At 62.7% G+C, this 41,263-nt stretch carries 36 protein-coding genes (1 of these 36 running past the window's edge); 15 read left to right on the top strand and 21 right to left on the bottom strand.

Going from position 1 to position 41,263, the window contains the following annotated elements; translation table 11 throughout:
• On the top strand, positions 1-2,523 hold the 3' portion of the coding sequence (gene secA / locus DL237_RS03490; RefSeq protein WP_119397628.1) for a preprotein translocase subunit SecA. The gene continues 198 nt to the left of window position 1, outside the view; only the last 2,523 of its 2,721 coding nucleotides appear in the window; the start codon falls outside the window, past its left edge; it ends in the stop codon at positions 2,521-2,523.
• 170 nt (positions 2,524-2,693) lie between these two features.
• On the top strand, positions 2,694-4,253 hold the full coding sequence (locus tag DL237_RS03495) for a phosphate ABC transporter substrate-binding/OmpA family protein (protein WP_119397629.1): 1,560 nt from the start codon (positions 2,694-2,696) through the stop codon (positions 4,251-4,253).
• Here DL237_RS03495 and DL237_RS03500 read toward each other — a convergent pair.
• Positions 4,250-5,020: an IclR family transcriptional regulator gene (locus DL237_RS03500; RefSeq protein WP_119397630.1), complete on the bottom strand. Its 771-nt coding sequence runs from the start codon at positions 5,018-5,020 to the stop codon at positions 4,250-4,252. The genes DL237_RS03495 and DL237_RS03500 overlap by 4 nt on opposite strands.
• 117 nt (positions 5,021-5,137) lie before the next feature.
• Between DL237_RS03500 and DL237_RS03505 the strand changes: the two genes are divergently transcribed.
• Entirely contained in the window at positions 5,138-7,291 is a 2,154-nt protein-coding gene (locus DL237_RS03505) for a malate synthase G (protein ID WP_119397631.1), read from the top strand.
• A complete protein-coding gene (locus DL237_RS03510) occupies positions 7,288-7,710 on the top strand; it encodes a GlcG/HbpS family heme-binding protein (protein WP_119397632.1) in 423 nt (140 codons plus the stop codon). The genes DL237_RS03505 and DL237_RS03510 overlap by 4 nt, the downstream gene beginning before the upstream one ends.
• A gap of 51 nt (positions 7,711-7,761) precedes the next feature.
• On the opposite strand, the gene radC is transcribed toward DL237_RS03510, so the two are convergent.
• The 3 genes from radC to dnaK all read right to left on the bottom strand — a co-directional run bounded on the left by radC (position 7,762) and on the right by dnaK (position 12,095).
• On the bottom strand, positions 7,762-8,523 hold the full coding sequence (radC, locus tag DL237_RS03515) for a RadC family protein (protein WP_119397633.1): 762 nt from the start codon (positions 8,521-8,523) through the stop codon (positions 7,762-7,764).
• A 426-nt stretch (positions 8,524-8,949) separates the two neighbouring features.
• On the bottom strand, positions 8,950-10,098 hold the full coding sequence (gene dnaJ, locus DL237_RS03520) for a molecular chaperone DnaJ (protein WP_119397634.1): 1,149 nt from the start codon (positions 10,096-10,098) through the stop codon (positions 8,950-8,952).
• A gap of 86 nt (positions 10,099-10,184) precedes the next feature.
• Positions 10,185-12,095, bottom strand: a complete 1,911-nt coding sequence (dnaK, locus tag DL237_RS03525; protein WP_119397635.1) for a molecular chaperone DnaK — start codon at positions 12,093-12,095, stop codon at positions 10,185-10,187.
• A gap of 253 nt (positions 12,096-12,348) precedes the next feature.
• On the opposite strand from dnaK, the gene DL237_RS03530 reads away from it, so the two are divergent.
• On the top strand, positions 12,349-12,948 hold the full coding sequence (locus DL237_RS03530; RefSeq protein ID WP_119397636.1) for an alpha-ketoglutarate-dependent dioxygenase AlkB family protein: 600 nt from the start codon (positions 12,349-12,351) through the stop codon (positions 12,946-12,948).
• 133 nt (positions 12,949-13,081) lie between these two features.
• Here the strand turns inward: DL237_RS03530 and DL237_RS03535 are convergent, their stop codons facing one another.
• On the bottom strand, positions 13,082-13,903 hold the full coding sequence (locus DL237_RS03535) for an ABC transporter permease (protein WP_119397690.1): 822 nt from the start codon (positions 13,901-13,903) through the stop codon (positions 13,082-13,084).
• A gap of 157 nt (positions 13,904-14,060) precedes the next feature.
• On the opposite strand from DL237_RS03535, the gene cysQ reads away from it, so the two are divergent.
• From cysQ to DL237_RS03580, 9 genes are all read left to right on the top strand, one after another.
• Positions 14,061-14,858: a 3'(2'),5'-bisphosphate nucleotidase CysQ gene (cysQ, locus tag DL237_RS03540; protein WP_119397637.1), complete on the top strand. Its 798-nt coding sequence runs from the start codon at positions 14,061-14,063 to the stop codon at positions 14,856-14,858.
• Positions 14,859-14,877: 19 nt separating this feature from the next.
• Positions 14,878-16,131, top strand: a complete 1,254-nt coding sequence (locus DL237_RS03545; protein ID WP_119397638.1) for a glycosyltransferase family 2 protein — start codon at positions 14,878-14,880, stop codon at positions 16,129-16,131.
• Between the two features lie 131 nt (positions 16,132-16,262).
• Entirely contained in the window at positions 16,263-17,156 is an 894-nt protein-coding gene (gene galU / locus DL237_RS03550) for a UTP--glucose-1-phosphate uridylyltransferase GalU (RefSeq protein WP_119397639.1), read from the top strand.
• A gap of 18 nt (positions 17,157-17,174) precedes the next feature.
• The gene (galE, locus tag DL237_RS03555; RefSeq protein ID WP_119397640.1) at positions 17,175-18,158 is read left to right on the top strand and encodes a UDP-glucose 4-epimerase GalE; all 984 of its coding nucleotides are present in this window, start codon (positions 17,175-17,177) and stop codon (positions 18,156-18,158) included.
• Positions 18,159-18,258: 100 nt separating this feature from the next.
• Entirely contained in the window at positions 18,259-19,383 is a 1,125-nt protein-coding gene (locus DL237_RS03560; protein ID WP_233544849.1) for a glycosyltransferase family 4 protein, read from the top strand.
• Positions 19,384-19,457: 74 nt separating this feature from the next.
• A complete protein-coding gene (locus tag DL237_RS03565) occupies positions 19,458-20,468 on the top strand; it encodes a glycosyltransferase family 2 protein (protein ID WP_119397642.1) in 1,011 nt (336 codons plus the stop codon).
• A 15-nt stretch (positions 20,469-20,483) separates the two neighbouring features.
• Positions 20,484-22,184: a DUF5927 domain-containing protein gene (locus DL237_RS03570; RefSeq protein WP_119397643.1), complete on the top strand. Its 1,701-nt coding sequence runs from the start codon at positions 20,484-20,486 to the stop codon at positions 22,182-22,184.
• 6 nt (positions 22,185-22,190) lie between these two features.
• Entirely contained in the window at positions 22,191-23,606 is a 1,416-nt protein-coding gene (locus DL237_RS03575; protein WP_119397644.1) for a nodulation protein NodH, read from the top strand.
• Between the two features lie 49 nt (positions 23,607-23,655).
• A complete protein-coding gene (locus DL237_RS03580) occupies positions 23,656-24,312 on the top strand; it encodes a glutathione S-transferase (RefSeq protein WP_199671941.1) in 657 nt (218 codons plus the stop codon).
• An 82-nt stretch (positions 24,313-24,394) separates the two neighbouring features.
• On the opposite strand, the gene DL237_RS03585 is transcribed toward DL237_RS03580, so the two are convergent.
• The 16 genes from DL237_RS03585 to pdxR form a co-directional block, all read right to left on the bottom strand.
• Positions 24,395-24,859 carry a PTS sugar transporter subunit IIA gene (locus tag DL237_RS03585; RefSeq protein WP_119397645.1) on the bottom strand — a complete coding sequence of 155 codons (465 nt, stop codon included), beginning with the start codon at positions 24,857-24,859 and terminating at the stop codon, positions 24,395-24,397.
• A gap of 51 nt (positions 24,860-24,910) precedes the next feature.
• Positions 24,911-25,480, bottom strand: coding sequence for a ribosome hibernation-promoting factor, HPF/YfiA family (gene hpf, locus DL237_RS03590; RefSeq protein ID WP_119397646.1), 570 nt, complete (start codon positions 25,478-25,480; stop codon positions 24,911-24,913).
• 378 nt (positions 25,481-25,858) lie between these two features.
• Positions 25,859-26,635 carry an LPS export ABC transporter ATP-binding protein gene (gene lptB / locus DL237_RS03595; RefSeq protein WP_119397647.1) on the bottom strand — a complete coding sequence of 259 codons (777 nt, stop codon included), beginning with the start codon at positions 26,633-26,635 and terminating at the stop codon, positions 25,859-25,861.
• A 3-nt stretch (positions 26,636-26,638) separates the two neighbouring features.
• Positions 26,639-27,145, bottom strand: coding sequence for an LptA/OstA family protein (locus DL237_RS03600; protein WP_119397692.1), 507 nt, complete (start codon positions 27,143-27,145; stop codon positions 26,639-26,641).
• Positions 27,146-27,199: 54 nt separating this feature from the next.
• On the bottom strand, positions 27,200-27,808 hold the full coding sequence (locus DL237_RS03605) for a hypothetical protein (RefSeq protein ID WP_147405306.1): 609 nt from the start codon (positions 27,806-27,808) through the stop codon (positions 27,200-27,202).
• A gap of 12 nt (positions 27,809-27,820) precedes the next feature.
• Positions 27,821-28,435, bottom strand: coding sequence for a ribonuclease D (locus DL237_RS03610; protein ID WP_119397649.1), 615 nt, complete (start codon positions 28,433-28,435; stop codon positions 27,821-27,823).
• 190 nt (positions 28,436-28,625) lie between these two features.
• The gene (locus tag DL237_RS03615; RefSeq protein WP_119397650.1) at positions 28,626-29,615 is read right to left on the bottom strand and encodes an ABC transporter ATP-binding protein; all 990 of its coding nucleotides are present in this window, start codon (positions 29,613-29,615) and stop codon (positions 28,626-28,628) included.
• On the bottom strand, positions 29,612-30,613 hold the full coding sequence (locus DL237_RS03620; RefSeq protein ID WP_119397651.1) for an ABC transporter ATP-binding protein: 1,002 nt from the start codon (positions 30,611-30,613) through the stop codon (positions 29,612-29,614). The genes DL237_RS03615 and DL237_RS03620 overlap by 4 nt, the downstream gene beginning before the upstream one ends.
• Before the next feature lie 3 nt (positions 30,614-30,616).
• Entirely contained in the window at positions 30,617-31,516 is a 900-nt protein-coding gene (locus DL237_RS03625; RefSeq protein WP_119397652.1) for an ABC transporter permease, read from the bottom strand.
• The gene (locus DL237_RS03630) at positions 31,513-32,520 is read right to left on the bottom strand and encodes an ABC transporter permease (RefSeq protein WP_119397653.1); all 1,008 of its coding nucleotides are present in this window, start codon (positions 32,518-32,520) and stop codon (positions 31,513-31,515) included. Before DL237_RS03630 ends, DL237_RS03625 begins: the two co-directional genes overlap by 4 nt.
• An 87-nt stretch (positions 32,521-32,607) precedes the next feature.
• Positions 32,608-34,173 (bottom strand): ABC transporter substrate-binding protein, encoded by a 1,566-nt coding sequence (locus tag DL237_RS03635; protein ID WP_119397654.1) that lies wholly within the window; start codon positions 34,171-34,173, stop codon positions 32,608-32,610.
• 50 nt (positions 34,174-34,223) lie between these two features.
• Positions 34,224-34,952 (bottom strand): sulfite exporter TauE/SafE family protein, encoded by a 729-nt coding sequence (locus DL237_RS03640; RefSeq protein ID WP_119397655.1) that lies wholly within the window; start codon positions 34,950-34,952, stop codon positions 34,224-34,226.
• On the bottom strand, positions 34,952-36,439 hold the full coding sequence (locus tag DL237_RS03645) for an aldehyde dehydrogenase family protein (protein WP_119397693.1): 1,488 nt from the start codon (positions 36,437-36,439) through the stop codon (positions 34,952-34,954). Before DL237_RS03645 ends, DL237_RS03640 begins: the two co-directional genes overlap by 1 nt.
• Before the next feature lie 78 nt (positions 36,440-36,517).
• Positions 36,518-37,426, bottom strand: a complete 909-nt coding sequence (locus DL237_RS03650; protein ID WP_119397656.1) for a CobW family GTP-binding protein — start codon at positions 37,424-37,426, stop codon at positions 36,518-36,520.
• Positions 37,423-39,120 (bottom strand): amidohydrolase, encoded by a 1,698-nt coding sequence (locus DL237_RS03655; RefSeq protein ID WP_119397657.1) that lies wholly within the window; start codon positions 39,118-39,120, stop codon positions 37,423-37,425. Before DL237_RS03655 ends, DL237_RS03650 begins: the two co-directional genes overlap by 4 nt.
• 121 nt (positions 39,121-39,241) lie before the next feature.
• Entirely contained in the window at positions 39,242-40,696 is a 1,455-nt protein-coding gene (pdxR, locus tag DL237_RS03660; protein WP_119397658.1) for a MocR-like pyridoxine biosynthesis transcription factor PdxR, read from the bottom strand.
• Positions 40,697-40,900: 204 nt separating this feature from the next.
• Here pdxR and DL237_RS03665 point away from each other — a divergent pair.
• Positions 40,901-41,263, top strand: a 363-nt coding sequence (locus tag DL237_RS03665) for an aminotransferase class III-fold pyridoxal phosphate-dependent enzyme (protein WP_147405307.1), incomplete at its 3' end; no start/stop codon positions are given.

The following is a 41,263-nucleotide window of genomic DNA, read 5'->3' on the forward strand; positions in this document are numbered from 1 at the left end:
CCGGAGGCTTTTGCAAACTGCCGCGAAGGCGCCCGCCGCGCGATCGGCCTGCGTGCCTTTGATGTGCAGCTGCTGGGGGGCATCTTTATGCACCGCGGCAACATCGCTGAAATGAAGACGGGTGAGGGCAAGACCCTTGTGGCGACCTTCCCGGCCTATCTGAACGCGCTGAGCGGCAAGGGTGTGCACGTTGTCACCGTGAACGACTATCTGGCCAAGCGCGACGCCGAATGGATGAGCAACGTCTACGGCTTTCTCGGCCTGACCACCGGGGTCGTCCACCCGGGACAGTCGGATGCCGACAAGAAGGCCGCCTATGCCAGCGACATCACCTATGCGACGAACAATGAACTCGGGTTCGATTATCTGCGCGACAACATGAAGTCGGACCTGAACGACCTCTACCAGCGCGAACACAACTTTGCGATCGTGGACGAGGTGGATTCGATCCTGATCGACGAAGCACGTACGCCGCTGATCATTTCCGGGCCGTCGCAGGACCGCAGCGACCTGTATGTCGCGATCGACAAGCTGATCCCCGAGCTTTCCGAAGAACATTATGCTGTAGATGAAAAGCAGCGCTCGGTTACCTTCTCGGAAGAGGGCAATGAACTGCTTGAGCAGCTCTTGCATCAACATGGCCTGCTGGAAGAGGGGCAGACCCTGTATGACCCGGAAAGCACGACCATCGTGCACCACGTCAACCAGGGTTTGCGCGCGCACAAGCTGTTCCTGAAGGACCAGCATTACATCGTGCGCGATGGCGACGTCGTGCTGGTGGATGAATTCACGGGCCGTATGATGGCGGGTCGGCGTCTGTCTGATGGCCTGCACCAGGCGATTGAAGCCAAGGAAGGCGTTCAGATCCAGCCGGAAAACGTCACGCTGGCACAGGTCACCTTCCAGAATTATTTCCGCCTTTACAACAAGCTGTCTGGCATGACCGGTACGGCGCTGACCGAGGCGGACGAGTTTCACGAGATCTATGGCCTTGGTGTTGTCGAAGTGCCGACAAACCGGCCGATTGCGCGGATCGATAACGACGACGCGATCTACCGCACGCAGCGCGAGAAATTCGAAGCAATCATCGAAGAGATCAAGACATCTCATGCAAAGGGGCAGCCGGTTCTGGTCGGGACGACGTCGATCGAAAAATCCGAGCTTTTGTCCGATCTGCTGAAAGCGGCCAAGCTGCCGCACAACGTGCTGAATGCACGCCATCACGAACAGGAAGCCCAGATCGTCGCCGACGCAGGCAAGCTGGGCGCCGTGACCATTGCAACGAACATGGCGGGGCGTGGCACGGACATCAAGCTGGGCGGCAACGTCGAGATGAAGGTGATGGAGGCGCTTGCCGCCAACCCCGAATCCGACCCCGATGCGGTGCGCAGCAAGATCGAAGCCGAACACACCGAAGCCGAGGAGCAGGTGAAAGCCGCCGGCGGCCTGTATGTTCTGGCAACCGAGCGCCATGAAAGCCGTCGTATCGACAATCAGCTGCGCGGGCGGTCGGGTCGCCAGGGCGACCCCGGCCGGTCGAGCTTCTTTCTGTCGCTCGAAGACGACCTGATGCGTATTTTCGGTTCTGAACGGCTTGAAAAGGTGCTGTCCGGTCTCGGTATGAAGGAAGGTGAGGCGATCATCCACCCGTGGGTGAACAAGTCTCTGGAACGCGCGCAGGCGAAGGTTGAAGGTCGCAACTTCGACATGCGCAAGAACGTCCTGAAATTTGATGACGTGATGAACGATCAGCGCAAACTGGTGTTCAGCCAGCGCCGCGAGATCATGGAAGCCAAGGATGTGTCCGAGATCACTCAGGATATGCGGTACGAGGTGATTCAGGATCTGGTTGTCGAATACATGCCGCCAAAAACCTACGCGGATCAGTGGGATACCGAAGGTCTCTATGTTGCCTGCATCGAAAAGCTGGGGATCGATGTGCCGGTGATCGATTGGGCCGGAGAAGAAGGCGTGGATGACGAGGCGATCATCGAGCGCCTTGAAAAGGCCAGCGACGAAGCAATGGCCAAGAAAGCCGCCGCATTTGGCCCCGATAACATGCGCACGATCGAAAAGCAGATCCTGCTGCAAACCATCGACGGCAAATGGCGTGAGCACCTGCTGACGTTGGAGCACCTGCGGTCGGTCGTCGGTTTCCGGGGGTATGCACAGCGTGATCCGCTGAACGAATACAAGAACGAGGCATTCGCCCTGTTTGAAACGATGCTGGATGGGTTGCGCGAAGACGTGACGGCAACGCTGGGCCGTGTGCGCCCCCTGACCGAAGAAGAGCAGCAGGCCCAGATCCAGATGCTGCAACAGCGCATGGCAACACAGCAAGCCGCGGTCGACGATGCCTTTCACAAAGCCGAGGCCGCTGCGTCAGATGAGCCGGGCAACGAAGGTGCCCAACCGGGCTTTGACGAGAATGACCAATCCACCTGGGGTGAACCGGGACGCAATGCACCCTGCCCATGCGGATCTGGCAAGAAATTCAAGCATTGCCACGGCGAAATCGTCTGAGCGGGCAGTATGGCCGGGGCGAACGTGCCCCGGTCTCCGTGCACTCACCAATCTGCCGCAGGCCGCCCCTGGCATTGTGGCGTATTCACGACCGCCTTTCGTAGGTTGAAAAATCGGTGCGATGGCCCGACACTCCGGCCTACGTGGTCCTGGGTTCCCGAGGTTTATTGATGCGACTCCTACGTGCGGTGTGCTGCGCCGCACTCTTTCTGGCGGCCATCGCGGGCAGCGCCGTTTCGCAGGATGTGACCCTGACTTCGCGTGACGGCCTGGTTGCCGTCGGCGGCAACCTTCTGGGCTACGACGGAGAGTTCTATCGCGTTGATACCGAGTACGGCGTTCTGACGTTGGATGGCTCCGGTGTGCTTTGTGATGGTCCGGGGTGTCCAAACCTGGATGACTATGTCGCCGAACTGACGATTTCGGGGGCGGCGACGATTGGCAATGTCCTGATGCCTGCTTTGGTCGAAGGGTTCGGGCTGCGATACGGCTACAGCCTGCGACGCGAGGAGGTGGCGCCGAACAGCATCCTGTATACGCTGACCGAGGCCACGCAGAATCGTGTCGCAGGCAAGTTCACGATCACGAGCAGCAATACAGATGCGGGATTTGATGATCTGCTGAACGAAGGCACGGATCTGGTGATGGCGCTGCGCGAGATCCGCAAGCCCGAGATCAGGGCGGCCATCGCCGGGGGGCTGGGCGATCTGCGGCAAAAAGGGCGCTTTCGTGTATTGGCACTGGACGCATTGGTGCCGATCGTGGCGCCGGGCAATTCCGTGCACACCATTTCCATGCCGGATCTGGCCCGCGTCCTGTCGGGCGAATTCGACAATTGGAGCCAGCTTGGTGGGCCAGATGCGCCCATTTCTGTCCATCTGCGTGCGACGACCTCCGGTCTGGGACAGGCGGTGGAAGATACGTTGCTGACGCCGGTCGGTGCGGTACTGTCCGACCAGGCGGTGCAGCATGATAGCGACGCCGGTCTGCGTGAGGCCGTGTTGGCCGATCCGTTTGCCATCGGCATATCGTCTGCCAGCGAGACAGGGACGGCAATGCGCCTTGCCGTGGGTGGGGCCTGCGGTGCCACGCTCACCGCCACGCCGCGCAACGCCAAGACCGAAGATTATCCGATGACCGCGCCGGTGTTCCTGTATCAGCCCGCGATCCGTTTGCCCAAGCTTGCGCGCGAATTCCTTGGCTACACCGGGAGTGCCCACGCGCAATACGTGATCCGGCGTGCCGGTTTCGTCGACCAGCTGCCAGAAGAGGTACCCATCGACGCTCAGGGTGATCGTTTGGCCAACGCGATCCGCCAGGCTGGGCAAGAGGTGCCGCTGGAAGAGTTGCAGCGCATGATGACCACGCTTGCCGGAATGACGCGCCTGACGACATCGTTCCGGTTTCAGGCAGGCTCAGCCCAGCTTGACGCGCAGTCGAGGTCAAACGTGGCCTTGATGGCACGCGCGCTGGAAAGTGGCCAATACGATGGCCGGCAGGTGCTGTTTGCCGGTTTCTCGGACAGTGACGGCCCCGCCGAGGCCAACCGCGTGATCGCCGCCCAGAGGGCCGAGGCGGTGCTACGGGCGGTTCTGGCGGCAGGGCAAACCATTGACACGGCCCGTATCAACCTGACCGCGGATGCCTTTGGTGAAGCGATGCCAATGGCCTGCGACGACAGCGCCTGGGGGCGCAAGATCAATCGGCGTGTCGAGGTCTGGATCCGCTAGGGTGCACGGCCACCCATTGCCTGTGACAGGTCGGCGGCGATCCGTTTCACGATGTCGCCGCACCGGGCCACCTTTTCCGGCGTCATGCGCGCGGCCAGGCCGGAAACCGAGACGGCGCAGACCGGTTCACCCTCCGGGCCCCAGACAACGGCGGCGACACAGCGCAGCCCTATCACGTATTCCTCGTCATCCACCGCATAGCCGCACTTTCGGATACGGGCGATTTCGGTCTGAGTGGCAGAGCGATCCGTCAGGCTGTGCGATGTTGCTGCGCGAAAACCGTGGCGGCGCACCAGGCGTTCGATCTCGGTATCGGGCCGGGTCGCCAGAATTGCCTTTCCCATTCCCGAGCACAGCACCGGCACACGCCCCCCCGGTGGGGAAATGGCACGCACGATCTCTCGACTTTCCACCTGGCTGAGGGTCACGACCTCGCCATCCTCGATCACACCAAGATTTGCCGTCTCATGAGTGGCATCCCTGAGCCTGCGCAAGAACGGGATCGCAGGCGCCACCAGATTCCGCGACAGGGCATAGGCCGCCCCGACGGTATGGGCCCGCCGCCCGATATGCCAATGGCCTGAATGTGCGTCCGATTGCAAAAAGCCGCGTTGTTCCAGCGTGGTCAGAAGCCGGTGCGCGGTGGAGGCCGCCAGGCCTGCACGCCGTGCGGCTTCGGACAGGCGCAGGCCATCAGGCTCGCCTGCGATATGCTCCAACAAGGTCAGTGCGCGGTCGACAGATTGCACGATCTGACTGTCACCCATCCGTGGTCCTTTCCAAATCCCGTTCAATCCTTTCCACATCGTGGAAAGCGGCGCAAATCTGATCGCACAGCGCGCCATGCAGAGTATGGTGCCCTCAACGAGATCAGGAGAGATGCCATGACCCAATATGTGACACGCGCGGGCCTGTCGGTTGCCGCTGAACTGGCCGATCTGGTCGAAACCCGAATGCTGGACGGACTGGATATCGATGCCGATCGTCTGTGGCAGGGCTATGCTGCCCTGCTGGCGCGGCTGGTGCCCGAAAACCTGCGCCTGCTTGAGGTCCGTGAAAACCTGCAACGCCAGATCGACGCCTGGCTGATCACCCGCAAGGGCCAACGCTGGGATGCCGCGGCCTACAGGGCATTTCTGACGGACATCGGGTATATCGTGCCCGAAGGTCCGGACTTTGAGATCGGCACCGAAAATGTCGACCCCGAGATCGCGACAATTCCCGGTCCGCAGTTGGTCGTGCCGGTGATGAACGCCCGCTTTGCCCTGAACGCTGCAAACGCCCGTTGGGGGTCGCTCTACGACGCGCTGTATGGCACGGACGCGCTGCCCGGTGCGCCCGAGGGCAAGGGGTACGTCCCCGTGCGCGGACAACAGGCGGTGACCTGGTCTGCTGAATTCCTGGATCTTGCCGTGCCGTTGAAAAGCGCCAGCCACGCCTCCGTCACGGCCTACCGTCGCGACGGCGATCGCCTTGTGGCCGAGGTGGACGGGACAGCCCATGGCTTCAAGGATCCGTCGATCTTTGTCGGCTATGTCGAGGATGGCGCCACGGCCACCTACATGCTGCGCCACAACGCGTTGCATATCGGCCTGGTCATCGATCCGGCGCACCCGGTCGGCAAGGACAGCCCAAGCGGTCTGCGTGACGTGCTGCTGGAAAGCGCGATCACCGCCATTCAGGACTGTGAAGACAGCGTCGCCGCGGTCGACGCGGCAGACAAGACTGCGGTTTATGCCAATTGGCTGGGCCTGATGAAAGGCGACCTGAGCGAGACATTCGTGAAGGGTGGCAAGGAGATGACCCGGGCACTGAACCCCGACATGGCATTGATTGCACCGAATGGTGATCCTTTGTCGCTGCCCGGACGGGCCTTGATGCTGGTGCGCAATGTCGGCCACCTGATGACGACGGACGCCGTCAAGTTCGAGGGCGAAGAAACCCCGGAAGGGATGCTCGACGCGCTGCTGACGGTCACCGCAGCCCTGCATGACCTGAACAAGACCGACGGGCTGCGCAACTCTCGCTGCGGCTCCGTCTATGTGGTCAAGCCCAAGATGCACGGCCCCGAGGAGGTTGCCTTTGCCGACGCGCTCTATGCCGGGGTCGAAGATATCCTGGGGTTGCCGCGCAATACGGTAAAGCTCGGCGTGATGGACGAAGAGCGCCGCACCTCGGTCAACCTGCGCGAATGTATCCGTGCGGTTAAGGATCGGCTGGTCTTCATCAACACCGGCTTCCTTGATCGCACCGGGGACGAGATCCACACGTCGATGCAGGCCGGTGCCTTTGTTCCGAAGGGCGAGATGAAGGACGCCGCCTGGCTCACGGCCTATGAAAACGGCAATGTCGATGCTGGCCTTGCGACAGGCATGCAGGGCAAGGGCCAGATCGGCAAGGGCATGTGGGCGAAACCGGATGTCATGTCCGAAATGCTGACGGCCAAGCTGGGCCACCCGATGAGCGGCGCCAATACCGCCTGGGTGCCGTCGCCCACGGCCGCCACGCTGCACGCCACGCATTACCATCAGGTCGATGTCTTTGCCCGCCAGGACGCGCTGAAATCGCGCCAGCGTGCCAGCCTGGATGACCTGCTGCGCCCGCCCTTGCTGGGGGGCCGCAACCTGACCGAGGCCGAGGTCACGCGCGACCTTGAGAACAATTGCCAGGGCATCCTGGGCTATGTCGTGCGTTGGATCGACCAGGGTGTCGGCTGTTCCAAGGTGCCCGATATCCATGACGTCGGCCTGATGGAGGATCGCGCAACGCTGCGGATCTCGTCGCAATATCTTGCGAACTGGTTGCTGCACGGGCTGATCACCGAGACCGAGGTCGAGGATGCCCTGCAACGCATGGCGGTCAAGGTCGACGCCCAGAATGCGGATGATCCGGCCTATACGCCGATGGCACCCGGGTTTGACGGGGTTGCCATTCAGGCCGCCCGCGACCTTGTTTTCAAGGGGGTTCAGCAACCTTCCGGGTATACCGAGCCGGTGCTGCACGCCCGCCGCCGGCAAGCGAAGGGAGAGGCGGCATGATCTCGGTTCAGCGTCTTGACGCCGCAGATGCGCAGCTGATGCTCGCCGGGGCACGTGCCTGCGCGACCGAAATCGGGGTGCCGATGTGTATCGCGATCACCGACGAAGGCGGCAACCTCGTCGCCTTCGAACGGATGGATGGTGGCAAGGTCACCTCGATCACCATCGCCATCGACAAGAGCTTTACCGCCTCCGGGGCGAAACGCGCGACGCATGACTACGGCGCGGCCAGTCAGCCGGGCGCCCCGGCCTACGGCATCGCCTCTGCAATCGGCGGTCGCCTCATGGTGGTGGGCGGTGGCTTGCCCGTCATGGTCGACGGCGCCTGCGTTGGCGGCATCGGAGTGAGCTCCGGCACCGCTGATCAGGACATGCAGGTGGCGCGCGCCGGCGTAGACGCCTTCCTCGCCAGCCTCTGACGGATCCGGGACCGACTGACCTGCCGGCGCGTGCCGGCGGGCCAGACGGGCCTAGAGATACCCATCGGCGCGAAAGCTGAGTTCGCGCGATTTGCCGATGATGATATGGTCGTGCAGGGTGATCCCAAGCGCCTTTGCCGCCGCTTCGACCTGGGCAGTCATGTCGATATCCGCCTCCGACGGGGTCGGATCACCGGATGGATGATTGTGCACCAATATCAAGGCACTGGCATTGATCTGAAGGGCGCGTTTCACCACTTCGCGCGGATAGACCGGAACATGATCGACGGTGCCCCGCGCCTGCTCCTCGTCCTCGATCAGCACGTTCTTGCGATCGAGATAGAGCACCCGGAACTGCTCGGTCTCTCGATGCGACATGGTCATGTGGCAATAATCCAGCAGCGCGTCCCATGAACTCAGCACCTGTTTCTGCATGATCCGCGCCCGCGCCAATCGTTGCGCTGCCGCCTCGATCAGCTTCAATTCGCATATGATGGCATCCCCGACCCCGCTGACCGCCATGAGCCGATCCGGCGGCGCGGTCAGCACACCGTTGAAATCGCCGAAGCTTTCCAGAAGGGCATGGGCAAGCGGCTTCATGTCCTGCCGCGCATTGGCACGAAACAACACCAGCTCCAGCATCTCGTAGTCGGGAAGCGCTGCGGCACCACCGGCCATGAAGCGCGTGCGCAATCGCTTGCGATGATCCCGGATATAGGAGGGCAGCCGCCCGGCCGGCAGAGGGGTCAACGCGACCTCATCGGCGTCGAACAGGGGCAGGGATGCTTCGTGAAAGGCGGGCGGTCGAGTCATGCCTCAGAGGATGCGCGACGCCGGTTAGCAAGTGGTTAATGCCTGCCGTGGACACCCTGCGGGGCACCGACGTCGGCATCGCGGGAAAATGACGGCTCAAGCCGTTGAAAACGCTGGAATCCAACGTCGGTATCCTGACGGTATCAGAGCGGTATCTGAACGGTGAAAAAATCGCCACGGCAGAGGACCATCGCGGGACCTGTGCCAGCCCACGGCACCACCCCCGCAGCCTGCCGCCGTCGGCGGTGGCGCCTTGTCATCTGGCCGAAAATACCCCCGCCGGAGGCAACACGAGCGGTTTTCCCAACGGGAAAACCACTCGGCACAGGCAGCGCGCCGCAGGCGCACAATCCGGCTCGATCAAGAAAGGGCGGCCCGTGGGCCGCCCTCATCCTGTCTGACTGATCGGGAAAAGTGATTGCCGCCTCAGCCCTTCATCGAATCCCAGAAGTTCTTCACCGAGCGAAAGAAACCTTCGCTCTCGGGATTGTTCTCTTCCGAGAGATCCTCGAATTCGCGCAGAAGTTCCTTTTGACGGCCGGTCAGGTTCACCGGGGTCTCGACCGCCATTTCGATGAACATGTCGCCATACCCACCGCCGCGCAGCGCGGGCATCCCCTTGGAACGCAGGCGCATCTGGCGGCCAGACTGGCTGCCTTCGGGAATCTTGACTCGGCTGCGTCCACCGTCGATCGTGGGCACCTCGATATCGCCGCTGAGCGCGGCCGTGGTCATCGACACGGGCACCCGGCAGAACAGGTTGTTGCCCTCGCGCTCGAAGATCGCGTGCTTGGCCACCTCGATAAAGATGTAGAGGTCGCCGGACGGACCGCCGCGCATCCCGGCTTCGCCCTCGCCGCCCAGGCGGATGCGCGTGCCGGTTTCCACGCCTGCGGGAATGTTCACCGAAAGCGCACGGTCGCGTTCGACGCGGCCCTGGCCATGGCAGACCGAACAGGGGTTCTTGATGATCTGGCCCATGCCGGAACAGGTCGGGCAGGTGCGTTCCACCGTGAAAAAGCCCTGCTGCGCCCGCACCTTGCCCATACCGGCACAGGTGGGACAGGTGGTCGGTTCGCCACCGCCTTCGGCACCGGAGCCTTCGCATTTGGTGCAGGTGACCGCGGTCGGCACCTTGATCGACTTTTGCAGGCCCGAATAGGCCTCCTCAAGCGTGATCCGCATGTTGTAGCGCAGGTCGGCGCCTCGGGTGGCGCGCTGGCGGCCACCGGGCTGCCGCCCGCCCATGAAGTCACCGAACAGGTCGTCGAACACATCCGAAAAGGCCGAGGCGAAATCACCCTGGCCCGCACCGCCGGCGCCGGGACGCTGACCGCCGCCCATGCCGCCCTCAAAGGCGGCGTGGCCATAGCGGTCATAGGCTGCCTTCTTCTCGGCATCCTTCAGCACCTCGTAGGCTTCGTTCACTTCCTTGAACTGGTCTTCTGCCTTCGGGTTGTCGGAATTGCGGTCGGGGTGCAGTTCCTTCGCCTTGGAGCGATAGGCTTTCTTGATCTCATCCGCTGCGGCCCCCTTCTGGAGGCCGAGGACGTCGTAATAATCGCGTTTTGCCACTTCAGGTCATCCCTTCCTTGGAACGGATAAGGCCGGCCCGCCCGAGGGGAGGACCGGCCTCAGAGGTTCCTCAGCGTCGGTGCAACTTACCCACGCTTGTTGTCATCCAGGTCCTCGAAGTCGGCATCGACGATATCGTCGTCCGAGGTATTACCGGCATCTGCCGCGGCGGGTTCGTCGTCGGACTCAGCCGATTGCGCCTTGTAGATGGCTTCGCCCAGCTTCATCGCCGCTTCGGTCACGTTCTGGATGCCCGCGCGGATCTTGTCGGGGTTCTTGCTCTCGATCTCGTCCTTGAGCGCGGCCACGGCCAGTTCGATGGCCTCGACAGTGGTCGGGTCGACCTTGTCGCCATGCTCCTCGAGCGATTTCTCGGTCGAGTGGATGAGGCTTTCGGCCTGGTTGGTCGATTCGACCAGATCCTTGCGCGCCTTGTCGGCATCGGCGTTTTCTTCGGCGTCCTTGACCATCTTCTCGATGTCGGCTTCGGACAGACCGCCGGAGGCCTGGATCGTGATCTTCTGCTCCTTGTTGGTGCCCTTGTCCTTGGCGCCGACGGACACGATGCCGTTGGCGTCGATGTCGAAGGTCACTTCGATCTGGGGCATGCCGCGCGGAGCGGGGGGGATATCCTCAAGGTTGAACTGGCCGAGCATCTTGTTGTCGGCCGCCATTTCCCGTTCGCCCTGGAAGACGCGGATGGTCACGGCGTTCTGATGATCCTCGGCGGTCGAGAAGACCTGGGATTTCTTGGTCGGGATCGTCGTGTTGCGGTCGATCAGACGGGTGAAGACACCGCCCAGCGTTTCGATACCCAAGCTCAGCGGCGTCACGTCGAGCAGGACGACGTCTTTCACGTCGCCTTGCAGAACACCGGCCTGGATGGCGGCGCCGAGGGCGACGACTTCGTCCGGGTTCACGCCCTTGTGCGGCTCCTTGCCGAAGAACTTGGTCACTTCCTCGACCACTTTCGGCATACGGGTCATACCGCCGACCAGAACGACTTCGTCAATGTCGGAGGTCGAGAGACCGGCGTCTTTCAGAGCGGCCTGGCAGGGCTTCATCGAGGCCTTGATCAGGTCACCGACCAGCTGTTCCAGCTTGGAACGGGTCAGTTTCATGACCATGTGCAGCGGCTGGCCGTTCGAGCCCATCGAGATGAACGGCTGGTTGATTTCGGTCTGGCTGGAGCTGGACAGTTCGATCTTGGCCTTCTCGGCGGCTTCCTTCAGCCGTTGCAGGGCCATCTTGTCCTGCGTCAGGTCGACGTTGTGCTCTTTCTTGAACTCACCGGCGAGGTAGTTGACGATGCGCATGTCGAAGTCTTCACCACCCAAGAACGTGTCGCCGTTGGTGGATTTCACTTCGAACAGGCCGTCGTCGATTTCCAGGATCGTGACATCGAAGGTCCCGCCGCCGAGGTCATAGACCGCGATCGTCTGCGTTTCCTTCTTGTCGAGACCATAGGCCAGCGCGGCAGCCGTCGGTTCGTTGATGATGCGCAGCACCTCGAGACCGGCGATCTTGCCGGCGTCCTTGGTGGCCTGACGCTGGGCGTCGTTGAAATAGGCAGGCACGGTGATGACGGCTTGCGTCACTTCTTCGCCGAGGTACGATTCGGCGGTTTCCTTCATCTTGCCGAGGATGAAGGCGGAAATCTGGGAGGGGGAGTATTTCTCGCCCTTGGATTCGACCCATGCGTCGCCGTTGCCGCCATCAATGACGTTGAACGGCAGGTTCTTCTTGTCCTTGGCCAGATCCGGGTCGTCGAAACGGCGACCGATCAGGCGCTTGACGCCGAAGATGGTGTTGGAGGCATTGGTCACGGCCTGCCGCTTGGCGGATTGGCCGACAAGGCGTTCCTCGTCGGAAAAGGCGACGATGGACGGGGTGGTGCGTGCACCTTCGGAGTTCTCGATCACCTTGGGTTGCGAACCATCCATGATGGCCACGCAGGAGTTGGTGGTGCCGAGGTCGATACCGATCACTTTGGACATGTTTTCGATCCCTTCTACTTAAGGCGATATTTCGGGCGCTGACCCATTCCGGCATCTGCGTCCCGATCCGGTTGCAGCAGCCAGAGAGCCTGTCTGGCTAGCTTCTGGGCGTATATAAGGAGGGGGTCTGTGGCCTGCAAGCCGCTCACGGGGGGGCAGACGGCAAAAAAGCACCATTTTTACCCGCTTCGGTGAATGCCTGGCCGTTGAATGGTCAAGGACACAAGGCGCAGGCGGAAGAGGAGGCAGGATCATGCCGTTGAACATTCGGGGTGTCGAAATACACCAGCACATTCTGGATCGCCCGGCACAGGAGGCGATGGTGGAAGAATTGCGCGCGGTTCAGGCGGCGGCACCGCTGTTTTCGCCGAAAACCCGCTGGGGCAAGGAGATGTCGGTGCGCATGACATCGGCGGGCAAGTACGGCTGGTATTCCGACGCGCGGGGCTATCGCTATGAGGCGCGCCATCCCGACGGTGGGGCCTGGCCGCCCATTCCGCCCAGCGTGCTGGCGCTGTGGCACGATCTGACCGGCCTTGCGCGCGCCCCGGACTGCTGCCTGATCAATTACTATGGCGAGACGGCGCGCATGGGGTTGCATCAGGATCGCGACGAGGCCGATTTCACCTGGCCGGTGATGTCGGTGTCGCTGGGCGATGACGGGTTGTTCCGCATCGGCAACGAGGCGCGCGGCGGCAAGACCGAATCGATCTGGCTGGCCTCGGGCGATGTGGCCATGCTGACGGGGGCGTCGCGATTGCTGCACCACGGCATTGACCGCATCCGGCCGGGATCATCGACCCTGCTGGCACGGGGCGGGCGGATCAACCTGACCTGCCGCGTGGTGGACTGAGCTGAGTTGCCGGGATGATTTGGCGGGGTGATTTGACGGGGTGATTTGTCGGGCCGGGCCGGGCCGGGCGTGACGTGATGGGCGTGATGTGAAGGGCGTGATGTGAAGGGCGGTGGTTGCGCCGGGGTGCGGCCTAGCGCCGGGCATCCCAGGAGATGGAGGCGCGGCGCGAGGTGTAGAATTCACCGATCATGCCGATGCAGAACAGTGCCAGCGCGACATAGAGCGCATAGCTGAGCGAGGAAAAGTGCGGGTTGTAGTTGATGAAGATGTCGCCGCGCGCCTGGTCGATGGAATGGTACAGGGGGTTCCAGTCGAACAGGTTGCGCATCTTGGGATTGATCTGGTTGGCCACGAACATCTTGCCCGACGCAATCATGTTGGCGCGCTGGTAGACGGTGGAAAGGATGCCGGTGATTTCCGGCGCCCAGGGTTTCAGCGCCAGAAAGACCGTGCCGACCGCGATACCGTATAGCCACGCGACCAGGATGCAGCCAAAGGCTCCTGCCGGATCCTGGATCGAGAAGTGCGAGATGGCGACGTAGTATACGAACAGGATCAGCGCCATCGTCAGCACCTGTATATATAGTGTCGAGATGGCGGCGGCGGCGATGGAGACGATCGTGTTCATCGGCGCATGTTTCATCATCGGAGAGGCCGGGCCTTCGGACCCCATGACGGCACTGACGGTACGCACGTGGGTCATGTAGATAAAGACGCCGGACATCATGAACAGCACGAAGTCGCCGCGAATGGCCGCCCGCCGCAGCCCCAGCACGGTATAGAGCAGATAGAATATGACGATCAGCAAGATGACGCGCACCATGTTCGTCACGATCGACATCACGGCATTGCGGTGCCCCTTTCGGATGGTGTGGGCGCTGCTGTGAAAGATCAGCTCGACCATCGAAACGGCGGATTGCAGGCGGGTCTCGTTCGCTCTTTGCTGAAACATGCGCACCTGCCTGTCGGGATCGGGGTCGTCGCCCAAGGAAGTCTTGCCGTCGGGGGACCAGTGCAACATAACTTGTCCGAATGTCCCAATCAATTATGGCCGGGATAGTTGCAGAGTGGTTAACGAACCTGCTCTGAAAGACCTGAAGGAGAAACTTTTGGATTTCGAAAAGCTTACCCGCGTGATGCGCAAGCTGGCCTTGCAAGCCGGTGACAAGATCATGGAAATTTACAACGCAGATGATTTCGAGGTGAAGACGAAGTCGGACGACAGTCCGGTGACGGCAGCGGATGAAGCGGCAGATGCGCTGATTTCGGCAGGGCTGCGCGCGGAATTTCCCGACGTGCTGCTGGTGACCGAGGAACAGGCCGAGTCGCACAAGGAAAGCGCGGCCACGTTCCTGATCGTCGATCCGCTGGACGGCACCAAGGAATTCATCAACCGGCGCGGCGATTTCACGGTCAATATCGCGCTGGTCGAAAACGGCACTCCGACACGCGGCGTGGTCTATGCGCCCGCCAAGGACCGCATGTTCTATACCCTGGCCGATGGCACGACGGTGGAGGAAGCCGCGCCCTTTGACGTCGACACGGTGGGTGAGGTCACGCCGATCAGGGTGTCCAGCCCGGACAACGACGCGCTGGTGGTCGTCGCGTCGAAATCGCACCGCGATCAGGCGACGGAAGATTACATCAACAAGTATAGCGTCAAGGACAGCACCTCGGCGGGGTCGTCGCTGAAGTTCTGCCTGGTCGCCACGGGCGAGGCGGACCTGTATCCGCGCGTCGGGCGCACGATGGAGTGGGATACGGCGGCGGGTCACGCGGTGCTGGCCGGTGCGGGGGGCGCGGTGGTGGATTTCGACACCCACGCGCCGCTGGCCTACGGCAAGGATGGCTATGCCAATTCGTTCTTTATCGCCTACGCCCCCGGCGTGGATCTGAAAAAGGCCTGATCCACGGGGCATCGCGGCCATGCAGCCAGGATCGGCATCCCTTCGTTTCAGTGTCATCGTGGTCAGCCGGGGACGTCCGGCCGCGCTGGGGCTGTGCCTGACCGGGCTGAGCCGTCTGGCGTATGACGCCTACGAGATCATCGTCGTCGCCGATCCGGATGGGTTGGCGGCGGTGGCCCGTTCCGGGCTGGCGGACGAGGTCAAGCAGGTGGCCTGCGACGTCGCCAACATCGCGGTCGCACGCAACCTGGGGGTGGCTGCGGCGGCGGGCGAGGTGATCGCCTTTCTCGACGATGATTCGGTGCCCGAACCGGGCTGGCTGGCGCATCTGGCGCAGGCCTTTGCCCGGCCCGAGGTGGCGGCGGCGGGCGGGTTCGTGCGGGCACGCAACGGGATCAGCCATCAGTTCACGGCAGCCTCGGTCGACCGGTGCGCCGAGACGCGGCCGGTGTCGGTGGATGCACAGGAGATCACGTGCCTGACGACAGAACCCGGCGCAGGGATCAAGACCGAGGGCACCAATATGGCGTTTCGCCGAAGCGTGCTGGCGCAGCTCGGCGGGTTCGATCCGGCCTATCGGTTCTACCTTGAGGACGCCGATCTGAACCTGCGCCTGGCCGAGCGGGGGATCGTCAGCGCCGTCGTGCCGCTGGCCGAGGTGCACCATCACCCCGCAGAAAGCGCCACCCGCCGTGCCAGCGGCGTCGCGCGTGATCTGCACGAGGTCGGGGCCAGCACCGCCGTTTTCCTGCGCCGCCATTGCCCCGCGCCCGAGCGGCAGGCCGCCATTGCCCGGCTGCGGGCGCGGCGTCGGCGCAGCCTGGTCGCGCAGATGGTTTCGGGGCGGCTGGAGCCACGCGATGTGGGGCGGCTGCTGGCGGGATTCGACGCAGGGCTCGCCGAGGGGATGCAGCGGGAATGCCCGGACCTTGTCCCCCTGCCGGCGTCTGCGGCGGCATTCCGCCCGTTCCGGTCGCGTCGTGTTGGCGAACCGCTTGTCTTGGCGGCGCGATGGATCGGGTGGCGCGGCAAACTTGAGCAGGCGGAACAGTTGGCACGCGAAGGGCGTCCGGTGACACTCTTCGTCTTTTCTCCGACAACTCTGTACCATAGGGTCAGGATGACCACCTTCGGCGTCTGGGTTCAGAGTGGGGGAACATTCGGCAAGAGTCTGCGTTCTGACAAAGCGATCACCCTTTGGCGATTTTCCAGCAGGGTTTCGCGCGAAACCGGGCGGATTGTCCGGCAGAGATGGAACGCGCCACTTGGCTAGGTCATGGTCATATTAGAGAAACTCGCAGGGGTTTCGTCACTTTTTTAATCTGGAACTCGTGCTTCGATTGCACGGTTCATGTTACAAAGCCCGTGTAATACGGGCACCAACGAATGAGTTGAGGGCACAGCGTGAAGAACAAGATCACCAAAGCTATCTTTCCGGTCGCAGGGATGGGGACGCGTTTCCTGCCCGCCACCAAATCGGTACCCAAAGAGATTATGACGTTGGTAGATCGTCCGCTGATCCAATATGCCATCGACGAAGCCCGGGCCGCAGGCATTACCGAATTCATTTTTGTCACCTCGCGCGGCAAATCCGCGCTGGAAGATTATTTCGACTATGCCCCCCAGCTGGAAGACGAGCTGAACAAGAAGGGCAAGACCGAGCTGCTGGATGTGCTGAAATCCACCTACATGGATAGCGGCGCGATTGCCTATATCCGTCAGCACAGGGCGCTGGGCCTGGGTCACGCGGTCTGGTGCGCCCGTCGCCTGATCGGGGACGAACCCTTTGCCGTCCTGCTGCCCGACGACGTGATCTCGGCTGAAAAGCCCTGCCTTCAGCAGATGGTCGAAGCGTTCGAGGAAGACCCCGCCTGCATGGTTGCGGCGATGGAAGTGCCTGCCGCAAAGGCCAGTTCCTACGGGATCCTGGACGTGAAGGAAGACAAGGGCGACGTCGTGTCGGTCAAGGGCATGGTCGAGAAGCCGAAAGAGGGCACCGCGCCGTCGAACCTGGCCGTGATCGGGCGCTACCTGCTGACGCCGCAGATCATGAAGAACCTCGACGATCTGAAAACCGGTGCCGGGGGCGAAATTCAGCTGACCGACGCCATCGCGGACGAGATCAAGGCAGGCCGCGAGGTGAATGGCTTCCGCTTTAACGGGCAGCGGTTCGATTGCGGCTCCAAGGCCGGGTTCCTGCAGGCGACGGTGTCGTTCGGGTTGGGGCGTGAAGATTTGCGTGACGAGTTGAAAGGTTTCCTGGAAGACATCATGCATGTCGGCCACGCAGCGCAATAAAGCCTCGGAGCATATATTTTGGATCACGTTCTTGTAACAGGGGGTGCGGGCTATATCGGCTCGCACGCCTGCAAGGCATTGAAAAAGGCCGGGTTTGTTCCGGTCACTTTTGACTCATTGGTGACGGGCTGGGAAGACGCCGTCAAATTCGGACCATTTGAAAAAGGCGATCTGCTGGATCGACAGCGGCTGGACGAGGTGTTTGCCAAGTATCAGCCGGTTGCGGTGATGCATTTCGCCGCGCTGAGCCAGGTTGGCGAAAGCATGAAGGAACCGGGGCTGTACTGGCGCAATAACGTCGGTGGGTCGCTGAACCTGATCGAAGCCGCCGCGGCGGCCAGTTGCATGAACTTTGTCTTTTCGTCGACCTGCGCGACCTATGGCGAACAGGACAACGTGGTGCTGGACGAAAACAGCGTGCAACTGCCGATCAACGCCTATGGCGCGTCAAAGAAGGCGGTCGAGGATATCCTGGACAACTTCGCGGCGGCCTACGGGATGAACCACGTGATCTTTCGCTATTTCAACGTGGCGGGCGGCGACCCGGATGCGGAAGTGGGTGAACATCACCGCCCCGAGACGCACCTGATCCCGATCATGCTGGAGGCGATCGAGGGCACGCGGCCCGCGCTGACGGTGTTCGGCACGGACTACGACACCCCCGACGGAACCTGCATCCGGGATTACGTGCATGTCTGCGACCTGGTCGATGCGCATGTCCTTGGGTTGCGCTGGTTGCTGGATGGCAAGGGCAGCCGCGTGTTCAACCTTGGCACCGGAGAGGGGTTTTCCGTGCGCGAGGTGATCGCGCAGTCCAACGCGGTGACCAACCGCGACGTACCGTACGAGGAAGGTCCGCGCCGGCCCGGCGATTGCACGAAGCTGGTGTCCGGGTCGAGCCGTGCGGAAACGGAGTTGGGATGGACACCGACACGTTCGACGATGAATACTATGATCACGGACGCATGGCGGTGGCATCGGACTGGGCATTACGACAAATAATACTCCGCCTGCGCGGCTGCTGGATGTCACACGACTGACCAGTCGCGCAGGTCGTGGCCTGACCGGGGTTGACCGGGTCGAGGCCGCATATCTTTCAGCCTTGCTGGACGACGGCGTGCCGCTGTTCGGGCTGGCGCGGGTCGCGCCGGGCTATGTCCTGATGGACCAGGCCGGGCTGCTGGCCCTGCGCGGACGATTGTGCGGAGAGGCGCCCTGGGGCCGGGCGCGCGGGGCCTTTGCGCTGGCCCGCAGGCTGAGCAGGGACCAACAGCGGGCACAGGCGGATCTATGGCGGCACGGCTGGGCACGGTCGTCCCGGTGGGGGCTGGGCGCTATGCTGCGCCGGTTGCTGCCCCGTGGCACGACCTATCTTAACGTCGGCCATTCGAACCTGAGCGCGCGGGTGATGCGGGCGGTGCGACAGGTGCCGGCTGTGCGGATCTGCGTGTTTTTGCACGATACGATTCCGCTGGATTACCCCCAGTTTCAACGAGATGGCAGCGTGGCCCGGTTTCGCAGGATGCTGGATGTGGCGGGCGGTGCGGACCTGATCCTGTGCAACTCGGGGGGGACGCGGGACCGCCTGAGGGTGCATCTGGGCCCCGGCGCGCCGGGCATCCGTGTGCTGGGGTTGGGCGTTGCGCGCCCTGTGCCCCGACCGGACGAGGTACCGGCGGGCCTGCCGCCGGACCGCCCTTATTTCGTGGTCACGGGCACCATCGAACCGCGCAAGAACCACGCCCTGCTGCTGGATGTCTGGGCCGCGCTCGAGTCCGAGGTTCCGGCGGCGAAGATGCCCGTTCTGGTGATCTGCGGCGCGCGCGGCTGGCGCAACGAGGCTGTCCTTGCCCGGCTGGACCAGCTCGGCGGCTCGGGTGCCAATATCATCGAGGTCGCGGGCCTGAGCGATGGGGCGCTGGCGGCCCTGACGCAAGGGGCGCACGCCAGCCTGTTTCCCAGCCTGGCCGAGGGCTTTGGCCTGCCCCCCGCCGAAGCCGCGGTGCTGGGGACCCAGCCGATCTGTTCCGACCTGCCGGTGCTGCGCGAGGTTCTGGGCCCTGTGGCGGTGTACCTTGCGCCGCAGGACAGGGCCGCCTGGCAACGGGTGATCCGCGATTTGTCCGACCGCGACAGGCGGCCGCTGGACCCCGAGATCGCGGCAGAGGCCGAGCAGCGTTTTGCCCCTTGGGACGCACACATCAATATTCTATTAACCATTATCTGATAGCCTTTTCCTGCCGGAATTTCGACGCGGGGAAATGACGTGCCGGCGCACGCGGGGCGGCGAAAGAGGGCGGGGTGGGGTTTTCACAGCGTTACCAGTTGAGGGCCGAGCGAAGGCGGTGGCTTTTTCGCGCCTTTCGCAAGCAGCGGGAGTTGCGCTGTATCGTCGACCGCAGCGCCAAGATCCGCCCGCAGGACATTTTGCTGTTCTCTACCTTGCGAAACGAACAGCTGCGCTTGCCGTATTTCCTGACGTATTATCGCGACCTCGGGGTCAACCACTTTTTCTTTGTCGACAATGGCAGCGACGACGGCTCGGCCGAGTTTCTGAGCGCGCAGCCCGACTGTAGCGTCTGGCACACCGAGGCGAGCTACAAGAAGGCGCGCTTTGGCGTCGACTGGCTCAATGGATTGCAGGCGCGCTATGGCCACGGTCACTGGACGCTGGTGGTCGATCCCGATGAATTCTTTGTCTATCCTTTCTGCGAGACGCGACCGCTGAGCGCGCTGACCGACTGGCTGGATGCATCGTCGATCAAGTCATTCTCGGCCATGCTGCTGGATATGTACCCCAAGGGACCGTTGACCGCGCAGCCCTATCGGGCCGGGCAGAACCCTCTGGACATCGCGGCCTGGTTCGATTCGGGCAATTACACGGTTCAGCGAAACTGGAAATACGGCAACCTCTGGATTCAGGGTGGTCCGCGCACGCGGGTCTTTTTCGCGGATCGGCCTGCGATGGCACCGGCGCTGAACAAGATCCCGCTGGTGCGGTGGGACCGGTCCTATGCCTATGTCAGTTCGACCCACATGCTGCTGCCGCGCGGTCTGAACCTGGTGTTCGACGAATGGGGCGGGGAAAAGGCCAGTGGCATCTTGCTGCATACCAAGTTTCTCGACACGTTCGGGAGCAAGGCCGAGGAGGAACTGTCGCGGCGCCAGCACTACGGCGGCAGCCGCGAATACCAAGCTTATCACGCAAGGATGAAGGCAGACCCGGAGCTTTGGTGCAAATGGTCGGAAAAGTATATTAACTGGCGGCAGCTAGAAATACTGGGGCTGATGTCCAAGGGGAACTGGGCGTAGGAAAAGGGTGCGCGTTTGAGTGTTGGCATTGTCATGCTGGTGCATTCTGCCCTGGATCGGGCGGAGCAGGTCGCGCGACACTGGTCTGCGGCGGGTTGTCCCATAGTCATCCACTGCGACCGAAATGTGCCTGGCAAGACCTATGCTGCATTCCGCAAGTCGCTGTCGGATATCGCGACGATCCATTTTTCCCGGCGTTACCGCTGTGAATGGGGCACATGGGGCCTTGTGGCGGCCACGCAGGATGCCAGCGAAATGATGTTGGCCAGCTATCCCGATGTGCGCCATGTCTATCTTACATCCGGGTCCTGCCTGCCGTTGCGCCCCGTTGCCGAGCTGATCAATTATCTCGCCGCGCGTCCGCAGACCGATTTCATCGAAAGCGCGACGACGGCGGATGTGCCCTGGACGGTGGGGGGGCTGGACGAGGAACGCTTTACCCTGCGGTTTCCGTTTTCGTGGAAAAGGCATCGCAAGGCCTTTGACTGGTACGTCGGGGTGCAGCGCCGGACACGGTTTCGCCGCGTGATGCCCAATGGCCTGGTGCCCCATATGGGCAGCCAGTGGTGGTGCCTGTCGCGGGCGACGCTGTCTTCGATTCTGGGGGATTCGATGCGGCCGACGTTCGACAAGTATTTCAAGAAGGTATGGATCCCGGATGAAAGCTATTTCCAGTCGCTTGCGCGGATCTATTCCAGCCACATCGAGAGCCGGTCCCTGACCCTTTCGAAATTCGATTTCCAGGGCAAACCGCACATCTTCTACGACGATCACCTGCAACTGCTGCGGCGTTCCGATTGCTTTGTCGCGCGAAAGATCTGGCCGCGGGCCAATCGTCTGTACGATGCCTTTCTGACCGATGCCGGGGCGGCGATGAAGCGGACAGAACCGAACCCTGGCAAGATCGACCGCATCTTTTCCAAGGCCGTGGAGCGGCGCACGCGCGGGCGACCCGGCCTGTACATGCAGAGCCGCTATCCCAACGACGGCTGGGAAAATGGCCTGACGGGGGCGAAATATTCAGTTTTCCAAGGATTTTCGGAGCTTTTCGAGGATTTCGAGGGCTGGTTGGCCCGCACGACGGGGTGCCAGGTGCATGGCCACGTCTTTGGGCCGGAGGACGCGCAATTTGCCGGGGGCCAAAGCGTGATCAACGGCGCCTTGATGTCGTCTGCCAGGTTGCGCGACTACAATGCACGCGATTTTCTGACCAACCTGATCTGGAACACGCGGGGACAGCGCCAGTGTTTTCAATATGGACCGCGGGCCAACCAGGATGTCGCCTGGGACATGGCAAAGGATGCCAACGCCCAGATCTCGGTCATCTCGGGGGCCTGGGCGGTGCCGTTGTTCCAATCCAACCGCAGCTTTGTCGAGATCCGGCGCGAGGCCGCGTGGTTGCAGAAGGTCGAGAGCGAATTCATCAATGCCCTGCGCTCTCCCTATTCCAAGGGGCACTTTCACATCTGGTCGATGGCGGACTTCGTCGATTCCCCGATGGAGCCGTTGCAGGCCGCGATCGAAGAGATCAGCCACCATGGTCGCCGCCTGACCGAAGTGCCCAAGATGGTGGACCTGACCGGTTTCGGCCAGTTTCTTCAGGATCTTAAAAATCAGGGTATGCACCCCTACCTGATGGGCGATTTCCCGGCGTCGTCCGACGATATACCCTTTGTTATCAAGCCGGTGCGCAAACCTTACCCCATTCAAAGGTAGCGACAGATGCCCCAGTTCTCCTCATTTGTCGTGTTCGCGGAAATGCGCACCGGATCCAACTTTCTGGAGGCCAACCTGAATGCGCTGGAGGGGGTCAATTGCCTGGGAGAGGCGTTCAATCCGCATTTCATCAGCTATCCCAATCGTGACAGCTGCCTTGGGATCAGTCAGGCCGAGAGGGATCGCGACCCGGGCCAGCTGCTGGCGCGGATGCAAAGCGCGCCGGGGCTGAACGGTTTCCGGTTCTTCCACGATCATGATCCACGCGCGCTTGAGCATGTGTTGAAGGATCCGGCCTGTGCCAAGATCGTCCTGACGCGCAATCCTGCGGAAAGTTATGTCAGCTGGAAGATCGCGCAGGCCACGGGACAGTGGAAGCTGACGGATGTGCGCCGCCGCCGCGCCGAAACGGTGGCGTTCGACGCGGATGAATTCGCGGCGCACCTGGGCAGGCTTCAGGCCTTTCAGGTGCGACTGCTGAATGCCTTGCAGGTCAGTGGGCAGACCGCGTTTTATCTGGATTACGAGGATTTGCAGAGCGTTGCCGTGATGAATGGCCTCGCGGCCTTTCTGGGGGTGGCGGGCCGGCTGGAGACGCTGGACCGGGACATGAAGGTGCAGAACCCATCGGCGCTGGCGGACAAGGTCGAAAATTTCGCGGAAATGGAGGACGTGCTGGCGCGGTTGGATCGGTTCAACCTGTCGCGCACGCCCAACTTCGAACCGCGCCGTGGCCCGCAGGTGCCGTCCTTCGTGGCGGCGGCGGGAATTCTGTACATGCCGATCAAGGGCGGACCGGAGGCCGCGGTCACGCGCTGGATGGCCACGCTGGACAAGGATGGCGTGATCGAGGGCTTCAGCCAGAAATCCCTGCGCCAGTGGAAGCGGGCGCATCCTGGGCACCGAAGTTTCGCCGTGTTGCGTCATCCGGTTGCGCGGGCCCATGCGGTTTTCTGCGACAAGATCCTGTCGACGGGGCCGGGGGCCTTTGCCGAGATACGCAAGGTCTTGCGGCAGCGGTTCAACCTGCCGATACCCGAGGTGGTGGATGCAGGCTATGCACCGCATCACCACAAGGCCGCGTTCCTGGCGTTTCTTGATTTTCTGAAGATCAACCTGTCCGGGCAATCCGGCCTGCGTGTCGATCCGCATTGGGCAACGCAATCGGCGATGCTTGAGGGGATGGCGCAGTTTGCCCTGCCGGATCAGCTGGTGCGCGAAGACGAAATCACGCTGCACTTGCCGGCGTTGGCCCGCCGGGCAGGGGGGGGTGATCACCCACTGTCCGACCCGGCTGCGGGTGCGGAGCTGCCCTATGCGTTGAATGTAATCTATGACGCGGAGGTCGAAGCGCGCGTCGCAGAGGTGTATCAGCGCGACTACATGACCTTTGGCTTTGGCCCCTGGCAGGGTGTGCGTTGACGCGCCGACGACGGGATGACAGGCTGAATTGACAGCCCGAAACCGGGACATGTCGTCGACGGGAGGCCGGATCATTTCCATCACTGTTCATCACCTCAACAACTCTCGGTCACAGCGGGTTCTGTGGCTGCTGGAGGAATTGGAGCTGCCCTATACGATCACGCGCTATCAACGTGATCCCAAGACGATGCTGGCCCCGGCCGCGCTGAAAAAGGTGCATCCCTTGGGCAAATCGCCGGTGGTCGTTGACGAAGAGGCGAACCTGACGGTCGCTGAGACCGCCGTGATCGTGGAGTATCTGATCGACCTGGCCGGGGGTCGGATGGGGCCGCCCGACGATCCTGCAGAGGCTCTGCGGTATCGGTACTGGATGCACTACGCCGAAGGGTCGCTGATGCCGCCGCTGTTGCTGAAACTGGCCATGAGGCGGGTGCCGATCATGGGGCGTCTGGCTGTCAGGAAGGTGCAGCCGATGATTGAGGTGCATCTGGATTTCGTCGAAGCCACGCTGTCGCGGCAGGAGTGGTTTTCGGGCGAACAGATCGGTGGCGCGGACGTGATGATGAGTTTTCCGCTGGAGGCTGCTTGCAGCCGCGCCGGTCTTGACGGGTCGCGCCCGGCCACGATGGAATGGCTGGATCGGATTCATGCGCGCCCGGCGTACAAGGCGGCGTTGGCGCAAGGCGGGCCATATGCCTATGCCTGAAGCCCATCATCGCCTTATTGAAATGCAACAGGGCCCCGGATGGGGCCCTTTTTTCATGAACCTGGCAAGAGAGGCGAGCCGACTAGGCGGCCTGCATGTTCTGATCAGACGTCAGGATCGCATATAGCGTCGCAGGGTCCTGATTGGCGCGCAGCTTCTTGCACAGCGCCAGATCACGGAGACTGCGCGACACCAGGGCCAACGCCTTCAGGTGTTCGACACCAGCCTCTTCCGGCGCGAAGAGGGCAAAGACAAGATCGACCGGCAGCCGGTCGATCGAATCGAAATCGACCGGTCTTTCCAGCACGATAAAGGCACCCTGAACCCGCTCGATGCCGGACAGGCGCGCATGTGGCAATGCCACGCCGTGACCGACCCCGGTGGGGCCAAGGCTTTCACGCTCCTGCAAGGCTTCGACAACGCGGTTCTGGTCCAGTCCATGTGCGGACTGGGCCAGTTCCCCGATGTCATGCAAGAGGCGCTTCTTGCTGGAAGCCGACGCAATCACCTTGATCGCTTCCGGCTTTAGAATCTGTGACAGTTTCATCCTGCCTCTTGTCTGCTTCGAGTGGGCCCGCCGACGGCGGGGCCCAGATGTCTAACTGCGTGGATCGATCCAGCCGATATTTCCGTCGTCGCGTCGGTAGACAACGTTGATCCCGTCCTTGCCTTCCTTGCGGAACACCAGCACCGGAGCGCCGGCCAGTTCCATGTGCATGACGGCTTCACCGACCGAGAGCGACGGAATCTGTGTCTCCATCTCTGCGACGATGACAGGTTGCAGCGTTTCCGGCTCCGAATCCTCGTCAACTTCGTCCGAGGCGAGGATATATGAGGAGGCGCCCAGAAGTTCAACCGGCTCAGCACGCGTTTTGTGGTGATCTTTCAACCGACGCTTGTAACGGCGCAGTTGTTTTTCCATTTTATCGGAACATGCCTCAAATGCCGCATAGATTTCAGGTGCGCGCGCCTTGGCCTGTGCGGTCAGCCCGGTGCTGAGGTGAACAGTGGCTTCACAGATGAATTCGTGGGCGCTTTTGGAAAATGTGATCTGCGCGTCGGTCGGCCTTTCTGCATACTTGGCAACCGCTGTCCCCAGACCGTCCTTGACGTGGGTCTGAAGGGCATCGCCGATATCGATCTGTTTGCCTGTGATCTGGTAGCGCATTCCGTCTCCTCTTCATGACAATTCGGGCGTGATCCTGCGGCAGTGGCCGCCGGAACGCTCAGGTCCGAATGCTGCGGAAAAACGACAGCCCCGCTGCCACGATCCCGGTCGAGCCGCCGAGGCGGGTACCGGGTGTCACTATGGCGTAACGCGTTACTGTCATGTCATCATTTGAGGATAAGAGGCCATCGTCTGTCAATGAAATGTGCTGTGATCGGTTGCCGCGCCGTTAGCGATCTTGCCAGGGGGCGCCAGCCAAGGGACCGCTGAGTGGTGCGCCGCCCTTGCAAGGCAGGCGTTCCGGGCCGTCGGTGAAAACCGCCTAAGGCCATTCTGCATCAGCGGTTTTCGGCTTTTTGCCGGAGGGTTTTGCCAGCGTCAGCTGATGCGGAAGCTGTCGCCAAGGTAGACGCGGCGGACGTTGTCGTTCTGCACGACTTCGTCCGGTGTGCCCGACATCAGAACCTTGCCATCGTGCAGAATGTAGGCGCGATCCACGATCTCGAGCGTCTCGCGCACATTGTGATCGGTGATCAGCACCCCGATTCCCCGTTTCTTGAGGTCGGAGACGAGGTGGCGGATATCCTGCACGGAAATCGGATCGACGCCTGCAAAGGGTTCATCGAGCAGGAGGTACTTGGGTTCTGCCGCCAGGCAGCGGGCAATTTCAACGCGGCGGCGTTCGCCACCTGACAGCGCCAGCGCGGGCGCGCGGCGCAGGTGTTCGATGGAAAATTCCGACAGCAATTCTTCGAGGCGTTCGCGTTTCTTGTGGCCGTCACTATGGGTGATGTCCAGGATCGCGGCGATATTGTCTTCGACGTTCATGCCGCGAAAGATGGACATTTCCTGGGGCAGGTAGCCGATACCGAGTTTTGCACGCCGGTACATCGGCAGGCCGGTGACATCGATTCCATCCAGCGTGACGCGGCCCCCCTCGGGTACGACCAGACCTGCAATGGCGTAGAAGCTGGTGGTCTTGCCCGACCCGTTCGGACCCAGCAGCGCCACCACTTCGCCACGATCCAGGGACATGGTGACATCGCGGATCACGACGCGTTTCTTGTAGGACTTGCGCAGGCCTTCGATTCGCAGCCCGTGGTCGCCTTCGGTTACCGTCAGCGAGGGCTTCGCCGCAGGGGGGGGCAGGTCCATCGGTCAGTCCTTGCCGCTTTGCAGGACCGTGCGCACGCGACCCTCCATCCGGGCCGAGCCGGAGTCGAGATCGACGTGCATGATGTCGGAGGCAATGGTGCTGTTGCCCTGAAGCAGGAGCACGTTGTCACGCATGACGATGTTGCCGTTGACCACGTCGTAGTCCGCCCGGTCGCCTTCGGCGGCATCTTCGCCGCTGACGAGGGTGACGCCGCCTGTCGCCTCTAGGCGCTCGATCTCGTCGCCGGCTTCGTTGTAGACGACCAGGACGCGGGGCGCGGAAAGCTTCATGTCGTTTTGCGCGACCTTGACGTTGCCTTCAAACACCGCTGTTCCATCGGTCTGGCTGACCGAGAGCTGGTCCGAATCGACATAGATCGGGGCCTTTGTATCGCTGCTGCCAGTGCCGAAACTGATACTGGTTTCCTGGGCTGTGGCCGGTCGTGCGATCAGCAGCGCCGTCGGCAGGGCAACAGGCAGCGCCAGCGGGACTGCGGCGAGGCACGCCATGAGCGCGGCGCGGAACGGGCGGCTCACGGCCATTTCAACAGCGGTCAAAGGGGGTTACTCCTGAGGCTTGTCGGGGTCGTATACCAGTTTCACACCTTCGGTGAAAACCAAATACGCATCACCCGTGGCAGGATCTGATGTCAGCACCATCCGACCTGCCGAAAACGTGCCGGGGGGGCCATCGCCCTTGATCGGCCCCTTGGATTCCGCATGAACCTCTCTCATGCCGGAGTCGAGGGCCTCGGTTCGGATGCGGTAGCCTGTGGAGGAGGTGATGACGACGCCCCCCAGCAATGTCGCTGTATCGATCGACTGATCGATGATGCCATGATCCCCGATGAAATTGATCGTCTCACCCGAGGTCAGATTGATTTCCGAGGCGACATTTTCCGCCTCTTGCCGGTGATCGGCATCCGGGCGGGCGCTATCGGCGGTAAACGCGATCAGGTCGCCTGTTTCGTTGGTGCCCGAAAAGGTGGGTTTGGTCACGCGTTCGCTGCGCGCTGCATCCCGCAGGTCGATGTTGGAATAGGGCAATTCGGCATTCGGATCGTGGTTGCGCGAGAGCAGGAAGAGCGTCGACAGGATGCCCATGGCGCTGAGTGGCAGAATGACCTTGAGCCAGGCCACGGCGCGGGAATAGGATTTTGCGGAACGCGCCACCAGCCGTGCCACCTACATATGCGCGAAGATATCGACATCCGCCCAGCCAGCCAGGTCGAGGCGGGCCCGCGTGGGCAGAAAGTCGAAACAGGACTGAGCAAGATCGGTACGCCCTTCGCGCGCCAGCCGCGCATCGAGTTCATCCCGCAATCGGTGCAGGTGGAGAACGTCCGAGGCTGCATAGTCAAGCTGGGCGGCGGTCAGTTGAGGCGCGCCCCAATCGCTCATCTGCTGCTGCTTGGAGATATCGGTCTGTAGCAGATCCTGGGTCAGGTTCCTGAGGCCGTGCCGGTCGGTGTAGGTGCGCACCAGCTTGCTGGCAATCTTGGTGCAATACACCGGTGCCGCAAGCGCGCCGAAGGCGTTGAACATCGCCGCAATGTCGAAACGACCGAAGTGAAAGAGCTTGAGCACATCCGGGTCGGTCAGCATCGCGCAGAGGTTCGGCGCCTCGGTCTGGCCAACGGCGATCTGCACCATGTGGGCATTTCCGTCGCCGCCCGACATCTGCACGACACAGAGCCGGTCGCGGTGCGGATTGAGGCCCATGGTTTCGCAATCGATCGCGACAACAGGACCAAGGTCAAGGCCGTCGGGCAAATCGTTCTGATAGAGGTGATTGGTCACGGGCCGCGTCCTTGGTGAACTGGCACTTGATCTAGTCGTTCGGAGGATAGGATGCAAACCGTGCGTGCGGCAATATCGGGGGAAAGCGCCTGTCAAACCGACCGATGGGCCCTGCCCTGAGGCGACAGGGCCCGCCAGGATGAGTTACCGGGGGTGGCGTTGCACGTCCGGGTTCTTGAGGTTTGCCCTCTCAGGCCGTGGCGGCGAGCTCGGGCAATGGGGGGGTGAGCTCGCCTGCATAGTGGCAGGCGACGCGATGTCCGTTGCCAAAATCGCGAAGCGCCGGCTTTTCAGTGCGGCAGCGGTCGGTCGCGAAGGGGCAGCGCCCGGCAAAGCGGCAGGCCTTGGGTGGGTTGATGGGCGATGGCGGTTCGCCCGTGACGGTAAAGCGTGCCCCTGCGCGCGAGCGGTCGTCGGGGGACAGGGCAGCGGCCATCAGCGACCAGGTGTAGGGGTGTTTCGCTGCGGCAAAGAGCTGGCCCGTCGGGGCCTGTTCGACGAATTCACCCAGGTACATCACTGCGACATGGGTACAGATGTGCTGCACCACGGCGAGGTCGTGAGAGATGAAGACATAGGTGAGGCGCTTGTCTTTTTGCAGACGTTTCAGCAGGTTGAGGATCTGTGCCTGGATCGCCACGTCGAGCGCCGAAACGGGCTCGTCACAGACGATTAGGCGGGGTTCCGTCACCATGGCGCGGGCGATGCAAAGGCGTTGTCGCTGACCGCCCGAAAACTGGTGTGGAAACAATCGCTTGGCATCGGGGTGCAGGCCGACCTGGCGGAACATCTCGTCAACGCGGTTTTCCCGGCCGCGCACCGGGCCGAGGCCCATCAGGTCAAGCGGTTCGCGCACGGCCTGCCCTGCGCGCAGGCGCGGATTGAGCGAGGAATAGGGATCCTGAAAGACCATCTGCATCATGTGGCGGATGGTGCGCAGGGGTTCGCCGTCAAGCGACGAGAGGTCGTGCTTTTCCAATTGCATGGTGCCTGCAACCGGGTCGACCAAACGCATAAGGGCTTGGGCCGTCGTGGATTTTCCCGAGCCCGATTCCCCGACGATGCCGAAGCTGTCGCCTTCGTTGACGGAAAAGGTGACGCCATCGACGGCGTGCACAGTCTGGCCGGAGGCGAGGGGGAAGTGGACCTTGAGGTCCCTGACATCGAGCAGAGGTTTCATGCGACGGCCTTTTCGGCGGTGGGTTTCCAGCAGAGCGCGCTGTGTCCGGGGGCGGTCTCGTACGTCGGTGGCGTGTCGGTATGGCATCGGTCATCGGCCAGTGCGCAGCGCGGTGCGAAACGGCACGCCTTGGGAAAGCGACCGAGCGGGGGGACCATGCCGGGGATTTCGCCAAGACCTTCGGCCTGCGGATCATTTGCCGCCGCGCCGAGGCGCAGGCGCGGGGTGCACGACATCAGCCCGCGCGTATAGGGGTGGGCAGGGGCGCCGAGGATCGCCTCGACGGTGCCGCTCTCGACACATTTGCCGGCGTAGAGAACGGCGACATCATCGGCCATTTCGGCGACCGCGCCGAGGTCGTGGGTGATCAGCATGATCGCGGTATCGGTCTGCATCTGCAGGTCGCGCAGCAGGCGGAAGATCTGGGCCTGCACCGTGACGTCGAGCGCGGTGGTCGGTTCGTCGGCAATGATGACCTTTGGGCGGCAGGCCAGCGCGATGGCGATCATGACCCGTTGGCGCATACCGCCCGACAGTTCGTGCGGATAGGCGGCGAGGCGATCTTCGGGACCGGGGATCTGCACGGCGCGCAGCATTTCCAGCGCGATCTCGCGCGCCTCGGCGCTGGATTTCTTCTGGTGCAGCTCGATCACTTCGGTGATCTGGCGTTCGACGGTCAGGACCGGGTTCAGGGCCGTCATCGGCTCCTGAAAGATCATCGACATGGCATTGCCGCGCAGCTGGCGCAGGCGCGACGGTTTCGCCGCCAACAGGTCTTCGCCTGCCAGGGTGATCGAGCCGCCGGTGACGGCAAACCGATCCGGCAGCAGGCCCATGGTGGCCAGCGCCGTCATGGATTTGCCGCAGCCGGATTCCCCGACCACACCGAGGGTCTTGCCGGGGAAGAGTCGCAGCGAGACGCCGTCCAGCACGGATTGCACGGATTTGCCGGTGTCGACGCCGACTTTCAGGTCTTTGACTTCGAGGACGGGGTCCATGGTTCATCGCCTCCGCAGTTTGGGGTTGAGGGCGTCGTTGATGCCGTCGCCGACCAGCGAGATGGCGAGGACCGTGATAAAGATCGCGACGCCGGGCAGGGTCACCGTCCACCAGGCATCCAGCAGGTAGTTGCGGTTCTGGCCGATGATCAGGCCCCAGCTCATCGTGTTGGGATCACCGAGGCCCAGAAAGGACAGGCCCGCCTCGAACAGGATGGCGGCCCCGACGGCGAGGCCCGCGGCGACGATCAGCGGCGGCAGCGCGGCAGGCAGGATGACACGGAAGATCAGGTAGGCGTTGCGGGCGCCAGAGGTGCGGGCGGCGGCGACATAGTCGAGCTTGCGGATGCGCATGAATTCGGCGCGGGCAAGGCGGGCCACCTGCGGCCAGCTGACCGCGCCGATGGCGAAGGTGATGGTGACCAGAGAGGCGCCGAATATCGTGACCAGCACCATGGCCAGCAACAGGGTGGGCAGGATCTGGAAGAATTCGGTGACCTTCATCAGCACCGCGTCGACCGCGCCGCCGAAAAAGCCCGCGAAAGAGCCGACGAGGATGCCGATGACGACCGAGATCACCGCCGCTGCCGCGCCGACGGCCAGGGTGGCGCGGCCGCCCTCGATGATCCCGGCCAGCATGTCACGGCCAAGGTAATCGGTGCCGAGGGGGGCGTATTCGCCGCCCGGCGGGGCGAAGGGCAGGTCGACCATCGAATAGGGATCGACCGGATAGAGAAATGGCCCGATGAACGTGGTGCCCAGCATGATCGCCAGCAGGACAAGGCCGATGATCGCAGATTGGTTGCGGGCAAAGGCGCGCATGAATTCCGTCACCGGGTGGGCGGGTTTCGGCCCGATCGGTTCGGGGCCGCTTTGGGGCAGGGTCGCGGTGGTGTCGGTCATTGGGTTGCTCCTGCGGCGCGCGGCTTGGCTTTCTTGCGGCGGGGGCCGCCGATACGCGGGTCGATGCGCCCATAGGCGAGGTCGGTCAGGATGTTGGCGACCATGACGAGGATGGCGGAGAAGAACAGGATGGCCAGCAGCGTCGGGTAGTCGCGGCGCAGGATCGATTCAAACGCCAGACGCCCCAGACCGGGCCAGTTGAACACCGTTTCCACAAGGACGGCCCCGGCAAAAAGCTGGCCGAATTGCAGGCCGATCATCGTCACGACCGGGATCAGGCCGTTGCGCAGGGCGTGGCCGAAGACGACGCGACGTTCGTTCAACCCCTTGGCGCGGGCGGTGCGGATATAGTCCGAGCCGAGCACATCCAGCATCGAGGCGCGCGACAGGCGCGAATAGGTGGCGATGTAGATCGAGGCCAGCGTCACGGCGGGCAGGACCAGGTGATGCAGCACGTCCAGCACCGCGCCGTACCAGGTGTCATTGCCGCGCACGTTCATCATGCCGGAGACCGGGAACATCGGGATGATCGAGGCGAACAGGATCAGCAGCATCAGCCCGGTCCAGAACACCGGCGCGGCATATCCGACCAGCGAAAAGATCGTGACGAAATGGCTGAGGATCCCCTTGGGCTTTTTCGCGGAAAAGATGCCCATCAACGTGCCGATGACGACGGCGAGGACCAAAGCCGACACGACCAGCAGGATCGTGGCGGGCAGGCGTTGCAGGATCAGGTTCAGCACGGGTTGCTTGAAGTAGTAGGAAAAGCCGAAATCGCCTGTGCAGATCTTGCCGACGTAGATCAGCAGTTGCAGCCAGACGGGTTTGTCGAGGCCATATTCGGCGCGCATCTGGGCAATCAGGTCTTCGGACGCGCCGCCCATTTCACCGACGATGACCGAAACGGGATCACCCGGCGCAAGCTGGATCAGCAGGAAGTTCAGGACGACGACTGCCAGAAGCAGGCCGATGGCAGAGGCGAGTTTCTTGACGAGGGGGGGCATTGGCAGGTCCTCTGGCAGAGGCAGGAGGGAAGGGGTGTCCGGCCCCGGGGTGGCGGGGCCGGCAGGTTCAGCTCAACAAGGATCAGATCACTCGGACCACTCGACCTGATCCCAGGGCGACACGGCGCCCCAGATGGTGTCGGGCAGATGTGTCAGACCCTTTTTGTAGGCGGTGTAGAAGGGCACTTCGTTGATGTAGAGGATCGGCGCATCCGCGACGACGATCTGCTGAAACTCCTTGTAGAGTTCGGCGCGCTTGGTCTGATCCGTCTCGATCGCGGCGGCGGCCAGCAATTCGTCTACGCGGGCGTTGGAATATTGCTGGGTATTGGACCAGATCACGCCCTTGCGGATGTTGGAGGAGATGTAGGTGCGGTCGACGCCGATCACCGGATCGCCCCAGTTGTAGACGCTGTCCTGGGTCATGTCGAAATCGTAGTTCGCGATGCGCTGCGCCCAGGTGGGAAAGTCGGGGGCGGTGCGGACCTCAAGTTCGATCCCGACCTGTTTGAGCTGCGTGCGCATGTATTCGACAACGTTGCGGCCAATCTCGGGCGAGCCGGGGATATAGTCGATGGTGGCCGAGAGGCGGATGCCGTTGCCGTCGGGGGTCAGGCCGGCCTCGTCCAGCAGGGAGGTCGCCTTTTCCAGATCGAAGGCATATTTTTCGACGTCATCGGTGGCCAGCGGCGAGGTGCCGGTGATCGGACCGGTGCTGTCCTTGGCGACGCCGCCCAGCAGGCGTTGCAGGATGAAATCCTTGTTGATGGCATAGCCGATGGCCTGACGCACCGCTGGATTGTCAAAGGGCGCTTTCTTTGTGTTGAAGGCGATCCAGTTCAGCGCGCCGACAGCGTCGTAACCCGCATCGGAGACTTCTACATTGTCGGCCTTTTCAAGGCGCTGAACGTCACGGATGCCGGACATGAAGGGGACCATGTCGATATCGCCGCGCTCGGTCGCCAGCACCAGGTTGGCACTGTCGCCGATGATCTGCACGATCACCTCGTCCATCTTTGGCAGACCGTCGAGGAAGAAATCCTCGTTCTTGGCCAGCTTGTAATATTCGCCCTGCTTGTATTCGACAAACTTGAACGGGCCGGAGCCGACGGGGGCCAGGTTGGCCGGGTTCTGCTGAATGTCACCTTCGCCGTAGATATGTTCGGGGATGATCGGCATCAGCGCGGGCGACATGGCCAGCAGCAGGGCGGGGTGCGGTTTTTCCAGCTTGATCACGGCAGTCAGCGGATCTGGGGTTTCGACATCGACCACCGGGGCCAGCATGGTCTGGAAGGGGTGGTTCGCCTTGATCGTCATGATCGAAAACTTGACGTCTTCGGATGTGATCGGTTCGCCGTCATGAAAGGTTGCGCCCTCGACCAGATGCAGCGTGACGGACAGGCCGTCGTCCGACACGTCCCAGCTTTTGGCGAGGTAGGGTTGCGGGTTCCAGTTGCCATCATAGCGCAGTGGCGAGGCAAAGATCTGGGACGACGCCATGAAGGTCGCGATGCCGGACTGGATCGCGCCGTTAAAGTGTCGCGGTACCTGCGTGGTGCCGACAACAAGTGTTTCGGCCTGTGCCGGCGCAAAAAGCCCGCCGAGCGTCAGGGCAACCGCGGCGGCCAGAGTGGAGGAACGAAAGTGTTTCATTATGTCTGTCCTGTTGAGTTGGTTTCTTGATTTTCAGTCTTTGTCGGAAGTCATAGCAGGCCGCCGATCCCGCGCATGGCAGTCAGCGCGGCCGTCACGGCCAACAGGCCGATGGCGGCGGTGCGATACCCGCCTTCGTCCAGCCGTTTGAAGGCCTGCCCGCCGACCCAGGTGCCGATCAGCAGCGCGGGCAGGGCGATACCGGCCTGAAGCAGGCTGTCCCGGTCGATTTCCCCGGCCCAGATTAGGCCGGGCAGCGCAACCAGCGAGGTGAGGAAGAAGAACACCATGAGCGAGGCGCGGGTGTTCACCGCCGGCGTGTGCGTGCCGAGGAAATAGGCGATGGCGGGCGGTCCGGGCATTGCGGCAAGGCCTGAAAACAATCCCGCAACCATGCCCGCGCCGATGGCGGTGCGGCGTCCTTCGTCCAGCCTGACCTTGAGCAGCAGCGCGGCCAGCCCGATCGCCACCAGCACCGCCAGGACGATGCGCATCGCGTCGGGGGACAATCGGGTCAGGGCCAGAATGCCCAGAGGGGTGCCGAGCACCGATCCGATGGTCATCAGCAGCAGCGCCCGGCGATTGACCAGGGCGCGCATCCGCACCGTGTCACGCAAGCCGACCATGCATTGCAGCAGGATCGCCAGGGTGACGGCCCGTGACGGCGCGATGATCAGGCTCATCGCGGGAACGGCCGCCAGGGCAAAGCCGAATCCCGTCAGTCCGCGCAGCACGGCTGCGATGAAAACAGTCAGGGATATCAGCGCGATCAGTTCCATCAATCGAAGTTCAGCACGATGGTTTTCTTGCGCGTGAAATGTTCGAGCATCGCCTCGAGCGAGGCCTCCTTGCCCAGCCCCGATCGCCCGAACCCCCCGTAGGAGACGTTGGGCTGGATCGTCAGGTTCTGGTTCACCTGCACGTAGCCCGAGTTCAACCGTGCCGTGGCATCCAGCGCGGTCGAGAGGGAGGCCGTCCAGATGGTTGCCGCAAGACCGTAGTGGGTGGCATTGGCCTTTTCGATAACGTCATCGTAATCGCTCCAGCGCTGGATCACGGCGACGGGGCCGAAGATTTCGTTCTGCACGCAGGGGTGATCTTCGGGCAGGTTCAACAGCAGGGTTGGCTGCATGAAGAGGTCGGGCGAGAGGGCGTCGTCGCTGGGCAGGGCGCCGCAGCGGACCACTTGCGCTCCCGGCGTTTCCTCGGCCAGCGCGACATAGTCGCGGATCACCTTGGCCTGTTTGGCCGAAATGATGGTACCGATATCGGTGGCCTCTGCCATCGGGTCACCGATCACCAGCTTGTTCAGGTTGTCCTGAAGCGCGCTCATGAAGTCATCATAGACGGCGTCGTGGACATAGATGCGGCTGGCGGCGGTGCAGCTTTGCCCCTGTCGGGTAAAGCGCATTCCGTTGATCGCGCCCGTGACGGTTTTCTTCAGATCGGCATCGGCGCAGACGATCATCGGGCTTTTGCCGCCCAGTTCCAGGCTGACGGGGATGATGTTCTTTGCGCCCGCTTCATAGACCATCTGGCCGACCGCTTCGGAGCCGGTGAAGGTGACCTTGGCGACATCCTTGTGCGAGGTCAGGACCGAACCGCAGTCGGCGCCAGTGCCGTTGATGACGTTCAGCACGCCGTCGGGCAGGTGCTTCATCAGGATCTCGGCGGCGGCGAAGGTGGCAAAGGGGGCCTCTTCCGACGCTTTCACGACAACTGTGTTACCGGCGACCAGTGCAGGCGCGATTTTCAGCATCATCAGCACCAGCGGTACGTTCCAGGGCAGGATCGCGGCCACCACGCCAAGGGGTTCGCGGGTGGTCATGGTCAGGATGCGGGGGTTGAAGGGGACGGTTTCGCCCTTCAGTTCGGACGCGAGGCCACCGTAGAATTCCAGCAGATCGGCGGCGACGCCCAGTTCGCCACGGCATTCCGTGCGGATCGCCTTGCCGGTTTCCAGCGCCAGCACACGTGCGATCGTCTCGGCCTCGGCTGTGATCGCGCGACCGGCGGCAGCGACCAGCTTGCCGCGGGCGCGTGCCGGGGTGGCGGCCCAGGCGGCACCGGCGGCCTTGGCAGCGGCGATGGCGGCCTCGGTCTCGGGGGTGCCACTGGCAGCGGCACGGCCCAGTTCGGCACCCGTCGCGGGGTTCAGCACGGCAATGCCCGAGGGGGTCGCGACATGTGCACCGCCGACAAGGTTCACCTGGGCGTAAGAGGCGATCACGGTGGCGGGATCGGCAGAGAGGAAAGGTTCGGTCATGGTATCATCATCCTTGCGGCGGGGCAGCATTGCTTGGGCCAGACAGCGGCAACCAACTGGGCCAGCGGAAGGGGGTTGCTAGAGTGCGACGGTTTCAGCGCCCAGAAGGCGGGCCAGGGGCAGATCGGCGGCGGTGGCGATACCGACCAGACGAGTGCCTGACCCGGGATCGTCGCTGGCCGTCAGTTCCCACCGGCCAGCGACATATTGCAAAAGCATTACAGTGGGTTCGCCGTCAATCGCCACCCAACCCTTGAGCCTCAGAAGCGTCGCCGGCAGGGCGTTCAGCGCGGCCTCGAACGCCGTGCGTTCAAAGCTGTGGTGGGTTTCCAGGCGGGTGCGAAAGAACACCTCGTCATGGGCAATCGGGGCGCTTTGCGGGGCCGAAAGAATGGACAGGGTGGTCGCGGACAGCAGTTCAAGCGGCAGTTCGGCGCGGCTGGTTTCGGCAATCGCGCGGCCCGGTGCGATACGGCGCAGGGCCGCGCGGGCCGTGGCCATCTGTGCGGGACTGGCAGCATCGACATGGTTCAGGACCACCAGATCGGCACCGTCGAACTGCCGCGCAACGGTGTCGCCAATCAAGGGATCATCAAGCTGCGCGGAGAGTTCCACGGCGTTGGCCAGCGTGATCACCATGTCCAGCTTCAAACGTCGGTCGAGCAGGGCGAATTCCGCCACCCGACGGGGTTCGCCGACGCCGCTCGCCTCGATCAGGATCTCGTCGGGATTGCTTTCGATGGCGCGAAAGATGGCAGGGCCTATGCCTTCGGCCATCGAACAGCAGATGCAACCGCCTGATAGCTCCATCGTCAGCCCGTCGTCGGACCTGATCAGGGCGGCGTCGACGTTGATTTCGCCGAAATCGTTGACCAGGACCGCCGTGCGGCTGCGCGATGCGCCCAGGATGCGGTTGACCAGCGTCGTCTTGCCCGACCCGAGGAAGCCGCCGATGACGGTGACCGGGATGATGGCCCCCCCCGTCATGCCAGTTCCAGCACGTCGGGCAGCATGACATCGGGCGCATAGCCCTGATCTGCCGGGACATTCGAGGGCTGCCACTCTCCGCCCAGAACGGTGCCGAGCACCTTGACCTTGCGCAGGTCGATGGCGTCGACCGACAAGGGATCACTGTCCAAGACCGCAAAGTCCGCGAATTTGCCCACTTCGATCGTCCCGACGAGGTGGTCGAGCTTGAGTTGGTACGCAGCACCGGATGTCACCGCCTTCAGCGCCTCTTCGACGGGGATACATTCCTGCGGGCCAAGCACCCGACCGGCCGAGGTGATGCGGTTCGCCGCACACCATGCGGTGAACAGCGGGTTTAGCGGCGTCACGGGCACGTCGGAATGGATCGACATCTGCACGCCATGCGCCAGCGCGGTGCCGCAGGCATCCATGCGGCGCGCACGGTCGGGGCCCATCGTCAGGGCGTAGTGCTGTTCGCCCCAGTAAAAGATGTGATTGGCGAACAGGTTGGCGGAAATCCCGAGCGCCTTCATCTTGGCGAATTGCGCGGCATCGGCCATCTGGCAGTGTTGCAGCGTATGGCGGTGGTCGGGAAAGGGGTGTTCCGTCAGCGCCTCGGTCAGCACGTCGATGATGAATTCCGACGCCTGATCGCCGTTGACGTGCAGGTGCATCTGGAGGCCGGCGGCGCTGTAGGCCTTGACCATTTCCTTCAGCGAGGCGGGTGGCAGGTTCCACAGCCCGTTTGGCGCGCCGTTGTGATAGCCCGGCCATTTCAGGCGGCCCGTGAACCCCTGAATGGATCCGTCGGTCATGATCTTGACCAGTCCCAGGTGCAGCTTGTCGTTGCCCTGCTTTTTAAGGGCGAGCGCGCGCTCGATCCCGTCCTTGACGCTCCACTGGATCGCGCCCAGTGCGGGCACCATGCGGACCGGGAAATCCGCTTCGGCGGTCGCGGTCTGATAGGCGGCGACAACCTCGTCCGTCATCGACTGGTGCAGGTCGGCCGAGGTGGTCACACCGGCATTGACCGCCGCCTTGCCGAAGGTGCGCAGGTTTGCCGCATCGATTCCGCGCAAGGCACCCGTGGCCCCAACCGCGCGCGCAGCCATCGACATTGCCGCCATCTCCTGCAGCTCGCCCGTGATCTGGCCGTCGGCGTCACGCAGGATGCCCTCGACGTTGGTCTGGCCCAGCATGTCGGCGCGTTCCAGCACCAGCGTGTTGACGTTGATCAGGTGAAAGCTGGCATGGGTGACCAGGATCGGACGCGTGGTCGAAACGCGGTCGAGGTGTTCGCGGCTCATCCGCGCGCCATCGAAATAGATCGGGTCGAATCCCCAGGCGATCAGCGGCGCATCGGGATCGGTCATCGTGGCCTCGTGGGCCTGAAGGCGGGCGACGACGGCCTCGATATCCTTCAGCCCGCCTTCGATGCTGCCATCGGGCGCGGTGCGCTTGAAATAGCCCAGGAAGAGATCATTCCAGACCGTCCCCTCCATCGCATGGCCGTGGGCTTCGACGAAGCCGGGCATGAGGACCTTGTCTTCAAAACGGGTGTCGACCACGATATCGCCCCAGGTGGCACAATCCGCCTCGCTTCCGACGGCGAGGATCCTGCCATCGCGCACCGCGACATGGGTCGCCTCTGGCGTATTGCGCGCCATGGTGCGGATCATCTTCGCTTTGAACACCTTGATCGGGTCTGACATGTTTTCTTCCTGGTTCTGGTCTGTCCGGGCAAGGCTATGGCCTGCGCCCCGACCACGACAGGGCCAGCCGGGCCAGATGGGTTGGGCCAGAGGAAAACGGATTATTTTCAGTAGGATGTGATTAGCTTATCTCCGACGCGGCTTGACCCAGAAGGATCAGCCCGGCGTCGATTTTCCGCTCATCTATATAGGATACGCCGAGGCGCAGGAACCGCCCGGCCTGATCGGCGGGCACAAAGGGATCACCGGATTCGGTCAGCACGCCCTTGGCGGCGGCGACGCGGAACAATTGGCGCGCGTCGAGGCCCGGCGGGCATTCCAGCCAGACGCTGGAGCCGCCGTGCGCATCGGAAAACCGAAAGCCGGGCAGGTGTCGCGCGCAGCCTTCCGAAACCTTGGCAAGGCGGCGGGTCAGCGCCTCTCGCAAGTTGCGTTGAAGGGTTAGATAGTGCCCCTCGGCCAGAAAGATCGCGGCGGTGCGCTGGTTGTTCAGCGGGGCCGAGCGGTGCATCAGGCGGCGCAGCCAGCGTGCCTCCTTCACCAGCTCGGGGGCTGCAACCATGAAGCCGAGGCGCACGCCCGGCGCCAGCACCTTGGACAGCGTGCCGAGATAGGCCACATGGCCACTGCTATCGAGGCTTTTCAGGGAGGTGGCGTCACCGGCGGCGGCAGTTTCGCCTTCATAATCATCCTCGATCACGATGGTACCGTCGCGCTGTGCCTGTTTCAGGATGGCCATGCGCCGATCCGTCGACATTGTCACCATGGTCGGGCAGTGATGCGCGGGGGTGAGGACCGCCACATCCAGCTTGCCCGCGCCATCCAGCCGCGCGCCCTCGGCGTCGATGGGCAGGTCGACGATGTCCGCCCCCTCTGCATCCAGGATGTTGCGCGCGTCGGGGTAACCCGGCATCTCGACGCCCACACGCGTGCCGGGGCGGGCCAGCAGACGCGCCAGGATATACAGGCCCTCCTGCGTGCCGAGCGTGACCAGGATATCATCCGTCTTTGCGTAGATGCCACGTTGCGGCAAGATCTGGCTGCGGATCTGTTCGACCAGCATCGGATCATCCTCGACTGCGCGATCGGCCGTCCACCAGTCGATCGCGGACCGCCCGAGCGCATCGCGCGAACAGGTGCGCCAGGTATTGATCGGGAACAGGCCCGGATCGACCTGTCCATAGACGAAGGGATAGGGGAAATCCTGCCAGTTTGAGGGCTTGATGATGTGGCGCAGACGCGACGGGCGCTGTTTCAGGCGGGCCTCCCAGTCGGGTGAGGCCTGCCAGCCAGGTGGGGTGGTGGCGGCTTCGGGCAGGTTCGCCACCTCCGGTTGCAGATCGCGTGCCACGAAAAAGCCGCGCCGGGGTACGGATTCCAGGTACCCCCTGGCCACCAGTTCATCATAGACGGCGGCGACGGTATTGCGCGCGATACCCAGTTGCCCGGCAAGTTGCCGGCTGGGCGGCATTTTCTGGCCCAGCGTCATCTGCCCCGCGTGGATCGATTCAACGATCCTGCGGCGCAACTGCGACTGGATCGGCTCGTCGCTTTCTCGGATGATGGCATTCAGCATGGGGTCGGCATTCCTTCGCCTTTTCTTTCGGTCCTGAGACGGCGGGTTTCAATGCTGCTCCGGCGATCTGCCATGCCTGCACCGGGCGCTGCTGATTTTCCGGGCGAGTCTGGCCCCATCGGTTGGTTGCATCTGGCCCTGTCGCGCAGCGGCGTCAGGTGGCCTTCTGCCCAGGAATTACCCGCCCAGATTCGGAGAGAACCCATGTATGACAACGACATAAGCGATGTGGTCGGCGCCGACCGTGCCCACGTCTGGCATCACCTGACCCAGCACAAGCCCTACGAGACATCCGATCCCCGAATCATGGTCGAGGGCAAGGGCATTCACGTCTGGGACGCGACGGGCACGCGCTATCTCGATGGCGTGTCGGGCGGGGTCTGGACGGTGAACGTCGGGTACGGGCGCGAAAGCATCGCCGATGCGGTGCGCGAGCAGCTGGTCAAGCTGAACTACTTCGCAGGCTCGGTGGGCTCGATCCCCGGGGCCCTGTTCGCCAAGCGGTTGATCGAGAAAATGCCAGGCCTTTCAAGGGTCTACTACAACAACTCCGGCTCCGAGGCGAAC

It is taken from the genome of Pseudooceanicola sediminis (assembly GCF_003575965.1).
Lineage (GTDB): Bacteria > Pseudomonadota > Alphaproteobacteria > Rhodobacterales > Rhodobacteraceae > Pseudooceanicola > Pseudooceanicola sediminis.

Excerpts from the sequence above, each read along its gene's own strand:
- DL237_RS03495 (WP_119397629.1), top strand. The coding sequence starts at position 2,694 with ATGCGACTCCTACGTGCGGTGTGCTGCGCCGCACTCTTTCTGGCGGCC.
- DL237_RS03500 (WP_119397630.1), bottom strand. The coding sequence starts at position 5,020 with ATGGGTGACAGTCAGATCGTGCAATCTGTCGACCGCGCACTGACCTTG.
- DL237_RS03505 (WP_119397631.1), top strand. The coding sequence starts at position 5,138 with ATGACCCAATATGTGACACGCGCGGGCCTGTCGGTTGCCGCTGAACTG.
- DL237_RS03510 (WP_119397632.1), top strand. The coding sequence starts at position 7,288 with ATGATCTCGGTTCAGCGTCTTGACGCCGCAGATGCGCAGCTGATGCTC.
- radC (WP_119397633.1), bottom strand. The coding sequence starts at position 8,523 with ATGACTCGACCGCCCGCCTTTCACGAAGCATCCCTGCCCCTGTTCGAC.
- dnaK (WP_119397635.1), bottom strand. The coding sequence starts at position 12,095 with ATGTCCAAAGTGATCGGTATCGACCTCGGCACCACCAACTCCTGCGTG.
- DL237_RS03530 (WP_119397636.1), top strand. The coding sequence starts at position 12,349 with ATGCCGTTGAACATTCGGGGTGTCGAAATACACCAGCACATTCTGGAT.
- DL237_RS03535 (WP_119397690.1), bottom strand. The coding sequence starts at position 13,903 with ATGTTTCAGCAAAGAGCGAACGAGACCCGCCTGCAATCCGCCGTTTCG.
- DL237_RS03545 (WP_119397638.1), top strand. The coding sequence starts at position 14,878 with ATGCAGCCAGGATCGGCATCCCTTCGTTTCAGTGTCATCGTGGTCAGC.
- DL237_RS03575 (WP_119397644.1), top strand. The coding sequence starts at position 22,191 with ATGCCCCAGTTCTCCTCATTTGTCGTGTTCGCGGAAATGCGCACCGGA.
- DL237_RS03580 (WP_199671941.1), top strand. The coding sequence starts at position 23,656 with ATGTCGTCGACGGGAGGCCGGATCATTTCCATCACTGTTCATCACCTC.
- DL237_RS03585 (WP_119397645.1), bottom strand. The coding sequence starts at position 24,859 with ATGAAACTGTCACAGATTCTAAAGCCGGAAGCGATCAAGGTGATTGCG.
- hpf (WP_119397646.1), bottom strand. The coding sequence starts at position 25,480 with ATGCGCTACCAGATCACAGGCAAACAGATCGATATCGGCGATGCCCTT.
- lptB (WP_119397647.1), bottom strand. The coding sequence starts at position 26,635 with ATGGACCTGCCCCCCCCTGCGGCGAAGCCCTCGCTGACGGTAACCGAA.
- DL237_RS03600 (WP_119397692.1), bottom strand. The coding sequence starts at position 27,145 with ATGGCGTGCCTCGCCGCAGTCCCGCTGGCGCTGCCTGTTGCCCTGCCG.
- DL237_RS03615 (WP_119397650.1), bottom strand. The coding sequence starts at position 29,615 with ATGAAACCTCTGCTCGATGTCAGGGACCTCAAGGTCCACTTCCCCCTC.
- DL237_RS03620 (WP_119397651.1), bottom strand. The coding sequence starts at position 30,613 with ATGGACCCCGTCCTCGAAGTCAAAGACCTGAAAGTCGGCGTCGACACC.
- DL237_RS03625 (WP_119397652.1), bottom strand. The coding sequence starts at position 31,516 with ATGACCGACACCACCGCGACCCTGCCCCAAAGCGGCCCCGAACCGATC.
- DL237_RS03630 (WP_119397653.1), bottom strand. The coding sequence starts at position 32,520 with ATGCCCCCCCTCGTCAAGAAACTCGCCTCTGCCATCGGCCTGCTTCTG.
- DL237_RS03635 (WP_119397654.1), bottom strand. The coding sequence starts at position 34,173 with ATGAAACACTTTCGTTCCTCCACTCTGGCCGCCGCGGTTGCCCTGACG.
- DL237_RS03640 (WP_119397655.1), bottom strand. The coding sequence starts at position 34,952 with ATGGAACTGATCGCGCTGATATCCCTGACTGTTTTCATCGCAGCCGTG.
- DL237_RS03645 (WP_119397693.1), bottom strand. The coding sequence starts at position 36,439 with ATGACCGAACCTTTCCTCTCTGCCGATCCCGCCACCGTGATCGCCTCT.
- DL237_RS03650 (WP_119397656.1), bottom strand. The coding sequence starts at position 37,426 with ATGACGGGGGGGGCCATCATCCCGGTCACCGTCATCGGCGGCTTCCTC.
- DL237_RS03655 (WP_119397657.1), bottom strand. The coding sequence starts at position 39,120 with ATGTCAGACCCGATCAAGGTGTTCAAAGCGAAGATGATCCGCACCATG.
- pdxR (WP_119397658.1), bottom strand. The coding sequence starts at position 40,696 with ATGCTGAATGCCATCATCCGAGAAAGCGACGAGCCGATCCAGTCGCAG.